The organism is Lysobacter changpingensis, assembly GCF_017308985.1.
GTDB lineage: Bacteria > Pseudomonadota > Gammaproteobacteria > Xanthomonadales > Xanthomonadaceae > Lysobacter_J > Lysobacter_J changpingensis.
The window spans coordinates 1,243,628-1,301,298 of the sequence record NZ_JADWPE010000003.1; the positions used below are offsets into that span (position 1 = coordinate 1,243,628).

Here is a 57,671-nt window from a genome sequence, read left to right on the forward strand (position 1 = left end):
CCGGTCGATGGCATACCGCCTTAGAATCACGGGATGAATCCCGCGCCGAACCTCGTCCTCGTCGGCCCCATGGGCGCAGGCAAGACCTGCGTCGGACGCCGCGTGGCCGAACGGCTCGGATTGCGCCTGGTCGATGCGGACCGCGAAATCGAGCGCCTCGCCGGCACCCGCATCAACACCATCTTCGAGGTCGAGGGGGAAGCCGGCTTCCGTGCACGCGAACGCGCGGTGCTGGCGTCGTTGCTGGAAGACGACGGCATCGTGCTGTCCACCGGTGGCGGCGCGGTGCTCGATCCCGACAACCGCCGCCTCATGCGCGAACGCGGCTTCGTCGTGCACCTGATGGTGAGCGTGGAACAGCAGCTCGCGCGGCTCGCGCGCGATCGCAGCCGGCCGCTGCTCGCACGCGGCGATCGCGAGCAGGTGCTGCGCGAACTCTCCGAGCGCCGCGCGCCGCTGTACGCGGAGGTGGCCGACCTGGTGTTCGATACCGATGCGCACGACAGCGTCGCGGCGGCCGATGTCCTCGCCCGCGAACTCCAGGCGCGCTGGTGTCGCACGCCCGACACGCGGGCTTCATCCACGCCGGCGGGACAATGCGCTGGCGGGCTCCACGACGAAGGCGGGAGCGACGCCCCGCCCTCGTCCCCCACTCCGGAATTCCCATGAGCACGATGCGCACGGTCAAGGTCGATGGCGAGGCGCGCTACGACATTTCCATCGGACCGGGGCTGCTCGGCGACTCGGCGCTGTTCGCGCACGCGCTGCGCGGCCGGCATGCGCTGGTGGTCAGCGATGGCAATGTCGCGCCGCTGTATGCCGAACGCGTGGAAGCCACGCTTCGCACCGCACGGCCGCAACTGGCGATCGCCTCCTTCGTGATCCCGCCGGGGGAGCAGGAAAAGACCCTCGCCCGCTTCTGCGAAACGCTGGATGCGCTGGCCGGGCTCGGCGCGACGCGCGATGCGGCGGTGATCGCGCTCGGCGGCGGCGTGGTGGGCGATCTGGCCGGTTTCGCCGCCGCGTGCTGGATGCGCGGCATCGACGTGGTGCAGGTGCCGACCACGCTGCTGGCGATGGTCGATTCCTCCGTCGGCGGCAAGACCGCGGTGGATCTGCCGGCGGGCAAGAACCTGGTCGGTGCGTTCCATCCGCCGCGCGCGGTGGTCGCCGACACGACCACGCTGCGCACGCTGCCGCCGCGCGAGCTGCGCGCGGGCCTGGCCGAAGTGGTGAAGTACGGCGCGATCTTCGAGGCCGAATTCCTCACCTGGCTCGAACACCACGCCGACGCGCTGCTGTCCGGCGACGACGCGGCGCTGTCGGAGGCGATCGCGCGTTCGTGCAGCTACAAGGCCGAAGTGGTTTCGCGCGACCCCTACGAACACGGCGAGCGTGCCCTGCTCAACTTCGGCCACACCTTCGGGCATGCGATCGAGGCCGAACAGGGGTATTCGGGCGCGGGAAGCGACGCGCTCAACCACGGCGAGGCGGTGGCGGTGGGGATGGTGCTGGCGGCGCGGCTGTCGGCGGCGCTGGGCCGCGCGCCGTCGGCGGACACGCACCGGCTGCAGGCGCTGCTGCAGCGCCTGGGGTTGCCGACGGTGGTGCCGGCCGGGCTCGATCCCGAGGCGCTGCTGGCCCGCATGCGCCTGGACAAGAAGGCCGACGCGGCCGGCCTGCGCTTCGTGCTGTGGGAACGCGCGGGGCTGGCGAAGGTGGTCTCCGGCGTGCCGGACGCGCGGGTGCTGGGCGTGCTGCGCGAGCGCTGAGGCCGGCGGCGCGGGCCCGGATCTGGTCCGGTTCGCCCCGGCACTGCGGCAAAGCCGCGTCAACGGCCGGCGCCACGCGCTCGTACAATGCCGGCCATGCGACTGCTCCTGCAACAACGGCCCGATGGCCGCGAAGCGCCCCGCTTCGTGCAACTGATGCTGCAACCCGACCTGCTCGGCGGGTGGACGCTGGTGCGCGAAAGCGGCCAGATCGGCGGGCGCAGCACGCTGCGGCGCGAGCAGTTCCTCGACCAGGCCAGCGCCATGGCCGCGCTGGAAGCCGCGCGCGACCAGCAGCTCAAGCGCGGTTTCCAGCTGATGTTCGTGCAGGGCGTCGACGCGCCCAGATAGCCGCGCGGCCGGCAACCCGGCCGCCGGAACGATCCGGTGCACGGCGATGCACCGGTGCCGCGCGGCGCGAGCCGCGATAATCACGCCCCTCGCGCCGACGCGGCGCCGCAAGGATCCACGATGACCGCAACGCCTCCGAAGAACGACCGTTTCCTGCGCGCCCTGCGGCGCGAGCCCGTCGACCGCACGCCCGTGTGGCTGATGCGCCAGGCCGGTCGCTACCTGCCGGAATACCGCGCCACGCGCGCCGCCGCCGGCAGCTTCCTGGGCATGGCGAAGAATCCGGAACTGGCCTGCGAGGTCACGCTGCAACCGCTGCGCCGTTTCCCGCTGGACGCGGCGATCCTGTTCTCCGACATCCTCACCGTGCCCGACGCGATGGGCCTTGGGCTGTATTTCGTCGAAGGCGAAGGCCCGAAGTTCGAGCGCCCGGTGCGCACGCACGAGGACATCGCGAAGCTCGCCGTGCCCGACATGGATCGCGACCTGCGCTACGTCACCGACGCAGTGCGCACGATCCGCCGCGAACTCGACAACGCGGTGCCGCTGATCGGCTTCTCCGGCAGCCCGTGGACGCTGGCCTGCTACATGATCGAAGGCGGCGGCAGCGAGAATTTCTCGAAGGTCAAGGCGCTGGCGCTCAACGACCCGGCGGCGATGCACAAGCTGCTGGACGTGGTGAGCGACGCGGTCATCGCCTATCTCGACGCGCAGCGCCAGGCCGGTGCGCAGGCACTGCAGGTGTTCGACACCTGGGGCGGCGTGCTGTCGCCGTCGATGTACCGCGAGTTCTCGCTGCGTTACCTGAAGAAGATCGCGCAGGCGCTGCCGCGCGGCGCGGAGAAGGCCCCGCTGATCCTGTTCGGCAAGGGCAATGGCGCGTACCTGGAAGAACTCGCCGACACGGGCGCCGAAGGCGTCGGCATCGATTGGACGGTCGGCCTGGGAGACGCCGCCCGCCGCACCGGCGGCAAGGTCGCGCTGCAGGGCAACCTCGACCCGGTGACGCTGTACGCGCAGCCGGAGGCGATCCGCCGCGAGGTCGGCCGCGCACTCGACGATTACGCGCAGGGCAACGGTGGCTCGCGCGAGGGCCACGTGTTCAACCTCGGCCATGGCATGTCGCCGGACATGAGCCCGGACCACGTCGCCGCGCTGGTGGCGGCGGTGCATGAGTTGAGCGCGCGATAGCGCGCTTGCCTGAGGAACTGGGCGCGTTGAGCCCCTCTCCCACCGGGAGAGGGGTTGGGGTGAGGGTCGGCGCGCGCCACCACGCCGGCACTCGCTGCTGCCCTCCGCCCGAGGCGCGAACAGCAAAGAAGGTTCCAGCTTTCGCTGGAAATAACGAGGCAGCCCCTACGCCACCTGCTCCCGCGGCACCCCCTGCAGCAACGCCGCCAGCATCGCCCCCGTCACCGGTTTGCGCAGGAAACCCTGGAACCCCGCCGCCATCGCCTGCGGCTCGGCGTCGGCGTCGGCGCGGGCGGTGATCGCCAGCAGCGGACGATCGAAGCCCTGCAGCCGCAACTGCTGCGCCAGCGCCAGCCCATCCATGCCGGGCAGATCGAGATCTAGCAGCGCCGCGTCGAACGTTCCCGTCGCCGCTTCGGCCAGCGCCGCGAGCGCGTGCGCGACGTGGACGATGCGGTGTCCCTGCGCGCGCAACAGGCCGCAGATCACCTCGGCGACCGTCGGGTCGTCCTCCACCAGCAGCAGCGACAACGGCCCGCCGCGCGCGGCGAGCAGCGCCTGCGCGCCGTCCTGTTCGATCGGCAGCGCATCGTGCGGCAGCGGCAACTGGACGATGAAACGCGCGCCTTCGCCGGGCGCGCTCTCGACTTCGATCGAACCGCCCATCTCCGCGGTGAGTTCCTGCGAGATCGCCAGCCCCAGCCCGCTGCCGCCGTAGCGCGCGGCGGTGCGCGCGCCGTCGGCCTGTTCGAAGCGGCGGAACAGCCGCGCCTGCTGCTCGCTGGAAAGTCCCGGACCGGTGTCGGTCACCTCGAACCGCACGCCCTGCGGCGACAGCGCACGCACGCGCAGTTCGACCGAACCCCGCTCGGTGAACTTGATCGCGTTGGCGAGCAGGTTCAGCAGGATCTGGCACACGCGGTTCGCGTCGCCACGCATGCCGTGCGGGGCGTCATCGTCGACGATCACGCGGAACGCCAGCCGGCTCTGCTTCGCCAGCGGCGCCATCAGCGTCGCCGCGTCGTCGACGACGGTGCGCAGGTCGAACGGCTCGTCGGCCAGCTCCAGGCGGCCGGATTCGATGCGCGCCAGATCGAGCGCGTCGTTGACCAGTCGCAGCAGATGCCGGCCGGCGCGGCGGATCGAGTCGACGTGCCCGCGCTGGTGCGAATCCAGCGGCGTTTCCAGCAGCAGTTCGCTCATGCCCAGCACGCCGGTCATCGGCGTGCGAACTTCGTGGCCCAGCGTGGCGAGGAAGCGCGTCTTGGCGAGCGAGGCCTGCTTGGCGAGTTCGCGTTCGCGTTCCGACAGCTGCCACGCATGGCGTCGCTTCAGGCGGCGCCGGTACGCATCCGCGCTCCACCAGCCCACGGCCAGGATCATCGCGGCGAAGGAGGCGATCGCCGGCCACGTCTGCCACCACGGCGGTTTCGCGGTGACGGTCAGCGTTTGCGGCGCGGACCAGATGTTGTCCGCCGCGCGCGCGATGATCTGCAGCGTGTAGTCGCCGGGATCGAGCTGCGAATAGACGCGCTCGCCGCTGGCGTCGACGTCGACCCAGTCGGCGTCGTATCCGTTCATGCGGAAGCGGAACGCGTGGTTGCGCGCGTCGTTGAACGAGAGCAGGCGCGCGACCACGCGAAGGTCGCGGTCGCCGGGTTCGAGCACGATCGGCTTCGACGCGTCCAGCGGCGTGCGCACGTCGCCGCGGCTCACGTCCACGCCCTGCACCAGCAGGCGCGGCGATTGCAGTTCCGGGTGCACGTCGGCGGCGGTGAACATCACCAGGCCGTCGGGCGAGCCGACGAGGATGCGGTCGCGATCGCGCGTGGTCACCGGCTTGCCGGGGAATTCCTGGTTCGAGAGCCCGTCGCGCACGCTGTACACGCGCACGGCGCGACGCTCCGGATCGATGCGCAGCAGCCCGCGCACGGTGGTCGCCCAGACCACGCCTTCGCGATCGACGACCACGCCGTTGAGCGCGACTTCGGGCATGCCGGCCGAACGGTCGAGCCGCTGCATGCGCGTGAGCTTCGCGCCGTCCCAGCGGTACTGTTCGAGCACGCCCAGGCGCGCGATCCAGACGCGGTTGCGCCCCTCCATGGCGAAGCTGAGGATGGTGCCGCCGGGCGCGCCCGGCACGGGGATGAAGCGGCGCGCGGTGTAGTCCCATTGCGACAGGCCGTCCGACCACGCGAGCCACAGCGCGCCGTTCGGGCCCGCACCGATCTGCTGGATCGTGCCGCCTTCCGGCGGCCCGCGCAGGTCGCCGGGGACGATCGATTCCATCCGCACGCCTTCGGGCGTGCGCGCCTGCACCTCGCCGGCGGGACCGGCGATCCAGACCAGTCCGTCGGAGGTCTGCGCGAGGTACGCGCTGCCGCCGGGAATGGGGTCGCGCGGATCGTTCGCGGTCCAGCGCCGCACCTGCCCGGTCTTCGGGTCCAGGCGCACCAGGCCGTCGTGGTAGCTCGCCCAGACGTAGCCGGATCGGCCCTCCAGCACGTTGTAGACGATGTAGCCCTCGCTGAAGTCGCGCGCGACGTGGGCGATGTCGCCGGTGCGCGGATCGAAGCGGTCGAGCACGCCGCCGGTGCCGACCAGCCACATCGTGCCGTCGCTGCCGGGCGCGATGCCGTGCACGGCGGCGTTGCCGAGCGAGGCCGGATCGTCCAGCCGCCGCGAGTACAGCGCGAACTGGCGCCAGTTCGCCGGCAGGTACCACAGCCCGTTGCCGGCGCTGCCGAACCACACGCCGCCTTCGCGATCCTCCAGCGACGACGTCCACGACGGCCGCACCATGCCCTGCGACGCCGCGCTGAACAGCGGCACGTTCTGCACGCGTCCGTTCTGTTCGATGCCCATGCCCTGCGGCGTGTCGAACCAGTATTGCCCGGCGTGGTCGCGCACGAGGATGTCGAGCACCGTCGCGTCCGCGCCCAGCGCGCGGAACGGCGCGGCATCGAAGCGGCCGTCTGGACGGCGAACGCCGACGCCGCGCGGCGTGCCGAACCACAGCGTGCCGTCGGGCTGCACGCCGATCGAATTGATCACCGGCGAGGCGAACGCGTCCGTGCGCACGCGATCGAAATCGCGGCCGTTCCAGCGTGCCGCGCCGTCGCGCGTGGCGATCCACAGCTCGCCGGCCGGCGTGGTGCGCAGCTGGCTCACTTCCAGGCTGGGCAGGCTGTGCGGATCGTCCGGCTCGGGCACGAAACGCTGCACGCGGCCGTCGCGTCCGAGCCGGTGAAGGCCCGCCGACGCCGTGCCGAACCAGATCGCGCCGTCCGGCGTGGACGTCACGGACCACACGTTGTCGCTGCCGATCCCCGGCGTGTTGTGCGAGTCGTAATGGCGGAAGGTGCGGCGATCCGTGTCGAGCATCGCCAGCCCCGCCTGGCTGGTGCCGACCCAGATGCGGTTGCGCGCATCCACGTGCACCGACCACAGGTAGTTGTCGAGCAGCCCGTCGCCGGCCCGCCACACGCGGAAGGTGATGCCGTCGTAGCGCGCCAGGCCGTCGCTGGTGGCGATCCACAGGTAGCCGCTCTGGTCCTCGGCGATGCCGTTGATGCTGTTGGACGGCAGGCCGTCGGCGACCGTGAGCTGCCGCGGGCGCGGGATCGCCGGACCCGCGAAGGCGGCATGGCACACGGCGCACAACAGCAGCGCCCACAGCATTCGGATCATCCGGTTCCCCCGCCCACTTCAGGACGCACTCGCTTTCAGGATGCACGTCTTACGTGGGTCGGCGGGGATCGGCAAGGGGCGCCGCCGCTTCCCGCCACCACGGCGGCGCGCCCGCGCCTGCAACGGTTCGTTACGCCGCGGGTCCGCCCTGTTCACCCGCGTCCGCCTAGAATCCCGGCAACGTCCCCGCCGGAGAGCTCCGTGCCCGATCGTTCCGTGCCCGAGCGGATCCGCCCCGTTCTCCCCCGCGCCGCCTGGCTCGTGCTGGCGGCGCTCGGCGTGGCGCCGGCGGCCCCGGCGTTCGAGCCGCGCAGCTACGCGCTCGATCCGGTCCACACGCGGGTGCTGTTCGCGGTGGAGCACGCCGGATTCTCGAAGGCGTTGGGCACGGTCTCGGGCAGCACCGGCACGCTGGTGTTCGATCGCGACGACTGGCAAAGCGCGCGGCTGGACGTGCGCGTACCGCTGGAACGCCTGGACCTGGGCGATCCGAAGTGGAACGACGCCGTGCGCGCGAGCAACCTGCTCGACACCGGACGCCACCCCGACGCGCATTTCGTCTCCACGAACATCGAGCCCGTCGATGCCGACCACGCGAAGGTCTGCGGCGATCTCACCCTGCGCGGCGTCACCAGGCCGCTGTGCATGGACGTGACGCTCAACGCGTTCAAGCGCCATCCGCTGCCGCCGTTCCACCGCACCGCCGGTTTTTCCGCGACGGCGACGCTCAGTCGCGCGGCGTTCGGCATGAACGCGTGGCCGACCGTGATCGGCGATGCGGTCGAGCTTCGCATCGAGGCCGAGGCCGAGCTTTCGAAGAGCGGCGCGCAGGCGCCGGCCGATCCATCCGGCGAACCTTCCGAACCTTCCGAACCCCAATCCCAGGAACCCGAGCCCACGCCATGATGCTGAGAAATTCCGCCGAACGCTGGGGTCCGGTCAGCCAGTTGCTGCACTGGCTGATCGTGCTGCTGATCCTCGGCCTGGGCGTGGTCGGGCTGGTCATGGTCGAACTGCCGAAGTCGCCGCGCTGGTTCTGGGTCTACGACCTGCACAAATCCTTCGGGCTCACCGTGCTCGCGCTGATCGTGCTGCGCCTGCTGTGGCGCTGGTTCGCCGGCGCGCCGAAGCCGGTGCCGGGCACTCCGCGCTGGCAGGAACGCGTGGCCACCTCCACGCACGGCCTGCTGTATGCGCTGACCTTCGCCGTGCCGCTCTCGGGCTGGCTGTACGACTCGCTGAGCGGCCTGCGTCCGCTGCGCTGGTTCGGCCAGTTCAAGGTGCCCAAGCTCGCCGATCCGAGCCAGGCGCTCGCGCCGGTGATGCGCGACACGCACGAATGGCTGTTCTGGGCGCTGATCGCACTGGTCGCCGTGCATGCGGCGGCGGCGTTCTACCACCACCTGTTCCAGCACGACGCCACGCTGACGCGCATGCTGCCGCGCCGTCGCGCTTCTTCCCCCGATCCCGTTCCGGAGACCCGTTGATGTCGATCAAGCCCGCCCTGCTGGCGACCGTGCTGGCCGCGCTCGCCTTTCCCGCCTTCGCCGCCGACTACGTGCAGGCCGCCGGCTCGTCGCTGGTGTTCGCCAGCAAGTACGAAGGCGAAACCTTCACCGGCAAGATCCCGGGATTCGCGACGAAGCTGAGCTTCGATCCGGCGCAGCTGGCGACGTCGAAGCTCGACGTGACCATTCCCCTCGCCGGCGCGAACACCGCCAACAGCGATCGCGACGACACGCTGCGCGGCGCGGATTTCTTCTCGATCGCGAAGTTCCCGCAGGCGCGCTACACCGCGACGAAGTTCCGCAGCCTCGGCGGCAACCAGTACGCGGCCGACGGCACGCTGACCCTGCGCGGCGTGAGCAAGCCGGTGACGCTGACCTTCACCTGGACGCCGGGCGCGCAGCCGGTGCTGAGCGGCAAGGCCACCGTGAAGCGGCTGGATTTCGGCGTCGGCGGCGGCGACTGGGCCGACACGGCGCTGATTCCGAACGAGGTGGCGGTGAGCACGAAGGTGGTGTTCGCGCCGGCGAAGTGAGGGTGCCGTTGTAGCCCGGGCAAGCGGAGCGCACCCGGGGCAGGCGTAACAGCGGCGGTGTCCCGGGTGCGGCCTTCGGCCTTGCCCAGGCTGCAAAACCACAATCAACGACCGACGAACGCCACCACCTGCGCCACGTCGAACGGCCAGTCCAGCTCCACGCCGCGCGTCTCGTCGCGCAGCACCGGAACGCGCACGCCGTAACGCATCTCCAGCGCGTCGTCGCCGTCGATGAACACGCTCTCGAATTCGGGCACCCGAGCCTGCGCGAGCACCTCCAGCGCGAGGTCGCACAGGTGGCAATCGTCGCGCTGGAACAGCGTCAGCGGTGGTGCGACGGCGGGCACGTCCTGCATACGCAATGCGGCGGAGTATGGCGGGGCCGGCCCCGCGGGGCGCGTAGAATAGCGGTATTTCCGCCGCACCCGTCGTGCGCGCGGTGGCCTTTTCCGGAGCAGTGCGTGGCCGTCAGCAGTTTCGACCTCTTCAAGATCGGCATCGGGCCGAGTTCGTCCCACACCGTCGGCCCGATGCGCGCCGCCGCGCGTTTCGTGCAGCGCTGGCTGCTGGAAGGCGGCAACGGCGACGGCAGCGACCTGGCGCGTACCGTGCGCGTGCGCGCCGAAGTCTTCGGCTCGCTCGCGCTCACCGGCCGTGGCCATGGCACCGACAAGGCGGTGCTGATGGGCCTTGAAGGCCATCTGCCCAACGAGATCGATCCGGACCTGATTCCGGCGGCCCTGGAACGCATCCGCAGCACCAAGCGCATCCGCCTGTTCGACCGCCACGAGATCGGCTTCGACGAGAAGCACGACCTCATCATGAACAAGCGCCAGAAGCTGCCGTTCCACACCAATGGCATGCGCTTCACCGCTTTCGACGCGGACGGCAACGTGATCGCCACGCGCGACTACTACTCCGTCGGCGGCGGCTTCGTGGTGAACCAGGACGAAGCGGCGGAAGACCGCATCGTCGCCGACACGACCGAACTGCCCTATCCGTTCCACTCCGGCGACGAACTGCTCGCGCGCAGCCGCGACAGCGGATTGAGCATCGCGCAGCTGATGTACGCCAACGAACAGGTGTGGCGCACGCCGGCGGAGATCGACGCGGGGCTCGACGAGATCTGGAACGCGATGCAGGCGTGCGTGGCGCGCGGCATCCGCGAGAAGGGCACGTTGCCGGGTGGCCTGCATGTGTCGCGCCGCGCACCGGCGCTGCATGCGGAACTTGCGGCGCGGCCGGAAGCGGCGATGCGCGATCCGCTCACCACGCTGGACTGGGTCAACCTGTACGCGCTCGCGGTAAACGAGGAGAACGCCGCCGGTGGCCGCGTCGTCACCGCACCGACCAACGGCGCGGCGGGCATCATCCCCGCGGTGCTGCATTACTACGACCGCTTCTGCCCGGGCGCGAACATCCAGGGCGTGCGCACGTTCCTTTTGACCGCCGCGGCGGTGGGCATCCTCTACAAGGAAAACGCGAGCATCTCCGGCGCCGAGGTTGGTTGCCAGGGCGAAGTGGGCGTCGCGTGTTCGATGGCGGCGGCCGGTTTGACGGCGGCGATCGGCGGCACGTCGAGCCAGATCGAGAACGCGGCTGAAATCGGCATGGAACACAACCTCGGCCTCACCTGCGATCCGATCGGCGGGCTGGTGCAGATCCCCTGCATCGAACGCAACGCGATGGGCGCGGTGAAGGCGATCAACGCCAGCCGCATGGCGATGCGCGGCGACGGCAAGCACAAGGTGTCGCTCGACAAGGTCATCAAGACGATGCGCGACACGGGTCGCGACATGCAGGACAAGTACAAGGAAACGTCGCGCGGCGGGTTGGCGGTGAATGTGATCGAGTGCTGAGGGCACCCGTCATTCCAGCGAATGCCGGGATGACGTTGTTCTTTTGTAGCCCGGGTAAGCGAAGCGCACCCGGGAGCGCGGTCACTTCTCCAACCCGGGTGCGCTTCGCTTACCCGGGCTACAAAGACCACGACGCAAGCAACGTTCCCGCTCTCGCTGGAATGACGTCCAAGTGGTTCGCCGGTAACGCAGTGCCCCCACCCCCTCCCCCACACCGCCCATCGACCCGCCAGATCCGGCCCCTAAAGTTTTCCCGCCGCCGGCCGATGGGAACGGTGACCATCGGTCTGCTTCTCTGGGGAGGGGAGCGGCATGCAGGGGACTTACGACCTCAGGGCGATCGCCCTGTCGTTCCTTATCGCCTGGTTCGCGGCGTTCGTCGCGATCCAGCTCGTCGGACGCGTGCGCAGCGCGACGGCACGGCGCACGCCGCTGTGGGTGTGGGCGGGAGGAACCGCGTTCGGGCTGGGCATCTGGTCGATGCACTTCACCGGGATGATGGCCTTCCGCCTGCCGGTGCCGCTGGTCTACGACGTGCGCGTCACCGCGTTGTCGATGGTGCCGGCGGTGCTCGCCTCGGTGCTCGCGCTGTACGTGGCCGGCACGCGCACGCGCAGCTTCGCGCAGGTCCTGCTCGCCGCGATGTGCATGGCCATCGGCATCTGCAGCATGCATTACATCGGCATGGCGGCGATTCCCTTTGCGCCGGCCGCCACGTATTCGCCGTTCTGGATCGTCGCCTCGGTCGTCGTCGCGCTGGCCGTGTCGATGGTGGCGCTGCACCTGCTCACGCGTTTCTCGTGGGTCGGCAACGAACCCCGCTTCGGCGTGCAGCTCGGCGCCGCGGCGCTGATGGCGCTGGGCGTGTGCGGCACGCATTACACGGGGATGGCGGCGTTGCAGATCGCGCCGGACGCGATGTGCGTGACCGCGCCCGGCACGGTGCCGGGCGAGCAGCTCAGCCTGGTGATCGTCGGCATCGCGCTCATCTATCTCGCGGCGATCACCATCGGCTCGCAGCGCGACCTGCACGCCAGCGAGCAGCGTTTCCGCGCGCTCGTCGACGGCGCGCCCGGCGCGATGATCATCGTCGATGCGGACGGCCGCATCTCGCTGGCGAACGTGGAAGCCGAGCGCCTGCTCGGCTACGCGCGCGGCGAACTGGTCGGCCATCCCATCGAAGTGCTCATTCCCGAACGCCTGCTGCCGTCGTGCCCGCAGGAACGCGCGCGTTTCCTGCGCGTGCAGCGTCGCGTGCACCTGGGCGGCGGCGAGCATGAACTGCACTGCCTGCGGCGCGACGGCGGCGAGGTGCCGGTCGAACTGGGCCTGAGCCCCATCACCGTGCAGGGCCGCAACATCGTCGTGGCCTCGATCATGGACCTCACCGAGCGCAAGCAGGCGCAGGACCGCATCGCGCGGCTGGCGTATTTCGACGCGCTCACCGGGCTTCCCAACCGCAGCCGGTTCGAACTGCGCCTGGAACAGGCGCTGGCGCAGCGCGATCCCGACGGCTTCGGCCTGATCTTCGCCGACCTCGACGGCTTCAAGGAAATCAACGATTCGCTCGGCCACAGCGCCGGCGATCGCGTGCTCGCGCAGATCGCGCACCGCCTGCGCGAAGGCGTGGGCGAGCGCGGCGAAGTGTTCCGCTTCGGTGGCGACGAATTCATCATCCTGCTGCCCAGCGGTTCGCCGACGCGCGATGCGGGCATCGCCGAGGAGCTCATCCGCCGCGTCGCCGTGCCGCTGTGGATGGAAGGCGAACAGCTCGGCGTCACGCTGAGCCTGGGCAGCGTGCGGCATCCCGAACACGGGCGCGACCACGACCAGCTGCTCAAGCGCGCCGACATCGCGATGTACCAGGCCAAGGGCGCGGGCAAGAACGTGCACCTGCGTTTCCTGCCCGACATGGAAGCGTCGGTGACGCGCCGCTTCGCGATGCTCAACGAACTGCGCAGCGCGCAGGAGCTCGGCCAGCTGGTGCTGCTGTACCAGCCGATCATCGAGCTGCGCCGTCGTCGCATCGTCGGCGCCGAGGCGCTGGTGTACTGGGATCATCCGCGACATGGGCGCATCACGCCGTCCACGTTCATTCCGGTGGCAGAAGAGCACGGCCTGATCGAGCAGCTCGGCGAATGGGTGCTGGAGGAAGCCGTGCGCCAGTCCTCCGCATGGCGCGCGCGCGGGCTGACGCCGATGCGCATGGCGGTGAACGTCTCCAGCGCGCAGTTCCGCGATGCGAACCGCCTGCGCAACGCGGTCGATCGCGTGCTGCGCCGGCACGGATACCCGGCCGACGGTCTGGAGCTGGAAATCACCGAGCGACAGATCATGACCGACCCCGCCTCGAGCGTGGCGACGATGAACGCGCTGTCCGACCTCGGCGTGGCGATGGCGCTGGACGATTTCGGCACGGGCTATTCGAGCCTGAGCCACCTGCGCGAATTCCCCCTGCGCAAGCTGAAGATCGACCGTGCGTTCACCGACCAGATCGACCGCGATCCCGGCGGATTGGCGATCGTGCGCGCGGTGATCGAACTCGGCCGCAACCTCGGCATGCAGGTGGTGGCCGAAGGCGTGGAACGCGAAGCGCAGGTGGCACCGCTGCTGGCGGCCGAATGCGCGCTGGTGCAGGGGTTCCTGTTCGGGGCGCCGATGCTGGCGTCGGAATTCGAGCGCCGCCTGCTGCGACCGATGCCGGCCTGAGTCGGGCCGGACAACACCGCATCGCGCAAGGCGATGCGGCGCCGCAGCATGCGCGACGACGCGTTGCGGCCTGTCTTCTCGCGTTTAACGATTGTCTTTCGGACAATCATTAAGTCGGCGTGATGCGGCGCCGTTTTCAGGCTGCCCCGCACGCGCGTTCGTCGGCGCCAGGCGGTAGCCGGCGCGAAATGCGGATGCGATCACAGATCGACCCCCAACCCGCTGACAACGTTGTCAGCCATCGACCGGACCATTCCACGCGGCATGACGCCGCCGGCTCCGGTTCCGTTCCTGCCGGAGGTGAGCGTGTCGGATTCGCGCCAGATCGGCTTCATCGCGCAAGCGCCCATCGCACGCGGCGGCGTGCGTCCACCTGCGGCACCCGGGGGTCACTAAAGGCGCCGGGCCCGGTCGGGGCCGGCATGTGTGTGGCGGTCAATCTCGTATGGGAGGGAAGCTCATGAGAGTTGCAACCAGGAATGCCGCAAGACCGGTCGCGTTCGCGCTGTCCACGTTGCTCGCGCTGGCCGCGATGCCCGCCGTGCACGCGCAGACGGTGTCGTGCGCCGCGATACCGGCGTGGACCGCGTCCACCATCTACAACCCCGGCGACAAGCTGGTCTATCAGAACCGCCTGTACCAGGCGAACATCCAGATCTGGAACGCGCCGCCGACGCACTGTCCCAGCTGCGGCTGGTACAGCGACCTCGGCGCGTGCGGCACCGGCGGCACGAACCAGCCGCCGAGCGTGACGCTCACCTCGCCCGCCAACGGCGCCAGCTACAACGCCGGCAGCAACATCGCCGTGACGGCGAATGCGAGCGACAGCGACGGCAGCGTCGCGAGCGTCGAGTTCTTCCGCGGCACCGTGTCGCTGGGCGTCGACACCACAGCGCCGTATGCGGTGACCTGGAGCAACGCCACCGCCGGCAGCCACGGCTTCACCGCGAAGGCCACCGACAACCAGGGCGCGACGACCACCTCGAGCGCGGCGAACATCACCGTCAACGGCAACCCGCCGACCGACACCACGCCGCCGAGCGTGCCGACCGGATTGTCGGCGACGGCGCTGTCGTCCAGCAGCATCGCGCTGAGCTGGAACGCGTCCACCGACAACACCGGCGGCGCGGGCGTGGCGGGCTACGACGTGTATCGCGGCGGCACGCTGATCGCATCGCCTACCGCGACCAGCTACACCAACAGCGGCCTCGCGGCGAACACCACCTACAGCTACACCGTGCGTGCGCGAGACGCGGCCAATCCGTCCAATGCCTCCGCTCAGAGCAGCGCGGTGAGCGCGAAGACGCTCGACGGCGGCACCGGCGGCAACAAGCGCGTGATCGGCTATTTCGCGCAGTGGGGCATCTACGCCCGCAACTATCGCGTGAAGAACATCGACACCAGCGGTTCGGCGTCGAAGATCACGCACATCAACTACGCCTTCGGCAACGTGCGCAACAACCGCTGCCAGGTCGGCGTGACGATCCCGACGAACGAAGCGACCGGTGAAGGCGGCGATGCGTTCGCCGATTACACCAAGGCTTTCCAGGCCGGCGAAAGCGTGAGCGGCGCGGCCGACACCTGGGACCAGCCGCTGCGCGGCAACTGGAACCAGCTCAAGCAGCTCAAGGCGAAGTACCCGAACATCAAGGTGCTGATCTCGCTCGGCGGCTGGACCTGGTCGCGTGGATTCGCCAGCGCGGCGCGTCCGGAGAACCGCGTGGCGTTCGTGTCCTCGTGCATCGATGCGTACATCCGCGGCAACCTGCCCGTCACCGACGGCGCGGGCGGTCCGGGTGCGGCGGCAGGCGTGTTCGACGGCATCGACCTGGACTGGGAATACCCGTCCGCATGCGGCCTGACCTGCGGCACGCCGGAGGAAAGCGCCAACTTCACCGCGCTGCTGGCCGAGTTCCGCCGCCAGCTCGACGCGGTGCGCCCCGGCCTGCTGCTGACCATCGCCGCCGGTGCGGGCGTGGACAAGGTGCGCGTCACCGATCCGGGCGCGTACAGCCAGTACCTGGATTACATCAACGTGATGACGTACGACTTCCACGGCACGTGGGATGCGCGCACGAACCATCACTCGGCGCTGTTCGATTCGCCGAACGATCCGTCCACGGGCGACCAGCGGCTCTACAACAGCAACGATGCGATGGAGGCCTTCCTCACGCGCGGCGTGCCGGCGTCGAAGCTCAACCTCGGCATCGGTTTCTACGGCCGCGGCTGGACCAACGTGCCCAACGTCAACAACGGCCTGTACCAGACCGGCTCCGCCGCGCCTGGCACGTATGAAGCCGGCAACGAGGACTACAAGGTCCTGAAGGACCGCCCCGGCACCGTTTATACCGACGCGAACGCGCGCGCCACGTGGAAGTACGACGGCAACACGTTCTGGAGCTACGACACGCCCGCGATGGTCACCGAGAAGATGGGCTACGTGAAGGCGCAGAACCTCGGCGGCGCGTTCTTCTGGGAATTCAGCGGCGACGATGCAAGCGGCACGCTGGTCAACGTGATCAGCAATGGCCTGAAGTGATGCGCTGAACGCGCTCTCCCCGGACCCGGCAACGGGTTTGCCCCTGGCGCCGATCCCCTGCGATCGGCGCCTTTTTTCGGGCTTCCACGCGTGATGCGTTCATCGCGTGGCGTCGAGCACGTAGCCTTCGCCGTGGATCGCATCCAGCGGCAGCTGCGTGCCGCAGCCATCGGCGACCTTGCGTCGGAGGCGATACACCAGCGAATCCAGGCGGTGCGAATCGAACCCGCCATCGGCGAACGCGTCCGCCAGCGCCTCGCGCGTGACCAGCTGGCCGGGCGTGAGCAGGAGTCGTTCGAGCAGCCGCCGTTCGGTGCGCGTGAGAGGGACGGCGCTGCCGTCGGGGCAGATCAGCGCCCAGCCGTCGGCATCCAGCCGCCAGCGCGGATCAGCGTCGGTCGAGGTCGGTCGATCCATCGGGCGCACCTTGACGAAACCTGCGCCGATCCTATCCAGCGCGCCGCGCGCCCACATAGGCCAGACGTTGGTGTGCCGCGCGGTCGCCGGCGAACCGGCACGCGGCGCCTCATGGCCGTCGCGACCGCTGGGGTAAGGTCGGGCCTTCCCCCTTCCACGGAGCCCTTCCGATGCGTCCGACGTTGTCCGCCTGCGCGCTGTCGCTGGTCCTCGCCCCGTCCATCGCCCTGTGCGCCGATGCGCCCGCGCCCGCGCCCGGCGCGGCGTCCTACGGCATGGAACTGGAAGGCTTCGAGTATCCGTATCCGGTGAAACACCACGCATTCACCTCGCAGGGCGAAGCGTTGCGCATGGCCTACCTGGACGTCGCACCGTCCACCCCGAACGGCCGCACCGTGGTGCTGCTGCACGGCAAGAACTTCTGCGCGGCGACGTGGGAGTCGGCGATCCGCGCGCTCACCGGCGCCGGTTACCGCGTGATCGCGCCGGACCAGGTCGGCTTCTGCAAATCGACCAAGCCCGGGCATTACCAGTACAGCTTCCACCAGCTCGCCGCGAACACGAACGCGCTGCTGCGCTCGCTGGGCATCGAGCGCGCGAGCGTCGTCGGCCACTCGATGGGTGGCATGCTCGCCACGCGTTACGCGCTGATGTATCCGGCGCAGGTCGAACGCCTGATGCTGGTCAATCCGATCGGGCTGGAAGACTGGAAGGCGCTCGGCGTGCCGTGGGCGAGCGTGGACGCGAACCTTGCCGGCGAACTGAAGACCAGCTTCGATTCGATCAAGCGTTACCAGCAGCAGGTGTACTACAGCGGCCAGTGGAAGCCCGGGTACGACCGCTGGGTCGGCATGCTCGCCGGCCTGTACGCCGGCCCGGGAAAGCAGCGCGTCGCATGGAACCAGGCGCTGACGACGGACATGGTGTTCACGCAGCCCGTCGTGCACGAGTTCGCGCAGCTGCGCGTGCCGACGACGTTGTTCATCGGACAGCGCGACCGGACGGCGATCGGCCGCGACCGCGCATCGCCCGAACTGCGCGAGCGGCTTGGCGATTATCCGGCGCTGGGCAAGCGCGCGGCGAAGGCGATTCCGGATGCGACGCTGGTGGAGTTCGACGACCTGGGGCATTCGCCGCACGTGGAAGCGCCGGCACGGTTCGAGAAGGCGTTGCTGGAGGCGTTGGCGGTGAAACGGTGAGTGTCGCGTGCGGGCGCGCTGTGAATGACGGCTCGCTTGAGCCGCTCTCCCATTGGCGACCCGAGGGAGTGAACCGCTGAGCGGGGATGGGCGGGAGGCGGGAGGCGCGACCACGCTGGCATTCGCGAGCTTGCGCCGTTGCCTTTGGAGCCCGGGTAAGCGAAGCGCACCCGGGAGCGCGGTCGCCTCCCCTACCCGGATGCGCTTCGCTTACCCGGGCTGCAAGCGCAAGCCGTCATCACGGCGAGCGCCGGGATGGCGTGCAACTCCCACGGCTGCGCAATACCCGCAACACATCATCCAGCAACCCCGCCGCAGTCACCTCCGCACCCGCACCCGGGCCCTGGATCACCAGCGGCTGCGTCGCATAACGATCCGACCAGATCGCCACGCGGTTGTCCGTTCCCGCGCCGCCGGCGAGCGGATGATCCGACGCGAGCGATTCCAGCCCGACGCTCGCCCGCCCGTCCTGCAATCGCGCGATGAAGCGCAGCTTCTCCCCGCGCTTGTACGCCGACTGGAAGCGCTCGCGCAGCGGCGTGTCGAGGGCGGGCAGCGCGGCGTCGAGCGCGTCCTTCGACAGGATCGCCAGTTCCGGCGGTACCAGCGAGGCGACGTCGACGTCGCACGCTTCCAGCTCCACTCCCGCCGTGCGCGCGAGGATCAGCAGCTTGCGGCGCACGTCCTCGCCGGAGAGATCGTCGCGCGGATCCGGCTCGGTGTAGCCGGCGTCGCGCGCCTGCCGCACCAGCGCGGAGAACGGGCGCATGCCGTCGTACTGGTTGAACAGCCACGCGAGCGATCCCGACAACACGCCGGCGATGGCATGGATGCGGTCGCCGCCCTCGCGCAGTTCGCGCAACGACCGCAGCAGCGGAAGCCCTGCGCCGACGGTCGCGCTGTCGCCGTAACGCGCATCGCCCGCGAGCGACGCCGCACGGATCGCCCGCCATCGCGACAACGACGTGCCTTGGCCGATCTTGCACGCGGTGGCGACGTGGATGCCCTGTGCGAGCCAATGCGCATGACGCTCGGCGACCGCCTCGCTCGCGGTCGCGTCGATCACCACGCGCGGCCCGTCCCCGCGCAAAGCGGCATCGACCGCATCGAGCGAACTGCCCTGCGGCGCCAGCGCGAGTCGACGCAGCGCGTCGCCCGGTGCGAGTCCCGAACGATCGCCCGCACACGCGCGCGAATTGGCGACGTGCACGAGTTCCAGGCGTTCGCCGAGCGGCGATGCGCGCCACGACGCGAGCCGCGCGAGCACCGCGCTTCCGACCGTGCCGGTACCGAGCAGCGCCACCCGCGCCGGTACGGCCTGCGCGGCCGAAGCGCGCGCGACTTCGACCGCCGCCACGCTCATCGTTTGACGCGCTCGGCAATCGCCACGGCCTGTTCCGCGCGCTCCAGCGCGACGGCGATGTCGGCGACCAGATCGTCGACATGCTCGATGCCCACCGACAACCGCAGCAGACCGTCGCCGATGCCCGCGGCTTCGCGCGCTTCGGCCGACATCGCCGCGTGCGTCATCGTCGCCGGATGCGCGACCAGGCTTTCCACGCCACCGAGCGATTCGGCCAGCGTGAAGCACTGCAGTCCGTCGAGGAACGCGCGCACCGCATCGACGCCGCCGTCGAGTTCCACGCTCAGCATCGCGCCGAAACCGTCCTGCTGGCGCGCGGCGAGCGCGTGCCCCGGGTGCGATTCCAGTCCCGGGTAATGCACGGCGCGCACCGCCGGATGCGCGTCGAGCAGCGACACCAGCGCCTGCGTGTTCTCCTGGTGCACGCGCAGGCGCGCATCGAGCGTGCGCAGGCCGCGCAGGGTGAGGAAGCTGTCGAACGGCGAGCCCGTCAGTCCCAGCGCGTTGGCCCACCACACCAGCTGCTGGTGTTGCTCGGCGTCGCGCGCGACGACCGCGCCGCCGACCACGTCGCTGTGGCCGTTGATGTACTTGGTCGTGGAATGCAGGACGAAATCCGCGCCGAACGCGATCGGCTGCTGCAGCGCCGGCGAAAGGAACGTGTTGTCCACGACGGTCAGCGCGCCCTTCGCCTGTGCGGCTTCGATCACGAAGCGCAGATCGGTGATGCGCAGCAGCGGGTTCGACGGCGTTTCGATCCACACCACCGTGGGATCGCTCGCCAGCGCATCGGTCAGCGCGCGCGGATCGGTGAGGTCGGCGGTGATCAGTTCGAACGCGCCCTTCTTCGCCAGCGCATTGAACAGGCGCCAGCTGCCGCCGTAGCCGTCGTGCGGCACGACCAGGCGGTCGCCGGGCTTGAGCAGCGCGTGCAGCAGCAGCGTGATCGCGCCCATGCCGGTGGCGGTGACGACACCGCCGGCGCCGCCTTCGAGTTCGGCCAGGGCTTCGCCCAGCAGGTCGCGGGTCGGGTTCCCGCTGCGGGTGTAGTCGTACTGCCGCTTCTCGTTGAAACCGGCGAAGCTGAAGTTGGACGACAGCACGATCGGCGGCGTCACCGCGCCGAAGGCGGTGTCGCGGTCGATGCCGGCGCGGACCGCGGCGGTACAGCGGTTGCGCGTGCTCATGCGGCCACCTCCAGCGCGTCGTCGAGCGCTTCGCCGAGGATCTGCGCGATCGCGCCCTCCTCCTTCAGGAACGCATCGTGTCCATACAGCGAGCGGACCACGCGCAGGCGCGTTTCGCCGCGAAGACGCTCCACCAGGTCGTAGGCATCCGACACCGGCACGAGGCGGTCTTCGGCGACGGCGACGACGGTCACCGGCAGGCGGATCGTGGTCGGATCCACGTCCTGCAGGTCGATGGATTCGGACAGGCGCAGATAGGCCGTGGTCGAAGTGCGCTGCACGTAGCTCGCGCCGCAATGATCGAGGTAGTCCTCCGCACCCACGCGCACGCGGCCTTCGCTCACCTGCGCCGGTTCGAAGCGCGCGTCGAACTCCTCCGGCGTGCGGTAGCTCAGGATCGCCAGCTGCCGTGCGAGCGCGAGGCCATGCGTCTCATCGCACTGCAACGCACCCAGCGCGACGGCGCGGCGCTGCAGCGCGCGCCATGCGCTCGCATACGGATGCGCGCGATGCACGCCGCTGATCGCCACCAGCTGTTCGACGCGCGCACCGTGTCGCGCGGCGAACTGCAGGCCGACCATCGCGCCGTACGAGCAACCGACGAACGCCTGCAGGCGCGCGACCTGCAACACGTCGAGCAGCGCGGCGATGGCGTCGGCCTGGTCGGCGGGGTCGAGCGGCGTGTCGAGGGTGCCGTCGGCGCCGATCCAGTCGAAGGCGATCAGGCAGCGCTCGCGCGGATCCAGCGGCTTGCCCGCGCCGACCTGCTGCTCCCACCAGCCGCTTTCGGGAAACGCGGCGCTGGCGGCGAGGTGGCGATGCGCCGAGATGCCGCCCGCGACGAACACCGCCGGCAGCGTGCGATCGCCCAGGATCTCGTAACGCAGCGCGATGCGACGCGTGCCGGCGTGGCGAAGGTCCAGGTCGACCGTGCATTCGCCGCGCTGCGCGTGGATGGCGTTGGCGAACACGGCGGCGTGCACGACGGGATCGAACGCGTCGATGCGCTCGGCCGGCGCGACGTCGGAAGCGAGGGCGGAAACGGGGGCGAAGCTCATGGCGGCATCCTTGAAGACGAAGGGCCACCGAGCCTGCGAGTCGCACTGCGCGCCCCGCGGGACGCGCATCGCAACCATCTTTCGACCGGCGCCTGGCGCGCCCCGTCGCAGGAATTGGCACCTTCGCCCGCGCTTGCGCGCTGGGTTGGGTTGCCCCGGCTTCAAAGGGCCTGTCCCTCAGCCGGTCTCGATGGATGGCCGCAGTCTGCCCCCGGCCGGCGGGGCTGTCAATCGCTTCATCCGCATATAGCGATTTATTATGTCGGTCACGTCCCCGGCTCCCGATGCAAAGTCGGCCCGAATACACTTCGGCGATGACTCCCCGCCTGTCCGCCCCCGCCGCCATCGCGTTCGCGCTGGCGGCCCTGGCCTCCGCCTGTTCCACCGTCCGCCCCGTCGAGCCCGCGGCGGTTTCCGTACCCGCCGCCAAGCCGGAACCGCGCACCGTGCTGGAGCGCTACGTCTCCGGCGAAAGCGCGCAGGACGAACTGGATTCGCTCGCCACCTGGACCACCGAGGAAGGCGCGACGTGGCTGCTCGCCACCGCGAAATCGACGGATCGGCTGGTCGTGTTCGACGCCGACACCGGTCGTCGCCTGCGCGAGGTCGGCGGCGAGGGTTCGGCGCCCGGGCAGTTCAACCGCCCCAACGGCATCGCGGTGTACGGCGATTACGTGTTCGTGGTCGAACGCGACAACCATCGCGTGCAGGTGCTGTCGCTGCCTTCGTTCGCGCCCGTCGGCACGTTCGGCGGAGAGGAACTGCGCAGCCCGTACGGTGTGTGGCTCACCGAGACCGAGCCCGGCGAGCTGGAGGCCTACGTCACCGACAGCTTCATGTACGGGAAGAAGTTCGACGAAGTGCCGCCGCTGGCCGAACTGGACCAGCGCGTGCGCCGTTACCGCGTGCAGTTCGACCAGGCGGGCCGGCTTCGTGCGTCGTACGCGGGATCGTTCGGCGACACCACGCCGGACGCCGCGCTGCGCATGGTCGAATCCATCGCGGGCGATCCGGCGAACGATCGCCTGCTGATCGCCGACGAGGACCGTCGCCACGAATCCACGCTGCGCGAGTACAGCTTCAGCGGCAAGTACACCGGCCGCAGCCTGCCGCAGGACAGCTTCGCCGCGGAGGCCGAAGGCGTCGCGCTGTGGAGCTGCGCCGACGGCAGCGGTTACTGGATCGCGGTCGACCAGCTCGCACCGCTGACGATCTTCCACCTGTTCGACCGCACGACGCTGGAACCGCGCGGCAGCTTCGAAGGCGAGACGACCGCGCACACCGACGGCGTCGCGCTGCATGCGGCGTCCACGCTGACGTTCCCGGCCGGCGCGCTGTTCGCCGTGCACGACGACAAGTCGGTGTCGGCCTTCGACCTGGCCGAAGTCGCGCGCGTGCTGCAGCTCTCGCCCGACTGCGCGCAGTGACGCGATGACGCGCGCGCGCCGCCATGCGGTCTGGTTCCTCGGTGCCGTCACGCTGCTGACGGCGTTCGGCGCGGGCGCGGCGAAGATCTACCGCTGGACCGACCGCAACGGCATCACGCATTACGGCGACCACGTGCCGGACGCGCCGCCTTCGCAGGTGAAGACCATCCCGGTGGAAGGCGAACCGGGCGCGATCGCGCGGCTGCGCATCGAGAACGACGGCGACCGTTTCCTCGCCTTCGCCGACAACCGCCTCTCCGGCCCGGTGGAGGTGCAGCTGGATTTCAGCCGCAGCGACAACGTGATCGGCAATCCGGTGCTGCCGGCGCGCGCCACCGTCGCGGCGCGCAGCAGCGCGCTTGTCGCCGTGCTGAGTTCCGCCGATCCCGACCGCGGCTTCGATTTCGAGTTGCAGATGGACAGCCTGCCGGGTGATCCCTCGGCGCGTCCGCGCGACGTCGAATACCTGTTGCCGTTGCAGCAGGCACAGTTCCGCATCGACCAGGGCTATGGCGGGCATTTCAGCCATCGCGACGAACAGAACCGCTACGCGGTCGACTTCGCCGCCGATATCGGCACGCCGGTACTCGCCGCGCGCGATGGCGTGGTGATGCAGGTGGAATCCGACTTCGACAAGGCCGGGCTCAATCTGGAGCGTTACGGCGGTCGCGCGAATTTCGTGCGCATCCTGCACGAGGACGGGGCGATGTCGCTGTACGCGCACCTGAAATCCGAAGGCGCGCTGGTGCGCGTGGGTCAGCGCGTGCGGGCGGGGCAGCAGATCGGGCTGTCGGGCAACACCGGCTTCACCACCGGCCCGCACCTGCATTTCGCGGTGCAGGTCAATCGCGGGATGAAGCTGGAGTCGATCCCGTTCCGCATGACGGGGCCGCAGGGGCCTTTGCGGATCGCGGGGAATTAGCGCGGCTGCCATGCGGCGGCGATAACGAAGCAGGCGACACCCTCACGGGCGGTTGTAGTCCGGGTAAGCGAAGCGCACCCGGGGACCGCGTGACAGCTCCCGGGTGCGCTTCGCTTACCCGGGCTACAAAAGCTACAAAAGCGGCGAAGGCACGGACAACGCAAAGGCCGCGTCACCGACGCGGCCTTCCGAACGAACGAGCTCCTACGCCGCCTGCGCCGCCGACGGCTCCACCATATCGCGCCATTGCGGCAGCCGGTCGAGCACGTTGACGCTGCGCAGGTAGCCTTCGTCCAGCGGCGCGCCGGCGACCAGCGATGCAGCGACGTGCACGGCGCCGGCGACCCAGAACCCGCTCGCCTTCAAGCGTCCGGGGCGGTGCTGGAACGCCACGCCTTCGACGATCGGCATCGGCAGGCCCCACAGGCCCAGCAGGTACGCACCGGCTTCGGCGTAGTGCGGGCCGGTCGAACCTTCCGAGCCGTCGGACACGCCGGGCAGCAGCTTGCCGACTTCCGCCAGCAGGCCGGCGGTCGCGGCGAGTTCGGCGCTCGGGCCAGCGAGCAGGCGACGCGCCAGGCGCGACGTGCGCAGCGCGCGGTCCTGGATCGCCTCGCGTTCCTTTCCGGCCAATTGCGTCGGGCCGAAGGCCTCGCTCGCCAGCACCAGGCGCAGCAGTTGCTGGTGGCCCAGGCGCGTGACCGCGGCGCGGATGTCGGTGATCTCGCGACCTCCGGAGAAGTACGCCGAATTGCACAGGCGCAGCACCTTGGCGACGATCGCCGGGTCCTGCGAGAGCATCTGCGCGATGGCGGCGTTGCTCGCGTCGGGGTCGCGCAGCAGGCGCGAGAGTTCCAGGTACAGGCGCGGCGGCGGCGGCAGCGAACCGACGCGGCCCACGGCCTGCTTGAGTTCTTCGCTGCCCAGCACGTTGCGAAGTTCGGCGACGCTGTCGACGGCCTCGATCAGCTCGCCCGCGTCGAGCGGTCGCGACAGCAGCCGGTGCGCGCAGTCCAGGCCCTGCAGCATGCTGCTGTCCTCGCCCTGGTCCAGCAGCAGCACGCGCACCGCCTGCGGGTGCAGGCTGGACATCTGCGACAGCAGCGCCGGGCCCGGCACCGCGCCCACGCGCATCCCGCACAGGACCACGTCGACTTCCGTGAGCGACAGCGCCGCGTCGGCCTCGGTGAGCCAGTGCACGTCCCAGCCCAGGTCGAAATAGCCCAGCGACTCTTCGAATTCGCCGGCGCGGCCGGCGTCCTCACCCACGATCACAATGCGCACTGCAACCCCCGGCATACGGAATACGGATATCCATGACGGGTAGCGGCCCGGAAAGGCCGGGCTTTAGGAGGTGCTGAACGGGGATGTTCTGAACTGGGAGCACGCGCACACTTTCGGGGTCCGCGGCGAACCGTTTGGCGGTCGCGCAGGGGCGCCTGGGAGGCGGACGATTCGCGCCGTATGTCTGGCCCGGACCCTGGGAGATCGCGCTGGTTTGCTCCGAACGCCGAGCTCGAAGCTCGGGGCGCCGAGCTGTTTGCTCCGAACGCCGAGCCCGGAGCTCGGAAGGCCGGCCTATTTGCCCCGTATGCCGAGCTTGAAGCCCGGGGTACCGAGCTGCTCGCTCCGGACGCCGAACCCGGAGCTCGGATCGCCGGGCCATTTGCCCCGAACGCCGAGCTCGAAGCTCTGGGCGCCGAGCTGTTTGCTCCGAACGCCGGGCCCGGAGCTCGGAAGGCCGGGCTGTTTGGTCCGAACGCCGAGCTCTGAGGCCGGAACGCCGAGCGATGTGCTCCGGACGCCGGGCCCGGAGCTCGGCCGGATCGCCAGCCCGTCGCCCCCGACGGCCGCCAAGGCCAGCCGCGTATAATTCCCGCCCTTCCCGACTACCGACCCGCGGACCGCCGTTCGGCCCGTCCGCGCCTCCGTTGCCATGTCCGACGTTTCCCTCGAAGCCGCCCGCCGCCGCACGTTCGCGATCATCTCGCACCCCGACGCCGGCAAGACCACGCTCACCGAAAAGCTGCTGCTGTTCGGCGGTGCGATCCAGATGGCCGGCTCGGTCAAGGGCCGCAAGGCCGCGCGCCACGCGACCTCCGACTGGATGGCGCTGGAAAAGGAGCGCGGCATCTCGGTGACCAGCTCGGTGATGCAGTTCCCCTACGAGGACCGCATCGTCAACCTGCTCGACACCCCGGGCCACGCCGACTTCGGCGAGGACACCTACCGCGTGCTCACCGCGGTGGACTCGGCGCTGATGGTCATCGACGTCGCCAAGGGCGTCGAGGAGCGCACGATCAAGCTGATGGAGGTGTGCCGCCTGCGCGACACGCCCATCATGACCTTCATCAACAAGCTCGACCGCGAGGGCAAGAACCCGATCGAGCTGCTGGACGAAGTGGAAAGCGTGCTGAAGATCCAGTGCGCGCCGATCACCTGGCCGATCGGCATGGGACAACGCCTGAAGGGCGTGGTGCACCTGGTGACCGGCGAGGTGCACCTGTACGAACAGGGCCGCAACTTCACCCGCCAGGATTCGACGATCTTCGCGTCGATCGACGATCCCGCTCTGGAAGAACGCATCGGCACGCAGATGCTGCAGGAACTGCGCGACGAGCTGGAACTCGTCGAAGGCGCCTCGCATCCCTTCGACGTCGCGAAGTACCTCGCCGGCGAACAGACGCCGGTGTTCTTCGGCTCGGCCGTCAACAACTTCGGCGTGCAGCTGCTGCTGGACTTCTTCGTCGAGCACGCGCCCTCGCCGAAGCCGCGCGCGGCGACCTCGCGCGAAGTCGCCGCGTACGAGCCCAAGCTCAGCGGCTTCGTCTTCAAGATCCAGGCGAACATGGACCCGCAGCATCGCGACCGCGTGGCGTTCATGCGCGTGTGCTCGGGCAAGTTCACCGCCGGCATGAAGGCCTTCCACGTGCGCAGCGGCAAGGAAGTGAAGCTCGCCAACGCGCTGACCTTCATGGCCAGCGACCGCGAGATCGCCGAAAGCGCGTGGCCGGGCGACGTCATCGGCATCCACAACCACGGCACCATTTCCATCGGCGACACGTTCACCGAAGGCGAATCGCTGAGCTTCACCGGCATTCCGAACTTCGCGCCGGAGCTGTTCCGCCGCGCGCGACTGCGCGACCCGCTCAAGCTCAAGCAACTGCAGAAGGGCCTGGCGCAGTTGTCGGAAGAAGGCGCGACGCAGTTCTTCCGCCCGCTGATGAGCAACGACCTGATCCTCGGCGCGGTCGGTGTGCTGCAGTTCGACGTCGTCGCGTACCGCCTGAAGGACGAGTACGGCGTGGACGCGAGCTTCGAGCAGGTGAGCGTCGCGACGGCGCGCTGGATCCGCTGCGACAACGAGAAGAAGCTCGAGGAATTCCGCGACAAGAACGCGATGAACCTCGCGCTCGACGCGGCGGGCCAGCTGGTTTACCTCGCGCCTACGCGCGTGAACCTGCAGCTCGCGCAGGAACGTGCGCCGGACGTGACGTTCCTGGCCACGCGCGAACACGCGCACGCCGCGGCGTTCGATTGACGACGCCGCGTTGACGAAGGCGCGCTGATGTCGATGTGGCTGACGTGGTGGCTGGCGTTCAACCTCGCCACCGCGCTCGTGTACGGCTACGACAAGGCGATCGCCGGCGGCCACCGCCGGCGCGTGCCGGAACGCACGCTGCTCGCGCTCGCGCTGCTGGGCGGCTCGCCGGGGGCACTGCTGGCGATGGGGTTGTTCCGGCACAAGACGGCGAAGGTGTCGTTCCGGCGGATGATGATCGCGATCGTCTTCGCGCAGATGGTGTTGCTGGGGATCCTGTACTTCCAGCGATAGCGGTTCGCCGGGCAAGCGGGCATTTGCAGCCCGGGTAAGCGAAGCGCACCCGGGGGCTGTGACGCCCGACCCGGGTGCGCTTCGCTTACCCGGGCTACAAGAGCTACAAGCGCCTATTTCCGCGCCGGCAACTTCCCCACCCACGGCGGCACCGGCTGGTCCGCGTCGAAATACTCGAAGATCAGGTGGATGCGATCGGTGTCGCCGTTGTTCTCCACGGCGTGCACGGCCATGTTGCTGACCTCGACCGCTTCGCCTTCGACGAAGTGATACCCGACGCCATCGATGTAGAACACCACGCGGTCGCTGGTCAGCAACGGCACGTGGATCTTGTGCGGCCACTTCGCCGCCGGGTTTGCATCGCGATGCGGCTTGATCACGCCGCCCGGCGCCATGCGCGCGAGCATCACGCGCGGGAATTCCCCGTTCGCATAACCGTATGGCGCGACCGCCTGCGTCAGCACCGGCTCGATCAGCGGGCGCCATGACGCCCACAGCGGGCGCTCGTAATGCTTGCGCCAATCCTGGAAGTCGCTGACGAAGCGGAACACGATGTGGCGCGTCCGATCGAGCGCCTCGAAGCGGTTCGGCTTGTCGGCGTTCTCGGCGTCCCACGTCGCTTCGGGAATCGCCAGCACGGCCTCGCGCAGGCGCGCGACGTCGACGTGGCCGAGGCGACGCACCGACGTCGTCTTGCGCGGGTTCGGCTGGATGTCGGCGGGCGTGAATACGGACGACGTCATGGTCAGAACCCGTATCCGAACAGTTCCAGATCGCGACGGTACAGCGCGGCCACGCTGTCGCGCAGTGCGTCGTCGTAATAGTCGCGATAACTGCCGCGCCGCGAACTGTTGACCTGGCCCAGCGTTGCGGCGGGCAGGTTCAGGCGTTCGCAGATGGCCTCGTACGAACCCTGCATTTCTTCCACGCGACCGACGTAATCGGCCAGCAGCGTGCCGTCCGCGTCGGTCACGAACGTGTGCTGCGGCTGGAACAGCACGTGCTGCCTCGCGCGCGCATCGTCGAGGATGTAACGCATCACCTGCCCGGGATTCTTCAGGAACGCGCCGTCCGCGCGCGTCATGAACGCGCAGTACGAGATGAAACGGTCGAAGGGATTTCGCACGAAGGCGAACTTGAAGTACGTGGCGAAGGCGGCCTCGCCCAGGAACGGTCGGATCTGCTGCAGCGAAATGTGCCCATGCTTGATCGCGGCGAGTTCCTCGAACGGGAAGCGCTTGTTCACGAACAGGCCGACCTGTTCGAGGTCGTCCTCGCTGAGGTGCTCGCGCAGCGCCTGCCGCACCGAATGCGTGCCGGTCTTCGGGATGGCGGCGAAAACGAAACGGTGCTGGTGCGAGATGATCATGGGACCCCTGGGCTCGGCTCTGGCCGCATCATAGAGGCTGGCGCGGCGAACGCGCGGGGCGTGCGCGGCGGCGCGTCCTGCGGCCCGCGTCACAGGCTCGCGCTCTGCTTGACCCATGTCAGAGCATTTACTCCAGCCTGCGCTAGGATGCTCGCATCATGTCCCCCGCCCGATCCGTCCACGACGGCCCCAAGCCCATGGCGCCCGCGCGGCCTTCCGCGACGGGCGAAGTCCATTCGGTCCGCGAGGAGTTCTTCAACGCGCTGACCCACGGCCTGGGCGCGACCGCCGCGCTCGCTGGCGGCGCCGTGCTGATCACGCTCGCCGCGCTGTTCGGCGATGGCTGGCAGCTCGCCGGCGCGATCGTGTTCGGCATCTGCCTGCTGCTGCTCTACCTGGCCTCCACGCTGTACCACGCGATCCAGCATCCGGTCGCCAAAGCGCGGTTGAAGGTGTTCGACCACTGCGCGATCTACCTGCTGATCGCCGGCACCTACACGCCCTTCACGCTGATCGGTCTGCGCGGGCCGTGGGGCTGGGGGCTGTTCGCCGCGATCTGGACGCTCGCCGTGGCCGGCGTCGTGTTCAAGCTGTTCTTCACGGGGCGCTTCAAGCTGCTGTCCACCGCGATCTACATCGCGATGGGCTGGCTGGTGATCGTGGCCATCGAGCCGCTGCTGGGCGCGCTGGACGCGTGGACGATCGGCTGGCTGTTCGGCGGCGGCGTGTTCTACACGCTGGGAACGGTGTTCTACCACCGGCCCTCGCTGCCCTACTCGCACGCGATCTGGCACCTGTTCGTGGTCGCCGGCAGCGTCTGCCATTACGTCGCCGTGATGGCGCAGGTGGTCACGCCGGGCAGCCTGCTTCCGACCTGAACTGCGCACAACGCATTCACTTTCGCTTGACTGCGCGCCCCCGAAGGTGGGTCCGGTCCCTTTCGGATCCTCGCGGTGACCGCTTCGCGCTCCAACTTCGCTCCGCTTCTTCGCACGCGCCGCCGCGCGCGCGCATGACGGCATGCGCTGGCGCGGGTCGCGAACGACGGAACACGAAGCGGGCGCGAGCGCACGCGCCTGGCCGCATCGCCATCCGGTGATGACGGCGGTCGCGATCGTCGCCGCGCTCATCGCCATCCTCATCGCGATCTGGGACTGGAACTGGTTCAAGGGGCCGGTCGAACGCCAGGTGCAGGCGCGCACCGGCCGCGAGTTCCGCATCGGCGGCAACCTCGATGTCGACCTGGGCTGGACGCCGGTGGTGTCCGGCGAGAAGGTCACCTTCGGCAACGCACCGTGGTCGCGCGCGCCGGTGATGGCCTCGGCCGATCGCGCCGAAATCGGCATCGCACTGTGGCCGCTGCTGCGCCGGCAGGTACTGCTGCCGCTGATCCGGCTGGAGAACCCGCGCCTGCTGCTGGAAACCAATCCGAAGGGCGGCGACGGCAACTGGGTGTTCGGCGAGAAAGGCGGCGAAAGCACGGTGCAGTTCCGGCGCGTCGACATCCAGCGCGGCTTCCTGCAGTTCCTCGACGCGCCCAAGCGCACCGACATCCGCGTCGGCGTGAGCAGCCAACGCTCGCATTCGCGCGATGCCGGCGCGCCGGTTTCGGTGATCGGCGGCGGGTTGTGGGAGAACAACCGTTTCGTTCTGCAGGGCAGCGCGGCCTCGCCGCTGCAACTGCGCGATCGCGATGCGCCGTATCGCATCGACGTGCGCGCGTCCGCCGGCGCGACGCACGCGCATGCGCGCGGCACGCTGCTCGATCCGCTGCGCCTGCGCGGTTTCGACCTGCAGATGAAACTCTCTGGTCGCGATCTCGGCGACCTGTATCCGCTGCTCGGCTTGGCGATCCCGCACACGCCGCCCTACTCGCTCGATGGCCGCTTCAGCCGCGAAGGCGAGGTCTGGCATTACCGCGGATTCGACGGCCGCATCGGCGACAGCGACATGCATGGCGACGCAAGCGTGGACACGTCCGGCCAGCGCCCGTACCTGCGCGCCGATCTCACCTCCCGCCGGCTCGATTTCGACGATCTCGCCGGCTTCGTCGGCGGCACCCCACAGACCGGCAGCGGCGAGACGGCGAACGCCGAACAGGCGCAGGACGCCGCCAAGAAGGACGCCAGCGCGCGCGTCCTCCCGCAGACGCCGTACGACCTGACCAAGCTGCGCGCGATGGATGCCGACGTGCGCCTGCGCGCGATGCGCATCAACGCGCCGGCCCTGCCGCTGGACGACATGGACGCGCACCTGCTGCTGGAAGGCGGTCTGCTCAGGCTCGATCCGCTCAACTTCGGCGTGGCCGACGGCGACATCCGCTCGCGCATCCGCATGGACGCGCGCACCGACACCATCCGCACGCGCGCCGACGCGAACCTCGCCGGACTCAACCTCGGCAAGCTGCTGCCGAAGGTCGGACTCGCGCAGAACGCGATCGGCAGGATCAGCGGGCAGGTCGGCATCGAGGGCACCGGCAATTCGATCGCGGCGATGCTCGGCAGCAGCGACGGCGACATCGCCGTCGGCATGGGCGCGGGCCGCATCAGCAACCTGCTGATGGAACTGGCGGGGATAGACCTGGCCGAGATCATCAAGTTCAAGCTCGGCGGCGACAAGCAGATCCCGGTGCGCTGCGCGTTCGCCGACTTCGGCGTGGAGAACGGGCTGATGACCACGCGTTCGCTCGCGTTCGATACGACCGACACGATCCTCGTCGGCTCGGGCACGGTGAACCTGCGCGAGGAGACGCTCGACCTCACCATCCGCCCGCGCCCGAAGGACCGCAGCCTGCTCGCCTTCCGCACGCCGCTGAAGGTGGACGGCACGTTCAAGAAGCCGGGGCTGCATCCGGATCTCGCGCGCGTGGGCCTGCGCGGTGCGATCGCGCTGACCCTCGGCACGATCACGCCGCCCGCGGCGCTGCTGGCGACGCTGGAGCTGGGGCCGGGCGAGGATTCGGGGTGCGGGGGGAAGTACGCGAAGTGATCAGGAACGGGACGTGAGGAACGAACTACGCGTTTCTCGTTCCGCCATCCCGTTCCTGGTCAGCTGGCGATGTACCGCTGCAACTGGTCCAGTTCGAGTTGCTGGTCCTCGATGACCGCCTTCACCAGATCGCCGATCGACACCACGCCCAGCACCTGGCCGTTGTGCACGACGGGAAGATGGCGGATGCGGCGATCGGTGACGATCTGCATGCAGTGGTCGGTGGTGTCGTCCAGGCCGATGCTGATGACCTCGCTGGTCATGATCGTGCGCACCGGCGTGTCGGCGGAGGAGCGGCCCTGCAGCACGATCTTCCGTGCGTAGTCGCGTTCGGACAGGATGCCGACCAGTCGCCCGCCATCGATCACCAGCACCGCGCCGATGCGCTTCTCGGCCATGAGCCGGATCGCATCGATGACCGGCGCGTCGGGGCCGATCGCGAACACTTCGGGCGCTTTGGCTTCGAGCAGTTGCCGCACGGTGCGCATGGCCGTCTCCTTCGCCGGGGGCTTGGGCCGAGCATACTCCAGCGTCCCGTCAACGCACGCGAAGGCGCGAAGGGACGCCATGTGATGATGATCGGGACGCTCAGTCCACCGCCGAACCGCGCAGGCGCTGCACGCGATCGCCTTCGTCCAGCGCATGCGCGCTGCGCGCCGGACGCGCGGGCTGCCAGCTGTCGACGAGGTAGAGCGGGCGCTGCTTGGCTTCGTCGTACAGGCGGCCGAGGTATTCGCCGATCACGCCCAGCGCGATCAGCTGCACGCCGCCGAGGAACAGGATCACCGACATCATCGTTGGCCAGCCCGCCACCGGATCGCCCCAGAACAGCGCCTTCACGATGATCACCACACCGTAGAGGAAGGCCACCAGCGCGGTCAGCAGGCCCAGGTAGGTCGCCAGTCGCAGCGGTGCGGTCGAGAAACTCGTGATGCCTTCCAGCGCGAGGTTCCACAATCGCCAGAAATTGAACTTGCTGCGGCCCGCGGCGCGCGGATCGCGGTGATAGGGAATCGCGATGCGGTTGTAACCGACCCAGCCGAACAGGCCCTTCATGAAGCGATGCCGTTCGCGCAGCTGCTGCAATGCATGCAGCGCGCGCGGCGAGAGCAGGCGGAAGTCGCCGGTGTCGGCAGGGATAGGCGTTTTCGAAAGCATGCCGATCACGCGATAGAACGCGTGGGCCGTCGCGCGCTTGAGCCAGCCTTCGCCTTCGCGTTCCAGGCGCGTGCCGTGCACGTCGTCGTAGCCTTCGCGCCACCGGTCGACGAACTGCGGGATCAGCTCCGGCGGATCCTGTCCGTCCGCGTCGAGGATCAGCGCCGCGCCTTCGTCGATGCGGTCCAGGCCCGCGGTCAGCGCGAGCTCCTTGCCGAAGTTGCGCGAAAGGCGCAGCAGCGCGACGCGCCGGTCGCCCGCGGCGAGCTGCTGCATCACCTGCCAGGTCGCGTCGCGGCTGCCGTCGTCGACGTACAGCACCTGGCCTTCGACGCCATCGCGCGCCAGCGCGTCGAGCACCGCCGCGATGCGCGGCTGGAGCGCCGGCAGGCTGTCGGCCTCGTTGAAGGCCGCGACGACGATGGTCAGGCGTTCTTGGTCCATGGCGCGATGGTAGCCCTACGCGGCGTCATTCGATGCGCTGCAGGTACTGGGTGCCGCCCATGTACCGCATCTGCCGCTGGATCGCCTGCGAACGACGCTGCACGTACGGCCCGGGGCTGGCGATGCTGTAGCGGCGCGGGCTCGGCAGCACCGCGGCCATGCGCGCGGCCTGCGCGGCGGACAGCCCGCTGGCGTCCTTCCCGAAGAAGGTGCGTGCGGCGGCCTGCGCGCCGTACACGCCGTCGCCGAACTCGGCGATGTTCACGTACATCTCCACGATGCGCCGCTTCGGCCACATCGCCTCGATCAGCAGCGTGTACCAGGCCTCGATGCCCTTGCGAACCCAACTGCGCCCGCTCCACAGGAACAGGTTCTTCGCCGTCTGCTGGCTGATGGTGCTGCCGCCACGCACCTTGCGGCCACGCTCGTTGTTCTTGCGCGCGCGTTCGATGGCCTTGAGGTCGAAGCCGAAGTGTTCGGCGAAGTTCTGGTCTTCCGAGGCGATGACCGCCAGCGGCAGGTACGGCGAGATGTCGTCCAGGTCGCGCCACTCGTGGGCGATGCGGAACGACATGTCGCCCTCGCCCCACGCTTCCAGCTGGCGCGACACCATGAAGGCGCTGAAGGGCGGGTCCACGAAGCGCAGCGTCGCCACCTGGATCACGCTGAGGAGCAGCGCGGCGAGCGGCAGCGCGACCAGCCAGCGAAGCCAGCGGCGACGACGGCGCGGGGGCGCCTGCACGGGTGGAGCGGCGGCGTTCAAGGCTTGCACGAGCGGTGCCCAATCCCCATGGTGGTTTCCATGCCTCTTCACATGACCGCGCGCATTATTCCAACGACGCGCGCCAACCGCACGAGTTCCGCATGACCCAGACCGACACCGCGCCCGTTGGCGACCGCGACCAGTTGACCCGCTTCCTCATCGAAACCGCCGGCGTGCGCGGGGTGCGCGTGCACCTGGCCGACACCTGGACGCAGGTGCGCGAGCGCGCCGGGTATCCGCCGGCTGCCGCCGAACTGCTGGGCGAAGCGCTCGCCGCCGCCGCGCTGTTCACCGGCCATGCCAAGGTCGACGGCCGCCTGTCGGTACAGCTGCGCGGCCACGGCGCGCTGCGCACGCTGTTCGCCGAATGCACCGCGGCCGGCACGCTGCGCGGCATCGCGCAGATCGACGAGGACGCCGGTGCCGTTTCGCGCGACCTGCGCGATCTCGGCGAGGGTGCGCTGCTGGCCATCACCATCGAGAACCCCTCGCTCGACGGTCGCGAACCCATGCGCTACCAGGGCCTGGTCGCGCTGGAGTCCGATTCGCTCGCCGGCGCGTTCGAGGATTACTTCCGCCAGTCCGAGCAGCTCCCCACGAGGCTGCTGCTGGTGGCCGACGAACGGCAGGCCGCCGGCCTGATGCTGCAGAAACTGCCGGGCGACCATGGCGACGACGACGGGTGGTCGCGCGTGGGCGCGCTATTCGACACGCTCACCACACGCGAACTGCTGGAATGGTCGGCGGAAGACCTGCTCACCCGGCTGTTCCACGAGGACGGGGTGCAGGTGCTGGGGCGCAAGCCGCTTCGCTTCGCCTGTTCCTGCTCGCGGGAACGGGTGGAGTCGATGCTCGTCTCCCTCGGCGAGGTCGAAGCCCGGGCCGCCGCCGAGGCGGCCGGTGGCGTCGCCCTGATCCGTTGCGAGTTTTGCGGACAGAGTTACCGTTTCGACGCAGAGGAAATCGCTAGCTTGTTCACCGTGGCGACGACGGAAATGGCGGCACCCGACCGGGTGCAATGACCTGCCGGAGCGCCCCGGGGAATTGTTAAATAAACATAAACAGTCTATAGTCGCGGTCCTCAGGAGAGGGGAACTCCGCCCGGTTTGGCCGGTCGTATCAAGACCATGAACACGCGCCTGCTTCGACTGCCGTTGACCCTGATGCTCGCCCTCGGCGTGGCGGCGGGCGTGCACGCGCAGTCCAGGGCGACGGCGGAAACCACCTACCTCCCGGTCTGGAACCAGACCAGCGGCAAGCTCGAATACCTGCTCCAGCTCGAGCCCACCGGCACGCCGGTCGCCGGCGCCCGCTGGCGCGTGGGCAGCAACACGCTGGATGCGGCCTTCGGCCTGGAAGCCGGCGACACGCTCGGGCTGGTCTGCGATCGCAAGACCGGCCTGGCCGGCGCCATCGGGAACCTCGCCAACCACTGCATGCTGGCGACGCTGGACGACGATGAGCCGTCCGCCGCGCGCCAGGGCACGATCGGTGCCAGCCTGAGCCGCCCCGGCGGCAAGGTCGGCCTCGCGCTGGGCACCGGTCGCGACACCCTGCCAGCCTGGCTCAGCCCGAACGCGAAGTTCAGCAAGGTCGACCAGAACACGCTCACCGTCTACGGCCAGAAGAACATCGGCCGCGAGGCCACCGTTTCCATCGGCGGCACCTGGGCGCGCGCCAAGCTGATTCCGGCCGGCGAAATGCCCGCACTGGCCGACCGCTGGAACACCCGCAGCCTCACCGTCGGTGCAGGCCTGGGCAACTTCAGTGCGAACATCGTCGGCCGCGTGGTCGACACCCCCGGCGCGCCCGGGCAGTGGGAAGGCCTGGGCGTCGGCCTGACCTGGCGTACGCCGTGGAGCGGCCAGCTCACGGTCGGCGCGGAAAACGTCGTGACCCGCGGCAAGAACCCGTTCGCCCCGGAAAACGGCGAGAAGGACGAAGGCACCGTGCCCTACGTCCGCTACGAGCAGGATCTCTGACCTGCTTCTCCAGGGGCCGTGTCGGCGCCCCTGCCTGAACACCCGTTCATCTTCGTGATTCTCCCACCCGTGGGCAGATACGCCCGCGCATGGTTTTCACGTGCCTGGAACGGCACGTTAACGACACTTTTACTCTCGTGAAACTGTGGTTAGGATCGGACCCGGCCTTGCCGTTTTTGGCGTCCTTCTTGTCGCCTCCGGTTGAGTCCCATGGGTAAGTACCGACTTTCAGTTTCTTGGAGAGAGAGATGACCTTGAAGACCACCCCGCTCCGCGACGCGATCACCTTCGCGCTCGCCGTGAGCACCACCGCACTTGCGGGCATCGGCGCCGCCGTCGCCCAGGAAACGACGGGCGACCAGGGTGCCACCACCCTCGATCGCATCGAGGTGACCGGCTCGCGCATCCGCCAGGTCGACATCGAAACCGCCGCACCGGTGCTGCAGATCAGCCGCGACGACATCGAGAAGCAGGGCTTCTCGTCCGTCGCCGACATCCTGCAGAACATCACCGCCGTCGGTTCGCCGGCCATCAGCCGTACCTCGCCGCTGTCCTCGGGCGAAGCGGTCGGCGGCCAGTACATCGACCTGCGCAACCTGGGTCCGAACCGCACGCTGATCCTCGTCAACGGCAAGCGCCTTGGCATCACCAACGACGGCCTGCAGGACATCGCGTCCATCCCGGCCTCGATGGTCGAGCGCATCGAAGTGCTGAAGGACGGCGCCTCGACGATCTACGGCTCCGACGCCATCGCCGGCGTGGTGAACATCATCACGCGCAAGAACTTCGAAGGCGCCGAAGCCAACGCCTACTACGGCCAGTACGGCCAGGGCGACGGCACTCGCCAGGTCTACGACTTCCTGCTTGGCTTCACCGGCGACCGCGGTTCGGTCACCGCCGGTGTCGAGTACTCGAAGGAAGATCCGGTGTGGGCGCGCGACCGCTGGTTCTCGCGCGATCGCTTCCCGACCGGCGAGAAGAGCGCGCCGCGTCCGGGTGGCACGTCGGGCATCAGCCAGTACGGCCGTTTCACCTACTGGACCGGCGAACTGGATGAGGACGACAACCCGGTCTTCTCCGGCCCGCTGACGCTCAACCGCGGCACGCCTGGCCTGGATCCGCGCGATTTCGCCAGCTACCGCGATTTCAGCGCGGCAACCGACAACTCGAACCCGAACCGCGCTTCGACGGTGTACAGCGGCGTCGAGCGCAAGTCGGCGTTCTTGAACGGCATCTTCAACATTACCGACAACATCTCGTTCGAAACGGACGTGCTGTACACGGATCGCGACTCGTTCGCGCAGAACGCCGGCTATCCGTTCCAGAGCGCCGCGTTCGAACGGACTGCGGCGGTGGGCCCGGACTTCCTCTCCGGCGGCCTGGACATCAACAGCTACTTCAACCCGCTGGGCAACCAGGCCACCGGCGCGCTGCCCGATGGCGTTCCCGCGCAGTCGATCGACTTCATCCGTCGTGGCTGGGAAGTGCCGCGTGAGGTCCGCAACAGCCTCACCACCTGGCGCTTCAGCGGCGCGTTCAACGGCTCCTTCGAGCTGGGCGACAACCGCTTCTGGGATTGGGATGCGGGCTACCTGTACAACCAGAACAAGGGCGTGCAGATCAGCACCGGCAACCTGAACACCGCGGCCGTGGCCCTGGCCACGGGCCCGTCGTTCCTCAACGACCAGGGCGTCGTGCAGTGCGGTACGCCGGACGCGCCGATTCCGCTGGGCTTCGGTCCGGGCGCGTGCACGCCGTGGAATCCGCTGGTGCCGGAAGGCTACGCCGCGCCGAACGGCCTGGGCGATCCCAACGTGCAGGCCTTCCTGTACCTGCCGGGCCAGGCGCTGTCGGAAACCGAGACCAAGGTGTACTACGCCAACATCTCCGGCTCGCTCTTCACCCTGCCGGGTGGCGACCTGGGCGTGGCGGTGGGCGTGGAGCATCGCAAGGAAGACGGCTTCTTCTCGCCCGACGCACTGGCGCAGACCGGCATCTCCACCGACCTGGCCGCGGGCCCGACCGGTGGCGGCTACTCGCTGGATGAAATCTACGGCGAGTTGAGCATCCCGCTGCTGGCCGACATGCCCTTCGCCCAGGAACTGAGCTTCAACCTGGCGACGCGCTATTCGGACTACGACACTTTCGGCGACACCACCAACAGCAAGTTCGGCTTCAAGTGGAAGCCGCTCGAGCAGCTGCTGGTGCGCGGCACCTGGGCCGAGGGCTTCCGCGCCCCCACCGTGGCCGACCTGTTCGGCGGTGTCTCGCAGAGCTTCGAGTTCTACACCGACCCCTGCGACACGCTGTTCGGCAACGCCGCCGGCAACGCCCGTTGCGCGGCCGACGTGCCGGCCGGCTTCCGCCAGAAGGCCCAGGCGGGCCAGCTCGCCCCGGGACCGGGTACGCAGACGCCGATCCCGTTCCTGTCGGGTTCGAATCCGGAGCTGACCCCGGAAACCTCGGAGTCCAAGACGCTCGGCCTGGTGTGGAGCCCGACCTTTGCCGAAGGCCTGAACCTGTCGCTGGACTGGTGGACCATCAAGATCGAGAACACGATCGTCGCCGACGATCCGTCCTCGATGCTCGACGACTGCTACCTGCGCGGCATCGAATCGCGTTGCGCGGGGCCGAACACGTTCACGCGTGATCCGGTCACCGGCGACGTGATCGCCCTGTCGTTCGGCGGTCGCAACGCGGGTTACCAGGAAACCGAAGGCTTCGACTTCGACCTGACCTACACCCTGCAGACCGACTGGGGCCGCTTCGGCCTGTCCTGGCTCAACACCTACGTCAGCAAGAACGAGCTGAAGCAGGACAACCTGGACACCCCGCCGCTGCAGCTCAACGGCACGACGAACTTCGGTGCGAACTTCCGCCTGCGTTCGAACGCCAGCCTCAACTGGGACAACGGTCCGTGGGGCGCGACCTGGGGCGTGCGCTACTACTCGGGCCTGCGTGAGGAATGCTTCTTCGACGAGCGCTGCTCGCTGCCGGACTACACCGCTCCGGAGTTCCAGGGCGAGACCGTGCCGATGAACGAAGTCGGTTCGAACACGTTCCACGACGTCCAGGTCCGCTGGAACGCCCCGTGGAACGCCACCGTCGCCATCGGTGCGAACAACGTGTTCGAGCACTACTCGGCCCCGATGTACAGCCAGCCGAACTCGGGCTACTCGTACTACGGCGGTTTCGACATCGGTCGCTTCGTGTACCTGAAGTACCAGCAGCGCTTCTGATCCATCGCGCTGCGATTTGCGGGCGGCCCCTCCGGGGGCCGCCTTTTTTTTTGCTCCCGCGAATGCCGCGTCGAAGCAGCGCCGGCACCTCTGGAGGGCCCATACCGCAGCGCAGCATGGGTCGTCACGAACCGATAACCGGTCGTTAACGTCTATTTCACTTTTCTCACGGTGCGGTTACGATCGGGTTAAGCCTTGCCGTATTTGGCGTCTCATTTGACTCCGCCGGCCGGGCCCCATGGGAAGTACCCACGAGTTTCCGGAGAGAGAGATGACCTTGAAGACCACCCAGCTCCGCGACGCGATCACCTTCGCGCTCGCGGTGGGCACCACCGCGGCAGCCGGCACCGGCATCGCCTTCGCCCAGGAAGGCGAGAAAGCCACGACCCTCGACCGCATCGAGGTGACCGGTTCGCGCATCAAGCGCGCCGACATCGAAACGTCCCAGCCGATCTTCTCGCTGAGCCGCGACGACATCACGGCGCAGGGCCTGACCTCCGTCGGCGACGTGATCCAGAACATCACCGCCAACGGCTCCACGCTCAACAGCACCTACAACAACGGCGGCAACGGCGAGACGCGCGTCAACCTGCGCAACCTCGGCTCCAACCGCACGCTGGTGCTGGTCAACGGCCGTCGCTGGGTCGGTGGCACGGGCCTGGGCGGCGCGGTCGACCTCAACACCATCCCGACCGCCGCGGTCGAGCGCATCGAAGTGCTGAAGGACGGCGCCTCGACGATCTACGGTTCGGACGCCATCGCCGGCGTGGTCAACGTGATCCTGCGCCAGAACTTCGAAGGCGCCGAAGCCAACGCCTACATCGGCCAGTTCGACAAGGGCGACGGCACGCGCCAGGCGTACGACTTCATCATCGGCACGAGCGGCGACCGCTTCTCGGCGATGCTGGGCTACGGCTACGTCAAGGAAGAGCCGGTCATGGCCGGCGACCGCTACATCTCGAAGGAGCCGACCTACACCACCGGCAACTTCTTCGGTTCCGGCACCAGCCCGAACGGCCGCTTCGGCTTCGGCGAAGGCTGCGACCGCGTCACCGCCGACGGCACGCCGCTGTACCTGGACGCCGATGGCAACCTGACGACCGACGTCACCGACACGCGCGCACAGGTCGCACGCGGCGGCAAGGCACCGGGCGAGCGGTGCGTCGCGGGCACCATCACCTACGACGGCGCCGGCACCCCGGCCCGCCCGTACGTGCCGGGCGTGGACGCGTACAACTTCGCTCCCGAGAACTACCTGCTGACGCCGCAGGAACGCCGCTCGGTCTTCGGCAACGCCTCGGTCGACATCACCGACGACGTCCGTTTCAAGACCACGGTGACCTACAACGAGCGCATCTCCGAGCAGCTGCTCGCCGCGATGCCGGTCACCCTCGGCCAGCCGGTTGCCGGCACGCCGTCGGGCACGGTCGTCATCGATGCGGACAACGCCTACAACCCGTTCGACGAAGACGTCACCCGCATCAGCCGTCGCACGACGGAGACCGGCGGTCGTTCGTTCAACCAGGACGTGCGCACCTTCGCGATGTCGGCCGGCCTGGAAGGCACGCTGAACTTCGCCGAGAAGTACTTCGACTGGGAAGCGGGCTACTTCCGCGGCCAGAACAAGGCGAACAACACCACCTTCGGCCTGTTCAACGTCGAAGCGCTGCGCAACGCGCTGGGCCCGTCGTTCGTCGACGCCGACGGCACGCTCAAGTGCGGCACCTCGGCCGATACCGTCATCGACGGCTGCGTCCCGATGAACTTCCTCGGCGGCGTGGGCGGCATCACCCAGGAAATGCTGGACTACTCGACGTTCACTGCGCACGACGAGTACAGCTACACCCAGCAGTCCTACTACGCCAACATCAGCGGCGACCTGTTCGCGCTGCCGGGCGGCCCGCTGGGCTTCTCGTTCGGCCTGGAACACCGCACCGAAGACGGCTACGACTCGCCGGACGCGCTGATCAACTCCGGCAGCACCACGGGCAACGCGCGCACCGCGACCGCCGGTGGCTACAAGCTGGACGAGGCCTACCTCGAACTGGCCGTGCCGGTGCTGAGCGACGTGCCGTTCGCCAAGCTGCTCGACTTCTCGCTGGCGACGCGCTACTCGGATTACTCGAACTTCGGCGACACGCTCAACAGCAAGTTCGGTTTCCGCTGGAAGCCGATCGAGGACCTGCTGGTCCGCGGCAACTGGTCGGAAGGCTTCCGTGCTCCGTCCATCGCCGAGCTGTTCGCCGGCCAGGCCGACTCGTTCCCGACCCTGTCCGATCCCTGCAACAGCTCCAACTTCGGAACGCTGGCACCGCAGGCGCAGCAGCGCTGCCTGGCCGAAGGCGTGCCGAACGGTGGCTACCGCCAGGACAGCCAGCAGATCCGCATCACCGTCGGCGGCAATCCGGACCTGATGCCCGAGAAGGCCGAGTCGACCACGTTCGGCTTCGTCTACAGCCCGAGCTACGTCGAAGGCCTGGATATCTCGCTGGACTGGTGGAAGATCAAGATCGAGGACGCGATCACCACCATCGGCGGCGAGACCATCATCCAGCAGTGCGTGGACTCCGGCGGCAGCGGCCAGACCTGCGGCCTGTACACGCGCCAGTCTGACGGCAACATCCTGACGCTGATCAACACCACCACGAACATCGGTGGCACCAAGGTCGAAGGTTACGACCTGACCATCGGCTACCGCCTGCCGGAAACCGCGTGGGGCAAGTTCAGCTTCACGTGGGACACGACCTACCTGGCCGAGCAGATGGACGACATCGACGGCGACGGCGTCTACGGCGAGGACAACCAGATCGCTCCGGCGATCGGCCAGCCGCTGCACTACAACGAAGGCGGCAACCTCGTCGGCGAGTACCTGCAGAACGACAACAAGTGGCGCATCCGTTCGAACCTCATGGCCCGTTGGGAACTGGGCGACTGGGGCGCGACCTGGAGCGTGCGCTACTACTCGTCGCAGGACGAGGCGTGCAGCCCGGCGTACGAGGAGTACGGCTTCGGTTACCTGTGCACCGACGGCGACCGCCGGGTCGGCATCCCGACCGACGCCAACAACAACGGCGTGTGGGACGGCGTGGGCGGCGGCGACACGATCGAGTCGATCCTGGAGCCGCAGCACCACATCGGCGCGACCACCTACCACGACGTTTCGGTGTACTGGAACGCCCCGTGGAACGCGAAGATCGCCGTCGGCGTCAACAACCTGTTCGACAAGAACCCGCCGATCGTGCTCAACGCGTTCGCCAACACCTTCGATCCTCAGTACGAACTGCCGGGCCAGTTCATCTACTTCCGTTACTCGCAGAAGTTCTGAGTCGATCTCCCGATCGGTACTTGCTCCACTGCACCGCTTCTACGGCCCCTCACGGGGCCGTAGTTTTGTCTGGACGTTGCAGGAATGAAACGTCGGACGTTCAGGAAGTTGAAGATTAACAACACTTTAAGTATTCGCTCCGCAGGTCTAACATCGGCCCGACCTTGCCGGATTTGGCGTGGTTTTTTGCTCCGCCCGGCGGGTTCCCCTGGGAACACCTGAGACCGACTTGGAGAGAGCGATGAATCCGAAAACAACGAAGCTCCGGGACGCCATTCGCGTGACACTGGCCCTCGGCACGACGACGGCCGCCGGCATGGGCGCAGCACAGGCCCAGGATCCGGCCCCGCCCCCGGCTTCCAACCAGGAAGCCACGACCCTCGATCGCATCGAAGTGACGGGTTCGCGCATCAAGCGCGCGGACATCGAAACCTCGCAGCCGATCTTCTCGCTCAGCCGCGACGACATCACGGCGCAGGGCCTCACCTCCGTCGGCGACGTCATCCAGAACATCACCGCCAACGGCTCCACGCTCAACACCACCTTCAACAACGGCGGCAACGGCGATACCGGCGTGAGCCTGCGCAACCTCGGCGCGAACCGCACGCTGGTGCTGGTCAACGGCCGTCGCTGGGTCGGTGGCGCATCGGGCACCGGCCTGGGCGGCCAGGTCGACCTGAACTCCATCCCGACCGCCGCGGTGGAACGCATCGAAGTGCTGAAGGACGGCGCCTCGGCGATCTACGGTTCCGATGCGATCGCCGGCGTGGTCAACGTGATCCTGCGGCAGAACTTCGAGGGCGCAGAAGCCAACGCCTACATCGGCATGTACGACAAGGGCGACGGTTTCCGCCAGTCCTACGACTTCACCATCGGCACCAGCGGCGACCGCTTCTCGGCGATGCTGGGCTACGGCTACGTCAAGGAAGAGCCGGTCATGGCCGGCGACCGCTACATCTCCAAGGAGCCGATCTACACCACCGGTGCGGCGCTGGGCGGCAGCTCGACCACGCCCAACGGCAACTTCTCGGTGCGGTTCGGCGAGTGCTTCACCGATCCGGCCGATCCGGACTCGGCCACGCGCTGCCGTCCCGACGGCACGCCCGGCAGCTTCACCTACGATCCCGGTGCCGGTGCCGCCAACTGGCGGAACTTCACCAACAACGACATCTACAACTTCGCGCCCGACAACTACCTGCTCACGCCGCAGGAGCGCCGCTCGGTGTTCGGCAACGCGTCGGTGGACATCACCGACGACATCCGCTTCAAGACCACGCTGACCTACAACGAGCGCCAGTCCGAGCAGTTGCTCGCGGCCATGCCGATCACCCTCGGCGTGCCGGTCGCCGGCACCAACGCCGGCAACGTGGTCATCAGCGCCGACAGCATCTACAACCCGTTCGGCGAGGACATCGACTGGGTGCAGCGCCGCGCCGTGGAAACCGGCGGCCGCCGCTTCGAGCAGGACGTGCGGACCTTCGCGATGAACGCCGGGTTCGAAGGCACGCTCAACTTTTCCGAGAAGTACTACGACTGGGAAGCGGGCTACTTCTACGGCCGCAACAAGGCCAACAACACGACCAACGGCCTGTTCAACGTCATCTCGCTGGGCAACGCGCTGGGGCCGTCGTTCATCGATGCCGATGGCACCCCGACCTGCGGCACGCCCGACGCGCCGATCGCCGGCTGCGTCCCGATGAACATGCTCGGCGGCGTGGGCAGCATCACGCAGGAGATGCTCGACTACACCACCTTCGTCGCGCACGACGAGTACAGCTACACACAGAAGACCTACTACGCCAACATCGGCGGCGATCTGTTCAACCTGCCGGGCGGGCCGCTGGGGTTCTCCGTCGGTTACGAGCACCGCAGCGAGGACGGCTACGATTCGCCCGACGCGCTCATCAATTCCGGCAACACGACCGGCAACGCGCGCACCGCGACCAGTGGCGGCTACACCGTCGACGAAGCGTACCTGGAACTGGCGATCCCCGTGCTGGCCGACGTGACCGGTGCGCAACTGCTGGACTTCTCGGTCGCCACGCGCTGGTCGGACTACAGCAACTTCGGCGACACGCTCAACAGCAAGTTCGGTTTCCGCTGGAAGCCGATCGAGGACCTGCTGATCCGCGGCAACTGGTCGGAAGGCTTCCGTGCGCCGTCGATCGCCGAACTGTTCGCAGGCCAGGCCGACTCGTTCCCGCAGGTCAGCGATCCCTGCAACCAGACCAACTTCGGGAACCAGACGCCGCCCGCGCAGGCCCGCTGCCGCGCCGAAGGCGTGCCCGATGGCGGCTACGCGCAGAACAACACGCAGATCCGCATCACGATCGGCGGCAACCCGAACCTGCAGCCGGAGAAGGCCGAATCGACCACCGCCGGCTTCGTCTACAGCCCGAGCTTCGTCGAAGGCCTCGACGTTTCGCTGGACTGGTGGAAGATCAAGATCGAGGACGCGATCACCACCGTCGGCGCCGCGCCGATCATCCAGCAGTGCATCGACTCCGGCGGCACCGGGCCGACGTGCGACCTGTATTCGCGCCAGCCGGGCGGCGAGATCCTCACGCTGCTCAACACCACGGTGAACATCGGCGGCACCAAGGTCGAGGGCTGGGACATGACGGTGAGCTACCGCCTGCCCGAGACCGCGTGGGGCAAGTTCAGCTTCACCTGGGACACGACCTACCTGTCGGAATACCTCAACGACAACGACGGCGACGGCATCTACGGCGAGGACATCTTCCAGGAGCCGGCCATCGGCGCCGAGATGGCCGCCAACGAAGGCGGCAACCTCGTCGGCGAGTACGACGGCCCGAACCTGCTGAACTACTGGCGCCTGCGTTCGAACCTGGCGGCGCGCTGGGAGATGGGCGACTGGGGCGCGACCTGGAACGTGCGCTACTACGACGACCAGACCGAGCCCTGCCAGACCTTCGAGGACTACGGCTACGGCTGGTTGTGCACGACCACGGACCGCTTCCGCAGCATTCCGACCGATGCCAACGGCAACGGCATCTGGGACGGCACGGCCGGCGGCGACGACTTCACCGTGGTGGCGGCCAACGAGCACCACGTCGGAGCGGCGACCTACCACGACGTCAGCGTGTACTGGAACGCGCCGTGGAACGCGAAGGTGACGGTGGGTGTCAACAACATCTTCGACAAGGGCCCGCCGGTCGCCTACACCTCGTTCGCCAACTCGTTCGATCCGCAGTACGACCTGCCGGGACAGTTCGTCTACTTCCGCTATTCGCAGAAGTTCTGATCCGTCCCGCGCGCCATGCGTCACCCGCTACGGCCTCGCAAGAGGCCGTAGCTTCATCCGGCTACACTCCACCTTTCCAACGCGCTCCGCGACCGCATGGCCTTCGAGATCAGCCCCGTCTTTTCGGTTCCCTTCGCGCAGGACACGATGCCGGATGCGGCCGTGTTGAACGCGCAGCTGCGTGCGTTGATCCTCGCGCGCGAGGCGGAAGGCGCGCGCTACGCCAATCCCAATCCGTCGCTGAAGCAGCAGCCGGGCGTGTTCGAGAGCGACTTCAACCTGTTCGCCTGGCCGGAGGCGTGCATCCAGCAACTGCGCCAGTTCTGCTGGACCACGCTGGGCCGCACGATCGCCGACCTCAACGGCTATACGGCCGAGGAGATGAAGCGGCTGCAGATCTTCTCACACACCTGGTTCCATGTGACGCGCAATGGCGGCTTCACGATCAACCACACGCATCCGATGGCGTCGTGGTCGGGCGTGTACTGCGTCGATCCGGGCACCACGCCGGAGGATCGCCCCGAATCGGGCGTGCTGCGCTTCCACAACCCGCACCACTACAGCAACTATTTCCTCGACGCCGGCAACGCGCGGCTGCGCGCGCCGTACCACCACGGCACCTGGAACATCCGCTTCCAGGCCGGGCAACTGGTGCTGTTCCCGTCATGGCTGCAGCACGAGGTGATGCCGTTCTTCGGCGACGACGAGCGGATCACGATCGCGTTCAACTGCTGGTTCGGGATGAAGGACGGCTAGGCGCTGTCGCTGTCGCTGTTGTAGCCCGGGTAAGCGAAGCGCACCCGGGTGGTTCTCGGCGCGTTCCCGGGTGCGCTTCGCTTACCCGGGCTACAAATGCGCCCCCGTCGAATCGACCGGATACGACAAACAAAACGGCCGCCCGAAGGCGGCCGTATCCGTCATCCGACAACGCGGCGCCTCACTGCAACCGCAGCGTCGCATCCCCCGAGAAGCTCTCGATCGACACGTCGCCATCGCCGTTGCCGTAGCGGTGGTCGAAGCTGGATCCCGGACCGTGCTTCGGACGGTTGATCTGCGCACCCGGCGCACTGAGGTCGCCGCTGAAACTCTCGCCGCGCACGTTCGCCGACAGGGTCCGCGGCAGCGTCAGGTCGAGGTCGCCGCTGACGGTTTCCAGCATGATGCGGCCATTGGTGGCCAGCGCGGTGTTGATGCGGATGTCGCCGGAGACCGTGGAGCCCGACAGCTTCTGCACGCGCGTGCCGAGCGTGCCCACGTCGATGCGGCCGGAGACGGTTTCCACGCTCACCTCGCCATCGAGGCGGCCGCGCAGGGTGAGGTCGCCGCTGACGGTTTCCGCGCTGACGCGGCTGGAGTTCACCGTCAGCATCAGGTCGCCGCTGACGCTGTCGAAATCGGCTTCGCGCGGCGCGGCAGCGACGGTGACCTCACCGCTGACCGATTCCACCGACAGCTCGTTCGACGCCACGCCTTCGACGTTGACGTCGGCCGAGACCACGTCGACTTCGAGATCCGCGCGGATCGGCACCATCACGCGCAGGTCCGTCGGCTCGCTCTTGTCGCCGCTGCCGAACATGGTGCCGTCGCGGTTGGGGTACTTCACGCGGATGCTGAGGTGTTCGCGGTCGCCGTCGATCTCCAGGCGCTCCACGCCCTGGCCGAGGCTGCCTTCGACCTTCACCTCGGGCCTGTCCCATGCGCGCACCTGCACGCTGCCCTTGACGTTTTCGATCTCGACCCGGCCACGCGGGTCCAGCGGACGCGACTCGTTGATCGGCGTGGCGGCGAAGGCGCCGTGCGCCATCAGCAGGGCCAGGCCGAATGCGAGGCGTTGGAGGTGGGCGCGGATCATGGACGTTCTCCGGGATTCTGGCTTCGGTTCTTGGAAATGGCGATGGAAAGGGTGCGTCATGGCGCGGCCGACCTCAGGCGTAGGCGAGGCGCTGCGCGAGTGCGAGGCGCCGGGCGTAGGTCTTGCGCAGCTGCTCCAGCAGCAGGCGCGAGTCGGGATCGCGCGCCAGCGCGTCGAGGATCAGCGCGGCGTTGCGGTCGAGTTCGTCGAAGGCCGGCTGCAGTTCCGCCGGCGGACGGCCCGATCCGACTTCGATCAGCGCGGCCTGGTACTGGCGCGCCATGCCCTGCGCTTCGAGCTGGACCAGCGAGGCCTGCGGACCGCGCGGCGCGCCGGGGTTCGTCGGCGTATTTCCGCCGGTGCGCCAGAAGCCGACCACGCCGACGGCCAGCGCCAGCGTGGCGGCCATCGCCACCGGCGCGAGCCAGCGCGGGCGCTGCGGCGCGACCTGGCGCGGCTGCGCCTGGATGCGTTCGGCGATGCCGGGCCACAGGTCGCGGCCGGGCGGTTCGTCGCGGCGCATCGCCCGAAGCTGCCAGCGCAGCGCGTCGGGCAACTCGTCGCGGCGGTCGTCTCCGGTGTCGTTGCGGATGTTCATGCGTGTGCTCCCAACCGGTCGCGCAGCAGGCTGCGCGCGCGGTGCAATTGCGCTTTCGAACTGCCGACCGCCATGCCGAGTTCGGCGGCGATCTCCTCGTGCTTCCAGCCTTCCACGTCGTACAGGACCAGCACCGCGCGGGCGCGGGGCGGCAGGCTGGCGACGGCGCGTTCCAGGTCCATGGACAGCGCGGTGGTGTGTCCGGCCGAATCGGCGCTGCCGATCAGGTCGAAGATTTCCTCGTCCGAGTCGCCCTCGTCCTGCGGGCGGCTGCGGCGGCTGCGCAGTTCCATCAGCGCGGTGTTGACCGCCAGCCGGTGCAGCCAGGTCGAGAACGCCGACTCGAACCGGAACGCCGGCAGCGCCTGCCACGCGCGTACGAAGGCTTCCTGCGTCAGGTCCTCGGCGCGGGCGCCGTGGCCGCCGACCAGCCGGGCGATCACACCGTGCACGCGGCTGGCGTGGCGACGGTAGAGCGTCTCGAAAGCCCGCATTTCACCGCGCGCCGCCGCTGCCACCAGGCTGCGTTCCTCGCTGCCGTCGTCCGGGACGGCGGGGGCATCGGTCAGGCTTTCGGTCACGACGGTCAGCATGTCCATATGGATGCGCCGAACGGGGCGCGGGTTTAAGTCGGGTCTGCGACCGGCGCGCCCTGCGGCTCACGCCACGGCGCCAGGCCTTCGAGCAGCGGCCCCAGCCTGTCCGCGTACGGCGCCCAAGCCGCCTTGCGGCCCTTGATGATGCCGCCCCGCATCTGCGGGCTGCTGGCGGTCGCCACGGCGCCGGGGCGGTCCAGCGTGGTCGCCGACGCGTCCCAGCGCAGCCCGCAGAAATCGAGCACGCCCCGCATCACGCCTTCCGGATCCTCGACCAGCGCATCGTAGTGCACGTCCAGGATCCGCCCCGGCATCGCCGCATGCCAGTGCGCCATGAGCCGGCGGTACTGGCCGTACCACTCGGCGAGTTCGCGCTGGTCGTAGGAGAACGTGTTCACGTCGGAGAACATCGTGCGCAGGTTCGAGAAACACGTGTCCACCGGATCGCGCACCATGTGCAGGATGCGCGCGTGCGGCAGCGCGCGGGCGATGAAGCCCAGATGGAGGAAGTTCGACGGCAGCTTCTCGGTCAGCACCGCGCGGCCCTGCGCGCGATGGGCGGTGTGTTCCAGGAAGCGGCGGCCCAGCGCGGCGTAATCGATCTTGTCGGCGCGGCGCACGAGTTCGGCATCGAGCACGCCGCGGCTGCGGTAATCGGCGAAGTAGCGCATCTGCGAGGCGAACGAATACGTCTCGCCGCCGTCGGTGACGTCGGGATGCCCGCCCAGCAGCTGCTCCAGCAGCGTGCTGCCGGAGCGGTGCATGCCGACCACGAACACCGGCCGGTACGGCGCGGGCTCGTCGGCGTGCGTCCGGCCCGCCTTGACGAAGTCCGCGTCGCACAGCTTCATCAGGCCCTCGAACATGCGCCGCGCATCGGGCCGGTCGTGCGGCGTGAGCTGGCGCTTGGTGCGGCAGGCGTGATCGAGCGCCTGCCACGACTCCTCGTACTCGCCCACGTCGTGCGCCTCGTTGTGCACGGCGTAGGCCAGGTACACGCGGCTTTCGCTGCCCGGCGGCACGCGCGGGATCAACGCTTTCATTCGCGCAAGATGGTTCCGTTCGGGCGTCTGCCTGCGCAGGCGCGAGAGCACCCAGTGCGCCTGCGCGTAGGTCGGCAGGATCGCGATGCATTGCTCCAGTTCCTGCTCGGCCTCGTCCATCCGGCCGAAGAACATGTGCACCACGCCGCGGAAATAACGCGCCGGCGCATGTCGTGCATCGCGCTGCACGGCCAGGTCGAGCAGTTGCATCGCCAGGTCGTTCTCGCCGCTGGTGCTGACCAGCATCGCCACTTCGGTCAGCCACGCGGCGGAGCGGCGTTCCTGCCAGCGCGAATGCGCCAGGCAGTCCATCAGCAGCGCGGGCTCGTTGAACAGCCGCAGCGCGCGGGCGAGATTGAGCACCGCCTCGTCGCCCTGCGGCCGGGCGGCCAGCGCGCGCACGGCGTAGTCGCGCGCATCGCGATACCGGCCGAGCGACAGCGCCATGCGCGAGGCGCGCAGCATCGCCATGACGTGGCCGGGATCGAGCGCGAGCACGCCGTCGTACGAGGTGAGCGCCGCGGCCCACTGGCCCTGCCTGGCGTAGGTTTCGGCCTTCTGCCACAGCGATGCGACGGTCATGTCCACTCCTGCGGCGGGTTCATCGGCAACGGTGCATCGAGGAACGGCAGCACGAAACGCTCGGCCCATTCGCGGGCGCGCGCGAGTTCGGCACCGAAGCGCTCCTCGACCATCCGCGCTTCCTGTGCACGCTGCCGTGCGCTGTATTCCACCGACATCGCCTTGGCGTTGCGATGGGCGACCTCGCGCGTGCGTTCGCGCACCGCCATTTCCGGCGCCGGCAATCGCCACCAGCGCGCGCAGGCGGCGACGGTGTCTTCGGGATCATCGGCAAACGTGGCGAAATCGAGCACGCGCACGCGCTCGCCGTACCCGCGCACCAGGCTGGCCAGCAGATCGCGCTGCGCCGCCCACTGCAGCGCCACGGCGCACAGCACGTCCGGCGGCTGCAGCGCGTTCGCGGGAAGGCGGCGGTGCAACGTTCCGGCGGTCAACGCGCGCTCGGCGAGTGCGGGCACTTTCGCCTGCGTTTCCGCGGTTTTCTTGAGGTTGGAGACGAGGAAATCGTCGAGCGTCGAGGTCAGCAGCACGGCGCGGCTGCCGGGCGAGAGGTCGAGCAGCTCCGGCGCGATGTTCAGCGCGGCGTGCGTGGCCTTCACCAGCACGCCGCCGCCTTCGCTCCACGGGCGCGACAGCAGGCGCACGGTCGTGCCGCACAGTCCGTCGATCGACCAGCCGGCATGGCGCGCATCGCCGAGACGACGCAGCACCAGCGGTTCCTTCAACGCGACCTGGTGCGCCGGCAGGTGCACGGCGCGCGCGAGCAGCGTCGAACCGCAGAACGAAGTGTGGAAGAGCCATGCCGGCGGGCGTTCCGGCGAAGGCAGCGCCGCGAGGCGCGCGGCCGGAACCTGTTCCACCGAACCCAGCGCCGCGTCGAGCCGCGTGTCCAGGAAGGTCGAACGCTCCAGCACGTCGACGTCGAGCGTCGCCATCTCGAAGCGGCGGTCGGGCACGTGCAGGTCGACGGGAAACCAGCGCGCGTCGGCGGCGCGACTCGGCGGCGTTGCGTCCAGGCTCGCGGTTTCCACACGCCCCTCCACGGGTGATGGACGCTCAGGCCGGAACGCGCTGGCGTTCGAACTTGATCGCGAACGTGTAGCGCGGCGCGTAGCAGATGCGGTTCGGCGGTCGGCCGACGTGCTTGATCGCGCCGTCGAAGATCACCAGACGGCCCGGACGCGGTTGCACCGCGGCGGCCACTTCGTTGTTCTCGTCGAAGAACATCGTTTCGCCGCCCCACTCCAGGTCCCAGTGCTCGCACAGGTACCACAGCGCGGTGAGGTCGTGCTGGTCGGGCAGGCAATCGGTGTGGCTGAAGAGCATGTCGCCGAAGGTGGCGACGTTGGTGTACGCGCGGTACGGACGGTAGCCGTACTCGCGCGTGGTGAAGCCCAGCACCGCGCGCGCGGTGACGTCGAAGATCGGCTGCTGCACGAGCGCTTCGAGCTTCACCTCGGTCGCCCAGTGCTTGTGCTCGGCCGTTTCCGGCCGGGCGACTTCGGTGCGCGTGAACGCGGCCTTGGCCAGGCCGCGCACGTAATCGGCGACGTTGGGCAGATGCCCGTCGAACACCCGCAGCGGACGACCATCGATCTCGAATTCACGACTGGCCGCTAGCGCTGTTGGGTTCGCTGTCGTCATGCGGGCCTCAGTTCTCCAATGCCTTGGCGATGCGCTGCTGCTCGTCCTTCAGCGCCTGCGGCATGCGCGGGCCGTACTCGTCGAGGTACTCGCCGATGCTGGCGAATTCGGCCTGCCAGCCTTCGCGCTCGAACCCGAACAGCTTCGCCCGCGCTTCGTCGGTGAGTTCCACGCCGTCGAGGTTGATCTCGTCGTCCTTCGGCAGATGGCCGATCGGCGTTTCGACCGAACCAGCTTCGCCCTTCACGCGCTGGATCATCCACTCCAGCACGCGCAGGTTCTCGCCGAAGCCCGGCCACAGGAACGAACCGTCGTCGCCCTTGCGGAACCAGTTGACGTGGAAGATCTTCGGCAGCTTCGCGCCGGCCTTGTCGAACGACAGCCAGTGGCCGAAGTAGTCAGCGAAGTTGTAGCCGCAGAAGGGCTTCATCGCCATCGGATCGCGGCGCATCACGCCCACGGCACCGGTTGCAGCAGCGGTGGTTTCCGAGCCCATCGCGGCGCCGACGAGCACGCCGTGCGTCCAGTCGCGCGCTTCGAACACCAGCGGCACCAGCGACGGGCGACGGCCACCAAAAACGATCGCGCTGATCGGCACGCCGGCGGCGTTCTCGGCTTCCGGCGAATAGCTCGGGCACTGCTTCGCGCTCACGGTGAAGCGCGAGTTCGGATGCGCGGCCGGGCCCTTGGCCGCGTCGTATGCGTTGCCGCGCCAGTCGGTGACCGGCTGCTGGCCGTTGTCGATGCCTTCCCACCACGGCTGGTTGTCGGCGGTGACGCCGACATTGGTGAAGATCGTGTTGCTCTGGATCGACTTGAGCGCGTTCGGGTTCGACTTGGCCGACGTGCCTGGCGCGACGCCGAAGAAGCCGGCTTCCGGATTGATCGCGTACAGGCGGCCATCGGCACCCGGGCGCATCCAGCAGATGTCGTCCCCGACCGTCCACACCTTCCAGCCGTTCGCGCGATAGCCTTCCGGCGGAATCAGCATCGCCAGGTTGGTCTTGCCGCACGCCGACGGGAATGCCGCGGCGATGTAATGCGTTTCCCCCTGCGGGTTTTCCAGGCCGAGGATCAGCATGTGTTCGGCGAGCCAGCCTTCCGAACGGGCCTGGTGCGAGGCGATGCGCAGCGCGTGGCACTTCTTGCCCAGCAGCGCGTTGCCGCCGTAGCCGGAACCGTATGACTTGATCGTCAGTTCCTCGGGGAAATGCATGATGAAACGGCGCTCGGGATCGAGTTCGCCGATCGAATGCAGGCCGCGCACGAAGGAGCCCTCGCGCTCGATGCGCGCCAGTGCCGGCGCGCCCATGCGCGTCATGATGCGCATGTTGGCGACCACGTACGGGCTGTCGGTGATTTCCACGCCGCAGCGCGACAGCGGCGAATCGATCGGGCCCATGCAGTACGGGACCACGTACATCGTGCGGCCCTTCATGCAGCCGTCGAACAGCGCGTCCATCTTCGCGTGGCCGTCGGCCGGCGACATCCAGTGGTTGTTCGGGCCGGCGTCGTCGCGCTGCGCGGTGCACACGAAGGTCAGGTGCTCGACGCGGGCGACGTCGTCCGGATGCGAGCGGTGCAGGTAGCTGTTGGGATGCGTCTTCTCGTTGAGCTTGACCAGCGTGCCGTCGGCCTGCATCTGCGCGATGAGCGCGGCGTTCTCGGCGTCGCTGCCGTCGCACCAGTGGATCGCGTCGGGCTTGGTCAGCGCGGCGACTTCGGCGACCCAGGCATTCAGCGCGGCGAGCTTGCTGCCCTCGCTCCCCGGCGCGACGGCAGGTTTGGCGACGTCATGGGAAATGGCATTCATTGCGGAACTACCTCCAGCGGGGGCCGGCTTAGGGAAACTGGTTTTCAGGCTGATCGATCATGCCGATGGGTCATGCTGAGGGAATCAGCGTGGCCATCATGTGCTCGACGTAGGCCTCGAATTCATCGTGCTGCATGCGCGCCTGGTGCAACTGCAGGTTCAGTTGCAGGAAGCCGACGTAGGCGGCGTACAGCAGGCGGGCGCGGTGCTGGGCGTCGGTGCGGCTCAGCCCGGCCTGGCGGAACGAAGCGGTCAGGTATTCCAGGCGGCGCTCGGAGACGCGCCCGATGACCGGCTGCACCGCCGGGTGGTCGAGCGCCTTGAGCAGCTCGGAATAGATGACGTGCGACTTGAACTCGTGCGCGACCAGCGTGAACAGCGCGCGCAGGCGTTCGCGCGGGTCGGAAATGGGTTCGAGCTGGCCGAACACGGTTTCCTGTTCGACCTTCTCCCAGCGCTCCAGCGCGGCGACGAGCAACGCGTCGCGCGAGGGGAAATGCCAGTAGAAGCTGCCCTTGGTGACGCCCAGGCGCCGGGCGAGCGGTTCGACCGCGACGGCGGCGACGCCCTGTTCGGCGATCAGATCGAGTGCGGCCTGGGCCCAGTCGTCGGCGCTCAGCCGACCGGTGCGCTCCGGTGCGGGCTTGTCCTGCCCGCTTGCGCGGTCCTGGCCAGCCCCTTCCTGATCGGGATGGGCCTGCTTTGGCTGGGCCGGCTTCGTTTGCGCCGGCTTCGTGTGCGCGGTTGAGCTCATGGTTTCAAGTTTAACCATACGCCAGTGGCGGTAACAGTATGCAGGCCGTCAAGACTCCCGAAAGAAGGCATGAAGGCCGGCGTGCGGTTGACAGCAACGCGGGAATCTTACCATACTCGGCCGTATGGCAAGCGTTTGATGCGCGCGCTTGAACGCCGCAGTTTCCAGAAAGGAGTTCCTGGAAGGAGCTCCTGGAACGGACCGGATGGCGCCTGCGCATCATCGCGAACCGACCCACTCACCTTCTTAATACGCATCGCCGCACCGCTGCTGGAGCGCCGTCATGAGCATCGCGATTCCCTTCATTGCCTTCCTGCTGGTAGGGGCCATCGCCGCCTACCACCGCCTGCGCCTTCCAGTGTGGGCGGCGCTGACCGCGACCGCGCTGGTCGCCTGCTGGCTGCTCGGCGCCAGCGGCACGGCGACGGTGGTCGCAGCGGCCATCACCGCGCTGATCGCGGTGCCGCTGCTGCTGCCGCAGATCCGCCTGCCCTTCATCACCAAACCGCTGCTGGGTTTCTACACGAAGATCCTGCCGCCGCTGTCGGAGACCGAACGCGTCGCGCTCGAAGCCGGCACCGTCGGCTGGGAAGGCCAGCTGTTCTCCGGCAAGCCGGACTGGGACGTGCTGCACAACCAGCCGCGCCCGATGCTGCGCCCGGACGAGCAGGCGTTCCTCGACGGCCCGGTCAACGAGCTGTGCCGGATGATCGACGACTGGAAGATCACCCACGTCGACGCCGACCTGTCGCCGGAGCTGTGGGACTACATCAAGAAGAACAGGTTCTTCGGCATGATCGTGCCGAAGGAATACGGCGGCCTGGGCTTCACCGCACTGGGCAACCACAAGGTGATCCAGAAGCTCGCATCGATGTCGTCGGTGGTGTCCTCCACCGTCGGCGTGCCGAACTCGCTCGGCCCGGCCGAGCTGCTGATGCACTACGGCACGCAGGAACAGAAGGACTACTACCTGCCGCGCCTGGCCGACGGCCGTGAAGTGCCGTGCTTCGGCCTGACCGGTCCGTGGGCCGGTTCGGATGCGACGTCGATCCCCGACTACGGCATCGTCTGCATGGGCGAATGGAACGGCGCGCGCGTGGTCGGCGTGAAGCTGACCTTCGACAAGCGCTACATCACGCTGGCGCCGGTCGCCACGCTCATCGGCCTGGCGTTCCGCATGTACGACCCGGAAGGCCTGATCGGCGACAAGCAGGACATCGGCATCACGCTCGCATTGCTGCCGCGCGACACCGCCGGCGTCGAGATCGGCCGCCGCGCGATGCCGCTCAACAGCCCGTTCCAGAACGGCCCGATCCGCGGCAAGGACGTCTTCATCCCGCTCAGCCAGCTCATCGGCGGCGAAGCCTACGCCGGCAAGGGCTGGCAGATGCTGGTCGAATGCCTGTCGATCGGCCGCTCGATCACGCTGCCGTCCACCGCCTCGGGCGGCTCGAAGTACGGCGCGGTGGTCACCGGCGCCTACGCGCGCATCCGCAAGCAGTTCGGCCTGTCGGTCGGCCGCTTCGAAGGCGTGGAGGAAGCGCTCGCCCGCATCGGCGGCAACGCGTACACCATCAGCGCGCTGGCCGAAGCCTCGGCCGCGGCGGTGGCGCGCGGCGAACTGCCGGCGGTGCCGTCGACCATCTCGAAGTACCACTGCACCGAGATGGGCCGCGAAGTCGCGCGCGACGTCATGGACATCATCGGCGGCAAGGGCATCATTCTGGGTCCGCGCAACTTCGCCGGCCGCAACTGGCAGGCCGCGCCGATCATGATCACGGTGGAAGGCGCGAACATCATGACGCGCTCGCTGATGATCTTCGGCCAGGGCGCGATCCTGTGCCATCCGTGGGTGCTGAAGGAAATGAAGGCGGCGACGCTGCCCGATCCGGACGAGCGCCTGCGCGAGTTCGACCGCAACCTGTTCGGCCACATCGGCTTCGCGATCTCCAACGCCGTGCGTTCGTTCTGGTTCGGCCTGACCGCCGCCAAGATCGGCGCCGCGCCTGGCGATGCGTACACGCGTCGTTACTACCGCAAGCTCAACCGCTATTCCGCGGCGCTCGCGCTGGTGGCCGACACCTCGATGCTGCTGCTCGGCGGCAAGCTGAAGTTCAAGGAATCGCTGTCGGGACGTCTGGGCGACGTGCTGAGCAACCTGTACATCGCCAGCGCCCTGCTCAAGCGCTATGCGGACGAAGGCCGTCCGGTCACCGACCAGCCGCTGCTGGCGTGGTCGATCCACAACGCCACCTTCAAGATCGAGAAGGCGTTCTCCGGCGCGCTGCGCAACTTCCCGATCCGTCCGATCGGCTGGCTGCTGTGGGCGCTGGTGTTCCCGCTGGGCCGTCGCGCGCAGTACCCGAGCGATCGCCTGGGCCACAAGGTCGCGTCCCTGCTGATGTCGCCGAACGAAGCGCGCGACCGCCTCGCCGTCGGCGTGTTCACCGAACCGACCGCGAACAACCCGGGTGGGCGCATCGCCAGCTACCTGCAGAAGGCCGTGCTGGCCGAGCCGGTGGAGCGCAAGTTCCTCAAGGCGCTGAAGCAGAAGGGCATCGAGGCGCACGATTTCGCCGCGCAGCTGGACGAGGGCGTGCGCGAAGGCTGGATCACCGCCGACGAACGCCGCCAGCTCGAAGAACTGCGCGAGCTGACGATCGACACGATCAGCGTCGACGACTTCGATCCGGAAG

The 57,671-nt window shown here is 68.5% G+C and carries 44 protein-coding genes, 1 pseudogene and 1 riboswitch (2 of these 46 running past the window's edge); of the genes and pseudogenes, 25 read left to right on the plus strand and 20 right to left on the minus strand.

Features of this window, described 5'->3' with window-relative positions; all coding sequences use genetic code 11:
- From I4U41_RS12745 to hemE, 5 genes and pseudogenes are all read left to right on the plus strand, one after another.
- Positions 1-24 carry the end of a kinase gene (locus I4U41_RS12745; RefSeq protein ID WP_206861459.1) on the plus strand. Its footprint begins 795 nt before the window's first position, so only the last 24 of its 819 coding nucleotides appear in the window; its start codon lies beyond the left edge, outside the window; the stop codon is at positions 22-24.
- Between the two features lie 9 nt (positions 25-33).
- Positions 34-558 (plus strand): annotated as a pseudogene (locus I4U41_RS12750) (shikimate kinase); the annotation flags it as partial.
- 101 nt (positions 559-659) lie between these two features.
- Entirely contained in the window at positions 660-1,772 is a 1,113-nt protein-coding gene (aroB, locus tag I4U41_RS12755) for a 3-dehydroquinate synthase (protein ID WP_425492578.1), read from the plus strand.
- Positions 1,773-1,868: 96 nt separating this feature from the next.
- A complete protein-coding gene (locus I4U41_RS12760; protein WP_206861462.1) occupies positions 1,869-2,123 on the plus strand; it encodes a WGR domain-containing protein in 255 nt (84 codons plus the stop codon).
- Positions 2,124-2,243: 120 nt separating this feature from the next.
- Entirely contained in the window at positions 2,244-3,314 is a 1,071-nt protein-coding gene (hemE, locus tag I4U41_RS12765; RefSeq protein ID WP_206861463.1) for a uroporphyrinogen decarboxylase, read from the plus strand.
- Between the two features lie 165 nt (positions 3,315-3,479).
- On the opposite strand, the gene I4U41_RS12770 is transcribed toward hemE, so the two are convergent.
- Entirely contained in the window at positions 3,480-6,995 is a 3,516-nt protein-coding gene (locus I4U41_RS12770) for a hybrid sensor histidine kinase/response regulator (protein ID WP_206861464.1), read from the minus strand.
- A 237-nt stretch (positions 6,996-7,232) separates the two neighbouring features.
- Here I4U41_RS12770 and I4U41_RS12775 point away from each other — a divergent pair, with 237 nt between their 5' ends.
- The 3 genes from I4U41_RS12775 to I4U41_RS12785 are packed head-to-tail and all read left to right on the plus strand — an operon-like array spanning position 7,233 to position 9,045.
- The gene (locus I4U41_RS12775) at positions 7,233-7,910 is read left to right on the plus strand and encodes a YceI family protein (RefSeq protein ID WP_425492580.1); all 678 of its coding nucleotides are present in this window, start codon (positions 7,233-7,235) and stop codon (positions 7,908-7,910) included.
- A complete protein-coding gene (locus I4U41_RS12780) occupies positions 7,907-8,491 on the plus strand; it encodes a cytochrome b (RefSeq protein WP_206861466.1) in 585 nt (194 codons plus the stop codon). The genes I4U41_RS12775 and I4U41_RS12780 overlap by 4 nt, the downstream gene beginning before the upstream one ends.
- Positions 8,491-9,045 (plus strand): YceI family protein, encoded by a 555-nt coding sequence (locus I4U41_RS12785; protein WP_206861467.1) that lies wholly within the window; start codon positions 8,491-8,493, stop codon positions 9,043-9,045. The genes I4U41_RS12780 and I4U41_RS12785 overlap by 1 nt, the downstream gene beginning before the upstream one ends.
- Before the next feature lie 104 nt (positions 9,046-9,149).
- Here the strand turns inward: I4U41_RS12785 and I4U41_RS12790 are convergent, their stop codons facing one another.
- A complete protein-coding gene (locus I4U41_RS12790) occupies positions 9,150-9,401 on the minus strand; it encodes a glutaredoxin family protein (RefSeq protein ID WP_206861468.1) in 252 nt (83 codons plus the stop codon).
- A 105-nt stretch (positions 9,402-9,506) separates the two neighbouring features.
- Here I4U41_RS12790 and I4U41_RS12795 point away from each other — a divergent pair, with 105 nt between their 5' ends.
- The 3 genes from I4U41_RS12795 to I4U41_RS18570 all read left to right on the plus strand — a co-directional run bounded on the left by I4U41_RS12795 (position 9,507) and on the right by I4U41_RS18570 (position 16,152).
- On the plus strand, positions 9,507-10,904 hold the full coding sequence (locus tag I4U41_RS12795; protein ID WP_206861469.1) for an L-serine ammonia-lyase: 1,398 nt from the start codon (positions 9,507-9,509) through the stop codon (positions 10,902-10,904).
- A 312-nt stretch (positions 10,905-11,216) separates the two neighbouring features.
- Positions 11,217-13,613 (plus strand): EAL domain-containing protein, encoded by a 2,397-nt coding sequence (locus I4U41_RS12800; RefSeq protein WP_206861470.1) that lies wholly within the window; start codon positions 11,217-11,219, stop codon positions 13,611-13,613.
- 460 nt (positions 13,614-14,073) lie between these two features.
- On the plus strand, positions 14,074-16,152 hold the full coding sequence (locus tag I4U41_RS18570; RefSeq protein ID WP_425492561.1) for a glycosyl hydrolase family 18 protein: 2,079 nt from the start codon (positions 14,074-14,076) through the stop codon (positions 16,150-16,152).
- A gap of 99 nt (positions 16,153-16,251) precedes the next feature.
- On the opposite strand, the gene I4U41_RS12810 is transcribed toward I4U41_RS18570, so the two are convergent.
- Positions 16,252-16,569, minus strand: a complete 318-nt coding sequence (locus I4U41_RS12810) for a winged helix-turn-helix domain-containing protein (protein ID WP_206861472.1) — start codon at positions 16,567-16,569, stop codon at positions 16,252-16,254.
- Between the two features lie 170 nt (positions 16,570-16,739).
- On the opposite strand from I4U41_RS12810, the gene I4U41_RS12815 reads away from it, so the two are divergent.
- A complete protein-coding gene (locus tag I4U41_RS12815; RefSeq protein WP_206861473.1) occupies positions 16,740-17,768 on the plus strand; it encodes an alpha/beta fold hydrolase in 1,029 nt (342 codons plus the stop codon).
- 238 nt (positions 17,769-18,006) lie between these two features.
- Here I4U41_RS12815 and I4U41_RS12820 read toward each other — a convergent pair whose 3' ends face one another.
- From I4U41_RS12820 to metX, 3 genes are read right to left on the minus strand one after another with little or no spacing between them, the layout of a single operon-like run.
- Complete coding sequence (locus I4U41_RS12820) at positions 18,007-19,131, minus strand: homoserine dehydrogenase family protein (RefSeq protein WP_206861474.1); 1,125 nt, start codon at positions 19,129-19,131, stop codon at positions 18,007-18,009.
- Complete coding sequence (locus tag I4U41_RS12825) at positions 19,128-20,318, minus strand: O-succinylhomoserine (thiol)-lyase (RefSeq protein ID WP_206861475.1); 1,191 nt, start codon at positions 20,316-20,318, stop codon at positions 19,128-19,130. The genes I4U41_RS12820 and I4U41_RS12825 overlap by 4 nt, the downstream gene beginning before the upstream one ends.
- Positions 20,315-21,376, minus strand: coding sequence for a homoserine O-succinyltransferase MetX (metX, locus tag I4U41_RS12830; protein ID WP_206861476.1), 1,062 nt, complete (start codon positions 21,374-21,376; stop codon positions 20,315-20,317). Before metX ends, I4U41_RS12825 begins: the two co-directional genes overlap by 4 nt.
- A gap of 71 nt (positions 21,377-21,447) precedes the next feature.
- Positions 21,448-21,573, minus strand: a riboswitch (SAM riboswitch).
- 117 nt (positions 21,574-21,690) lie between these two features.
- Here metX and I4U41_RS12835 point away from each other — a divergent pair.
- Both I4U41_RS12835 and I4U41_RS12840 read left to right on the plus strand, forming a co-directional pair.
- Positions 21,691-22,803 (plus strand): NHL repeat-containing protein, encoded by a 1,113-nt coding sequence (locus tag I4U41_RS12835; RefSeq protein ID WP_206861477.1) that lies wholly within the window; start codon positions 21,691-21,693, stop codon positions 22,801-22,803.
- Between the two features lie 4 nt (positions 22,804-22,807).
- Positions 22,808-23,725, plus strand: a complete 918-nt coding sequence (locus tag I4U41_RS12840) for a peptidoglycan DD-metalloendopeptidase family protein (RefSeq protein ID WP_206861478.1) — start codon at positions 22,808-22,810, stop codon at positions 23,723-23,725.
- Between the two features lie 204 nt (positions 23,726-23,929).
- Here I4U41_RS12840 and I4U41_RS12845 read toward each other — a convergent pair whose 3' ends face one another.
- On the minus strand, positions 23,930-25,009 hold the full coding sequence (locus I4U41_RS12845) for an HDOD domain-containing protein (protein ID WP_206861479.1): 1,080 nt from the start codon (positions 25,007-25,009) through the stop codon (positions 23,930-23,932).
- 652 nt (positions 25,010-25,661) lie between these two features.
- Here I4U41_RS12845 and I4U41_RS12850 point away from each other — a divergent pair.
- Together I4U41_RS12850 and I4U41_RS12855 are read left to right on the plus strand one after the other, a co-directional pair.
- A complete protein-coding gene (locus I4U41_RS12850) occupies positions 25,662-27,266 on the plus strand; it encodes a peptide chain release factor 3 (RefSeq protein WP_206861480.1) in 1,605 nt (534 codons plus the stop codon).
- Between the two features lie 27 nt (positions 27,267-27,293).
- Complete coding sequence (locus I4U41_RS12855; RefSeq protein ID WP_206861481.1) at positions 27,294-27,560, plus strand: DUF1294 domain-containing protein; 267 nt, start codon at positions 27,294-27,296, stop codon at positions 27,558-27,560.
- A gap of 113 nt (positions 27,561-27,673) precedes the next feature.
- Here I4U41_RS12855 and I4U41_RS12860 read toward each other — a convergent pair whose 3' ends face one another.
- Together I4U41_RS12860 and I4U41_RS12865 are read right to left on the minus strand one after the other, a co-directional pair.
- Positions 27,674-28,303, minus strand: coding sequence for an aspartyl/asparaginyl beta-hydroxylase domain-containing protein (locus I4U41_RS12860; RefSeq protein ID WP_206861482.1), 630 nt, complete (start codon positions 28,301-28,303; stop codon positions 27,674-27,676).
- 2 nt (positions 28,304-28,305) lie between these two features.
- Positions 28,306-28,929, minus strand: coding sequence for a sulfotransferase family 2 domain-containing protein (locus tag I4U41_RS12865; RefSeq protein ID WP_206861483.1), 624 nt, complete (start codon positions 28,927-28,929; stop codon positions 28,306-28,308).
- 197 nt (positions 28,930-29,126) lie between these two features.
- On the opposite strand from I4U41_RS12865, the gene trhA reads away from it, so the two are divergent.
- Together trhA and I4U41_RS12875 are read left to right on the plus strand one after the other, a co-directional pair.
- Complete coding sequence (trhA, locus tag I4U41_RS12870) at positions 29,127-29,807, plus strand: PAQR family membrane homeostasis protein TrhA (protein WP_206861662.1); 681 nt, start codon at positions 29,127-29,129, stop codon at positions 29,805-29,807.
- A gap of 142 nt (positions 29,808-29,949) precedes the next feature.
- Positions 29,950-31,917 (plus strand): AsmA family protein, encoded by a 1,968-nt coding sequence (locus tag I4U41_RS12875; protein WP_206861484.1) that lies wholly within the window; start codon positions 29,950-29,952, stop codon positions 31,915-31,917.
- A 59-nt stretch (positions 31,918-31,976) separates the two neighbouring features.
- Here the strand turns inward: I4U41_RS12875 and I4U41_RS12880 are convergent, their stop codons facing one another.
- From I4U41_RS12880 to mtgA, 3 genes are all read right to left on the minus strand, one after another.
- Positions 31,977-32,405: a CBS domain-containing protein gene (locus I4U41_RS12880; protein ID WP_206861485.1), complete on the minus strand. Its 429-nt coding sequence runs from the start codon at positions 32,403-32,405 to the stop codon at positions 31,977-31,979.
- A 100-nt stretch (positions 32,406-32,505) separates the two neighbouring features.
- The gene (locus tag I4U41_RS12885) at positions 32,506-33,519 is read right to left on the minus strand and encodes a glycosyltransferase family 2 protein (protein ID WP_206861486.1); all 1,014 of its coding nucleotides are present in this window, start codon (positions 33,517-33,519) and stop codon (positions 32,506-32,508) included.
- Between the two features lie 25 nt (positions 33,520-33,544).
- A complete protein-coding gene (gene mtgA, locus I4U41_RS12890) occupies positions 33,545-34,282 on the minus strand; it encodes a monofunctional biosynthetic peptidoglycan transglycosylase (RefSeq protein WP_206861487.1) in 738 nt (245 codons plus the stop codon).
- Between the two features lie 101 nt (positions 34,283-34,383).
- Between mtgA and hslO the strand changes: the two genes are divergently transcribed.
- The 6 genes from hslO (at position 34,384) to I4U41_RS12920 (ending at position 46,849) form a co-directional block, all read left to right on the plus strand.
- Entirely contained in the window at positions 34,384-35,304 is a 921-nt protein-coding gene (hslO, locus tag I4U41_RS12895) for an Hsp33 family molecular chaperone HslO (RefSeq protein WP_206861488.1), read from the plus strand.
- A 141-nt stretch (positions 35,305-35,445) separates the two neighbouring features.
- The gene (locus I4U41_RS12900; RefSeq protein ID WP_206861663.1) at positions 35,446-36,264 is read left to right on the plus strand and encodes an XOO1806 family protein; all 819 of its coding nucleotides are present in this window, start codon (positions 35,446-35,448) and stop codon (positions 36,262-36,264) included.
- Positions 36,265-36,512: 248 nt separating this feature from the next.
- Positions 36,513-39,503 carry a TonB-dependent receptor plug domain-containing protein gene (locus I4U41_RS12905; RefSeq protein ID WP_206861489.1) on the plus strand — a complete coding sequence of 997 codons (2,991 nt, stop codon included), beginning with the start codon at positions 36,513-36,515 and terminating at the stop codon, positions 39,501-39,503.
- A gap of 271 nt (positions 39,504-39,774) precedes the next feature.
- Entirely contained in the window at positions 39,775-42,828 is a 3,054-nt protein-coding gene (locus I4U41_RS12910) for a TonB-dependent receptor domain-containing protein (RefSeq protein ID WP_206861490.1), read from the plus strand.
- Between the two features lie 241 nt (positions 42,829-43,069).
- Positions 43,070-46,093 (plus strand): TonB-dependent receptor domain-containing protein, encoded by a 3,024-nt coding sequence (locus I4U41_RS12915; protein ID WP_206861491.1) that lies wholly within the window; start codon positions 43,070-43,072, stop codon positions 46,091-46,093.
- Between the two features lie 96 nt (positions 46,094-46,189).
- A complete protein-coding gene (locus I4U41_RS12920) occupies positions 46,190-46,849 on the plus strand; it encodes a TIGR02466 family protein (RefSeq protein ID WP_206861492.1) in 660 nt (219 codons plus the stop codon).
- 181 nt (positions 46,850-47,030) lie between these two features.
- On the opposite strand, the gene I4U41_RS12925 is transcribed toward I4U41_RS12920, so the two are convergent.
- The 8 genes from I4U41_RS12925 to I4U41_RS12960 form a co-directional block, all read right to left on the minus strand.
- Positions 47,031-47,945 (minus strand): DUF4097 family beta strand repeat-containing protein, encoded by a 915-nt coding sequence (locus tag I4U41_RS12925; RefSeq protein ID WP_206861493.1) that lies wholly within the window; start codon positions 47,943-47,945, stop codon positions 47,031-47,033.
- Between the two features lie 73 nt (positions 47,946-48,018).
- Positions 48,019-48,543, minus strand: coding sequence for a hypothetical protein (locus I4U41_RS12930; RefSeq protein WP_206861494.1), 525 nt, complete (start codon positions 48,541-48,543; stop codon positions 48,019-48,021).
- Complete coding sequence (locus I4U41_RS12935; RefSeq protein WP_242525139.1) at positions 48,540-49,142, minus strand: RNA polymerase sigma factor; 603 nt, start codon at positions 49,140-49,142, stop codon at positions 48,540-48,542. The genes I4U41_RS12930 and I4U41_RS12935 overlap by 4 nt, the downstream gene beginning before the upstream one ends.
- A 26-nt stretch (positions 49,143-49,168) precedes the next feature.
- Positions 49,169-50,764, minus strand: coding sequence for a tetratricopeptide repeat-containing sulfotransferase family protein (locus I4U41_RS12940; RefSeq protein ID WP_206861495.1), 1,596 nt, complete (start codon positions 50,762-50,764; stop codon positions 49,169-49,171).
- Positions 50,761-51,795 carry a hypothetical protein gene (locus I4U41_RS12945; protein ID WP_206861496.1) on the minus strand — a complete coding sequence of 345 codons (1,035 nt, stop codon included), beginning with the start codon at positions 51,793-51,795 and terminating at the stop codon, positions 50,761-50,763. Before I4U41_RS12945 ends, I4U41_RS12940 begins: the two co-directional genes overlap by 4 nt.
- Before the next feature lie 25 nt (positions 51,796-51,820).
- The gene (locus I4U41_RS12950) at positions 51,821-52,408 is read right to left on the minus strand and encodes a 2OG-Fe(II) oxygenase (protein ID WP_206861497.1); all 588 of its coding nucleotides are present in this window, start codon (positions 52,406-52,408) and stop codon (positions 51,821-51,823) included.
- Positions 52,409-52,415: 7 nt separating this feature from the next.
- On the minus strand, positions 52,416-54,221 hold the full coding sequence (locus tag I4U41_RS12955; protein WP_206861498.1) for a phosphoenolpyruvate carboxykinase (GTP): 1,806 nt from the start codon (positions 54,219-54,221) through the stop codon (positions 52,416-52,418).
- A gap of 70 nt (positions 54,222-54,291) precedes the next feature.
- On the minus strand, positions 54,292-54,975 hold the full coding sequence (locus I4U41_RS12960; RefSeq protein WP_206861499.1) for a TetR/AcrR family transcriptional regulator: 684 nt from the start codon (positions 54,973-54,975) through the stop codon (positions 54,292-54,294).
- Positions 54,976-55,258: 283 nt separating this feature from the next.
- Between I4U41_RS12960 and I4U41_RS12965 the strand changes: the two genes are divergently transcribed.
- Positions 55,259-57,671, plus strand: partial view of an acyl-CoA dehydrogenase gene (locus I4U41_RS12965; protein ID WP_206861500.1) — the 5' portion only. 56 nt of this gene lie beyond the right edge of the window; only the first 2,413 of its 2,469 coding nucleotides appear in the window; its start codon is at positions 55,259-55,261; its stop codon lies off the right edge, out of view.

Bases quoted from the DNA above. Each gene is read 5' to 3' on its own strand.
- trhA (WP_206861662.1), top strand. From the start codon at position 29,127: ATGGCGCCCGCGCGGCCTTCCGCGACGGGCGAAGTCCATTCGGTCCGC.
- I4U41_RS12865 (WP_206861483.1), bottom strand. From the start codon at position 28,929: ATGATCATCTCGCACCAGCACCGTTTCGTTTTCGCCGCCATCCCGAAG.
- I4U41_RS12925 (WP_206861493.1), bottom strand. From the start codon at position 47,945: ATGATCCGCGCCCACCTCCAACGCCTCGCATTCGGCCTGGCCCTGCTG.
- I4U41_RS12940 (WP_206861495.1), bottom strand. From the start codon at position 50,764: ATGACCGTCGCATCGCTGTGGCAGAAGGCCGAAACCTACGCCAGGCAG.
- I4U41_RS12900 (WP_206861663.1), top strand. From the start codon at position 35,446: ATGCTCGCCCTCGGCGTGGCGGCGGGCGTGCACGCGCAGTCCAGGGCG.
- I4U41_RS12835 (WP_206861477.1), top strand. From the start codon at position 21,691: ATGACTCCCCGCCTGTCCGCCCCCGCCGCCATCGCGTTCGCGCTGGCG.
- I4U41_RS12915 (WP_206861491.1), top strand. From the start codon at position 43,070: ATGAATCCGAAAACAACGAAGCTCCGGGACGCCATTCGCGTGACACTG.
- hemE (WP_206861463.1), top strand. From the start codon at position 2,244: ATGACCGCAACGCCTCCGAAGAACGACCGTTTCCTGCGCGCCCTGCGG.
- I4U41_RS12850 (WP_206861480.1), top strand. From the start codon at position 25,662: ATGTCCGACGTTTCCCTCGAAGCCGCCCGCCGCCGCACGTTCGCGATC.
- I4U41_RS12930 (WP_206861494.1), bottom strand. From the start codon at position 48,543: ATGAACATCCGCAACGACACCGGAGACGACCGCCGCGACGAGTTGCCC.
- I4U41_RS12800 (WP_206861470.1), top strand. From the start codon at position 11,217: ATGCAGGGGACTTACGACCTCAGGGCGATCGCCCTGTCGTTCCTTATC.
- I4U41_RS12825 (WP_206861475.1), bottom strand. From the start codon at position 20,318: ATGAGCACGCGCAACCGCTGTACCGCCGCGGTCCGCGCCGGCATCGAC.
- I4U41_RS12840 (WP_206861478.1), top strand. From the start codon at position 22,808: ATGACGCGCGCGCGCCGCCATGCGGTCTGGTTCCTCGGTGCCGTCACG.
- I4U41_RS12770 (WP_206861464.1), bottom strand. From the start codon at position 6,995: ATGCTGTGGGCGCTGCTGTTGTGCGCCGTGTGCCATGCCGCCTTCGCG.
- I4U41_RS12875 (WP_206861484.1), top strand. From the start codon at position 29,950: ATGCGCTGGCGCGGGTCGCGAACGACGGAACACGAAGCGGGCGCGAGC.
- I4U41_RS12905 (WP_206861489.1), top strand. From the start codon at position 36,513: ATGACCTTGAAGACCACCCCGCTCCGCGACGCGATCACCTTCGCGCTC.
- I4U41_RS12910 (WP_206861490.1), top strand. From the start codon at position 39,775: ATGACCTTGAAGACCACCCAGCTCCGCGACGCGATCACCTTCGCGCTC.
- I4U41_RS12785 (WP_206861467.1), top strand. From the start codon at position 8,491: ATGTCGATCAAGCCCGCCCTGCTGGCGACCGTGCTGGCCGCGCTCGCC.
- I4U41_RS12950 (WP_206861497.1), bottom strand. From the start codon at position 52,408: ATGACGACAGCGAACCCAACAGCGCTAGCGGCCAGTCGTGAATTCGAG.
- I4U41_RS12855 (WP_206861481.1), top strand. From the start codon at position 27,294: ATGTCGATGTGGCTGACGTGGTGGCTGGCGTTCAACCTCGCCACCGCG.
- I4U41_RS12880 (WP_206861485.1), bottom strand. From the start codon at position 32,405: ATGCGCACCGTGCGGCAACTGCTCGAAGCCAAAGCGCCCGAAGTGTTC.
- I4U41_RS12790 (WP_206861468.1), bottom strand. From the start codon at position 9,401: ATGCAGGACGTGCCCGCCGTCGCACCACCGCTGACGCTGTTCCAGCGC.
- I4U41_RS12920 (WP_206861492.1), top strand. From the start codon at position 46,190: ATGGCCTTCGAGATCAGCCCCGTCTTTTCGGTTCCCTTCGCGCAGGAC.
- hslO (WP_206861488.1), top strand. From the start codon at position 34,384: ATGACCCAGACCGACACCGCGCCCGTTGGCGACCGCGACCAGTTGACC.
- I4U41_RS12960 (WP_206861499.1), bottom strand. From the start codon at position 54,975: ATGAGCTCAACCGCGCACACGAAGCCGGCGCAAACGAAGCCGGCCCAG.
- I4U41_RS12955 (WP_206861498.1), bottom strand. From the start codon at position 54,221: ATGAATGCCATTTCCCATGACGTCGCCAAACCTGCCGTCGCGCCGGGG.
- I4U41_RS12860 (WP_206861482.1), bottom strand. From the start codon at position 28,303: ATGACGTCGTCCGTATTCACGCCCGCCGACATCCAGCCGAACCCGCGC.
- I4U41_RS12780 (WP_206861466.1), top strand. From the start codon at position 7,907: ATGATGCTGAGAAATTCCGCCGAACGCTGGGGTCCGGTCAGCCAGTTG.
- I4U41_RS12935 (WP_242525139.1), bottom strand. From the start codon at position 49,142: ATGGACATGCTGACCGTCGTGACCGAAAGCCTGACCGATGCCCCCGCC.
- I4U41_RS12815 (WP_206861473.1), top strand. From the start codon at position 16,740: ATGCGTCCGACGTTGTCCGCCTGCGCGCTGTCGCTGGTCCTCGCCCCG.
- I4U41_RS12810 (WP_206861472.1), bottom strand. From the start codon at position 16,569: ATGGATCGACCGACCTCGACCGACGCTGATCCGCGCTGGCGGCTGGAT.
- metX (WP_206861476.1), bottom strand. From the start codon at position 21,376: ATGAGCTTCGCCCCCGTTTCCGCCCTCGCTTCCGACGTCGCGCCGGCC.
- I4U41_RS18570 (WP_425492561.1), top strand. From the start codon at position 14,074: ATGAGAGTTGCAACCAGGAATGCCGCAAGACCGGTCGCGTTCGCGCTG.
- I4U41_RS12820 (WP_206861474.1), bottom strand. From the start codon at position 19,131: ATGAGCGTGGCGGCGGTCGAAGTCGCGCGCGCTTCGGCCGCGCAGGCC.
- I4U41_RS12760 (WP_206861462.1), top strand. From the start codon at position 1,869: ATGCGACTGCTCCTGCAACAACGGCCCGATGGCCGCGAAGCGCCCCGC.
- I4U41_RS12885 (WP_206861486.1), bottom strand. From the start codon at position 33,519: ATGGACCAAGAACGCCTGACCATCGTCGTCGCGGCCTTCAACGAGGCC.